General features: G+C 69.7%; 53 protein-coding genes, 2 pseudogenes and 1 riboswitch (2 of these 56 running past the window's edge). Of the genes and pseudogenes, 37 read left to right on the top strand and 18 right to left on the bottom strand.

Annotated features, from left to right (window positions below; genetic code table 11):
• From rplF to map, 8 genes are all read left to right on the top strand, one after another.
• Positions 1 to 393 carry the 3' portion of a 50S ribosomal protein L6 gene (gene rplF, locus BRM1_RS06565; protein ID WP_160951908.1) on the top strand. It extends 144 nt beyond the left edge of the window, so the window shows 393 of its 537 coding nt (coding positions 145–537); its start codon lies beyond the left edge, outside the window; its stop codon occupies positions 391 to 393.
• Between the two features lie 2 nt (positions 394 to 395).
• Complete coding sequence (rplR, locus tag BRM1_RS06560; protein WP_160951963.1) at positions 396 to 776, top strand: 50S ribosomal protein L18; 381 nt, start codon at positions 396 to 398, stop codon at positions 774 to 776.
• Positions 773 to 1471, top strand: a complete 699-nt coding sequence (rpsE, locus tag BRM1_RS06555) for a 30S ribosomal protein S5 (protein ID WP_268529532.1) — start codon at positions 773 to 775, stop codon at positions 1469 to 1471. The genes rplR and rpsE overlap by 4 nt, the downstream gene beginning before the upstream one ends.
• Positions 1471 to 1653: a 50S ribosomal protein L30 gene (gene rpmD / locus BRM1_RS06550; protein WP_160951906.1), complete on the top strand. Its 183-nt coding sequence runs from the start codon at positions 1471 to 1473 to the stop codon at positions 1651 to 1653. Before rpsE ends, rpmD begins: the two co-directional genes overlap by 1 nt.
• A 1-nt stretch (position 1654) precedes the next feature.
• Complete coding sequence (rplO, locus tag BRM1_RS06545; protein ID WP_160951905.1) at positions 1655 to 2107, top strand: 50S ribosomal protein L15; 453 nt, start codon at positions 1655 to 1657, stop codon at positions 2105 to 2107.
• Between the two features lie 251 nt (positions 2108 to 2358).
• Entirely contained in the window at positions 2359 to 3660 is a 1302-nt protein-coding gene (gene secY / locus BRM1_RS06540) for a preprotein translocase subunit SecY (RefSeq protein WP_160951904.1), read from the top strand.
• Positions 3661 to 3695: 35 nt separating this feature from the next.
• A complete protein-coding gene (locus BRM1_RS06535) occupies positions 3696 to 4265 on the top strand; it encodes an adenylate kinase (RefSeq protein ID WP_160951903.1) in 570 nt (189 codons plus the stop codon).
• Complete coding sequence (map, locus tag BRM1_RS06530) at positions 4265 to 5092, top strand: type I methionyl aminopeptidase (RefSeq protein ID WP_268529527.1); 828 nt, start codon at positions 4265 to 4267, stop codon at positions 5090 to 5092. The genes BRM1_RS06535 and map overlap by 1 nt, the downstream gene beginning before the upstream one ends.
• A gap of 40 nt (positions 5093 to 5132) precedes the next feature.
• Here map and BRM1_RS06525 read toward each other — a convergent pair whose 3' ends face one another.
• Positions 5133 to 5390 (bottom strand): hypothetical protein, encoded by a 258-nt coding sequence (locus BRM1_RS06525; protein WP_160951902.1) that lies wholly within the window; start codon positions 5388 to 5390, stop codon positions 5133 to 5135.
• Positions 5391 to 5494: 104 nt separating this feature from the next.
• Between BRM1_RS06525 and BRM1_RS06520 the strand changes: the two genes are divergently transcribed.
• Positions 5495 to 6343, top strand: coding sequence for a hypothetical protein (locus tag BRM1_RS06520; RefSeq protein WP_268529525.1), 849 nt, complete (start codon positions 5495 to 5497; stop codon positions 6341 to 6343).
• Between the two features lie 196 nt (positions 6344 to 6539).
• Positions 6540 to 6935, top strand: coding sequence for a hypothetical protein (locus tag BRM1_RS06515; RefSeq protein WP_160951900.1), 396 nt, complete (start codon positions 6540 to 6542; stop codon positions 6933 to 6935).
• A 159-nt stretch (positions 6936 to 7094) separates the two neighbouring features.
• Here the strand turns inward: BRM1_RS06515 and BRM1_RS06510 are convergent, their stop codons facing one another.
• A complete protein-coding gene (locus BRM1_RS06510) occupies positions 7095 to 8159 on the bottom strand; it encodes a C2 family cysteine protease (RefSeq protein WP_268529522.1) in 1065 nt (354 codons plus the stop codon).
• Positions 8160 to 8457: 298 nt separating this feature from the next.
• Here BRM1_RS06510 and infA point away from each other — a divergent pair, with 298 nt between their 5' ends.
• From infA to rplQ, 6 genes are all read left to right on the top strand, one after another.
• Positions 8458 to 8679, top strand: coding sequence for a translation initiation factor IF-1 (gene infA / locus BRM1_RS06505; protein WP_268529732.1), 222 nt, complete (start codon positions 8458 to 8460; stop codon positions 8677 to 8679).
• Positions 8680 to 8762: 83 nt separating this feature from the next.
• The gene (gene rpmJ, locus BRM1_RS06500; RefSeq protein WP_160951898.1) at positions 8763 to 8876 is read left to right on the top strand and encodes a 50S ribosomal protein L36; all 114 of its coding nucleotides are present in this window, start codon (positions 8763 to 8765) and stop codon (positions 8874 to 8876) included.
• A 185-nt stretch (positions 8877 to 9061) separates the two neighbouring features.
• A complete protein-coding gene (rpsM, locus tag BRM1_RS06495) occupies positions 9062 to 9430 on the top strand; it encodes a 30S ribosomal protein S13 (protein ID WP_160951897.1) in 369 nt (122 codons plus the stop codon).
• Between the two features lie 32 nt (positions 9431 to 9462).
• On the top strand, positions 9463 to 9867 hold the full coding sequence (gene rpsK, locus BRM1_RS06490) for a 30S ribosomal protein S11 (RefSeq protein WP_160951896.1): 405 nt from the start codon (positions 9463 to 9465) through the stop codon (positions 9865 to 9867).
• 100 nt (positions 9868 to 9967) lie between these two features.
• Positions 9968 to 10972, top strand: a complete 1005-nt coding sequence (locus tag BRM1_RS06485) for a DNA-directed RNA polymerase subunit alpha (protein ID WP_268529519.1) — start codon at positions 9968 to 9970, stop codon at positions 10970 to 10972.
• 21 nt (positions 10973 to 10993) lie between these two features.
• Positions 10994 to 11554: a 50S ribosomal protein L17 gene (rplQ, locus tag BRM1_RS06480; RefSeq protein WP_268529516.1), complete on the top strand. Its 561-nt coding sequence runs from the start codon at positions 10994 to 10996 to the stop codon at positions 11552 to 11554.
• Positions 11555 to 11650: 96 nt separating this feature from the next.
• On the opposite strand, the gene purU is transcribed toward rplQ, so the two are convergent.
• A complete protein-coding gene (purU, locus tag BRM1_RS06475) occupies positions 11651 to 12529 on the bottom strand; it encodes a formyltetrahydrofolate deformylase (RefSeq protein WP_268529513.1) in 879 nt (292 codons plus the stop codon).
• A gap of 34 nt (positions 12530 to 12563) precedes the next feature.
• Positions 12564 to 12668, top strand: a riboswitch (ZMP/ZTP riboswitch).
• A gap of 68 nt (positions 12669 to 12736) precedes the next feature.
• Between purU and glyA the strand changes: the two genes are divergently transcribed.
• Together glyA and BRM1_RS06465 are read left to right on the top strand one after the other, a co-directional pair.
• Positions 12737 to 13999 carry a serine hydroxymethyltransferase gene (gene glyA / locus BRM1_RS06470; RefSeq protein WP_268529510.1) on the top strand — a complete coding sequence of 421 codons (1263 nt, stop codon included), beginning with the start codon at positions 12737 to 12739 and terminating at the stop codon, positions 13997 to 13999.
• Positions 13996 to 14883 (top strand): bifunctional methylenetetrahydrofolate dehydrogenase/methenyltetrahydrofolate cyclohydrolase, encoded by an 888-nt coding sequence (locus BRM1_RS06465; protein ID WP_268529730.1) that lies wholly within the window; start codon positions 13996 to 13998, stop codon positions 14881 to 14883. The genes glyA and BRM1_RS06465 overlap by 4 nt, the downstream gene beginning before the upstream one ends.
• 131 nt (positions 14884 to 15014) lie before the next feature.
• On the opposite strand, the gene BRM1_RS06460 is transcribed toward BRM1_RS06465, so the two are convergent.
• On the bottom strand, positions 15015 to 15506 hold the full coding sequence (locus BRM1_RS06460; RefSeq protein WP_268529506.1) for a GNAT family N-acetyltransferase: 492 nt from the start codon (positions 15504 to 15506) through the stop codon (positions 15015 to 15017).
• A gap of 58 nt (positions 15507 to 15564) precedes the next feature.
• Here BRM1_RS06460 and BRM1_RS06455 point away from each other — a divergent pair, with 58 nt between their 5' ends.
• From BRM1_RS06455 to BRM1_RS06415, 9 genes are all read left to right on the top strand, one after another.
• Positions 15565 to 16377, top strand: coding sequence for an exodeoxyribonuclease III (locus tag BRM1_RS06455; protein ID WP_268529503.1), 813 nt, complete (start codon positions 15565 to 15567; stop codon positions 16375 to 16377).
• Positions 16378 to 16629: 252 nt separating this feature from the next.
• Positions 16630 to 17796: an ABC transporter substrate-binding protein gene (locus BRM1_RS06450; protein ID WP_268529500.1), complete on the top strand. Its 1167-nt coding sequence runs from the start codon at positions 16630 to 16632 to the stop codon at positions 17794 to 17796.
• A gap of 73 nt (positions 17797 to 17869) precedes the next feature.
• Complete coding sequence (locus BRM1_RS06445) at positions 17870 to 20509, top strand: hypothetical protein (RefSeq protein ID WP_268529497.1); 2640 nt, start codon at positions 17870 to 17872, stop codon at positions 20507 to 20509.
• Positions 20506 to 21573: a hypothetical protein gene (locus BRM1_RS06440; RefSeq protein ID WP_268529494.1), complete on the top strand. Its 1068-nt coding sequence runs from the start codon at positions 20506 to 20508 to the stop codon at positions 21571 to 21573. Before BRM1_RS06445 ends, BRM1_RS06440 begins: the two co-directional genes overlap by 4 nt.
• Positions 21540 to 22649 (top strand): FecCD family ABC transporter permease, encoded by a 1110-nt coding sequence (locus BRM1_RS06435; protein ID WP_268529492.1) that lies wholly within the window; start codon positions 21540 to 21542, stop codon positions 22647 to 22649. Before BRM1_RS06440 ends, BRM1_RS06435 begins: the two co-directional genes overlap by 34 nt.
• A complete protein-coding gene (locus BRM1_RS06430) occupies positions 22646 to 23755 on the top strand; it encodes a FecCD family ABC transporter permease (RefSeq protein ID WP_268529489.1) in 1110 nt (369 codons plus the stop codon). The genes BRM1_RS06435 and BRM1_RS06430 overlap by 4 nt, the downstream gene beginning before the upstream one ends.
• A complete protein-coding gene (locus BRM1_RS06425; protein WP_268529488.1) occupies positions 23752 to 24588 on the top strand; it encodes an ABC transporter ATP-binding protein in 837 nt (278 codons plus the stop codon). The genes BRM1_RS06430 and BRM1_RS06425 overlap by 4 nt, the downstream gene beginning before the upstream one ends.
• A 345-nt stretch (positions 24589 to 24933) precedes the next feature.
• Entirely contained in the window at positions 24934 to 26337 is a 1404-nt protein-coding gene (locus tag BRM1_RS06420; RefSeq protein ID WP_268529486.1) for a glutamate decarboxylase, read from the top strand.
• 27 nt (positions 26338 to 26364) lie between these two features.
• On the top strand, positions 26365 to 28017 hold the full coding sequence (locus tag BRM1_RS06415; protein ID WP_268529484.1) for an APC family permease: 1653 nt from the start codon (positions 26365 to 26367) through the stop codon (positions 28015 to 28017).
• Positions 28018 to 28558: 541 nt separating this feature from the next.
• Here the strand turns inward: BRM1_RS06415 and BRM1_RS06410 are convergent.
• Positions 28559 to 29905: an ISL3 family transposase gene (locus BRM1_RS06410; protein WP_268529728.1), complete on the bottom strand. Its 1347-nt coding sequence runs from the start codon at positions 29903 to 29905 to the stop codon at positions 28559 to 28561.
• 93 nt (positions 29906 to 29998) lie between these two features.
• Here BRM1_RS06410 and dld point away from each other — a divergent pair, with 93 nt between their 5' ends.
• Positions 29999 to 31714 (top strand): D-lactate dehydrogenase, encoded by a 1716-nt coding sequence (gene dld / locus BRM1_RS06405; protein WP_013161533.1) that lies wholly within the window; start codon positions 29999 to 30001, stop codon positions 31712 to 31714.
• A 182-nt stretch (positions 31715 to 31896) separates the two neighbouring features.
• On the opposite strand, the gene BRM1_RS06400 is transcribed toward dld, so the two are convergent.
• A complete protein-coding gene (locus BRM1_RS06400) occupies positions 31897 to 32043 on the bottom strand; it encodes a hypothetical protein (RefSeq protein ID WP_006822818.1) in 147 nt (48 codons plus the stop codon).
• Positions 32044 to 32087: 44 nt separating this feature from the next.
• On the opposite strand from BRM1_RS06400, the pseudogene BRM1_RS06395 reads away from it, so the two are divergent.
• Positions 32088 to 32821 (top strand): annotated as a pseudogene (locus tag BRM1_RS06395) (helix-turn-helix domain-containing protein); the annotation flags it as partial.
• Positions 32822 to 32853: 32 nt separating this feature from the next.
• Here the strand turns inward: BRM1_RS06395 and BRM1_RS06385 are convergent.
• The 3 genes and pseudogenes from BRM1_RS06385 to BRM1_RS06375 all read right to left on the bottom strand — a co-directional run.
• Positions 32854 to 33165 (bottom strand): annotated as a pseudogene (locus tag BRM1_RS06385) (integrase core domain-containing protein); the annotation flags it as partial.
• Positions 33166 to 33221: 56 nt separating this feature from the next.
• Entirely contained in the window at positions 33222 to 34529 is a 1308-nt protein-coding gene (locus BRM1_RS06380; protein ID WP_268529421.1) for an ISL3 family transposase, read from the bottom strand.
• A gap of 194 nt (positions 34530 to 34723) precedes the next feature.
• Positions 34724 to 35758 (bottom strand): IS30 family transposase, encoded by a 1035-nt coding sequence (locus BRM1_RS06375; protein ID WP_119933656.1) that lies wholly within the window; start codon positions 35756 to 35758, stop codon positions 34724 to 34726.
• Between the two features lie 245 nt (positions 35759 to 36003).
• On the opposite strand from BRM1_RS06375, the gene BRM1_RS06370 reads away from it, so the two are divergent.
• Positions 36004 to 38382: a hypothetical protein gene (locus BRM1_RS06370; protein ID WP_268529414.1), complete on the top strand. Its 2379-nt coding sequence runs from the start codon at positions 36004 to 36006 to the stop codon at positions 38380 to 38382.
• 532 nt (positions 38383 to 38914) lie between these two features.
• On the opposite strand, the gene BRM1_RS06365 is transcribed toward BRM1_RS06370, so the two are convergent.
• Positions 38915 to 39121, bottom strand: coding sequence for a CstA-like transporter-associated (seleno)protein (locus BRM1_RS06365; protein WP_160951889.1), 207 nt, complete (start codon positions 39119 to 39121; stop codon positions 38915 to 38917).
• Positions 39121 to 41355 carry a carbon starvation CstA family protein gene (locus BRM1_RS06360; RefSeq protein WP_268529410.1) on the bottom strand — a complete coding sequence of 745 codons (2235 nt, stop codon included), beginning with the start codon at positions 41353 to 41355 and terminating at the stop codon, positions 39121 to 39123. Before BRM1_RS06360 ends, BRM1_RS06365 begins: the two co-directional genes overlap by 1 nt.
• Before the next feature lie 334 nt (positions 41356 to 41689).
• On the opposite strand from BRM1_RS06360, the gene trpS reads away from it, so the two are divergent.
• Together trpS and BRM1_RS06350 are read left to right on the top strand one after the other, a co-directional pair.
• Complete coding sequence (gene trpS / locus BRM1_RS06355; protein ID WP_268529407.1) at positions 41690 to 42694, top strand: tryptophan--tRNA ligase; 1005 nt, start codon at positions 41690 to 41692, stop codon at positions 42692 to 42694.
• A gap of 50 nt (positions 42695 to 42744) precedes the next feature.
• Positions 42745 to 43746, top strand: coding sequence for an App1 family protein (locus BRM1_RS06350; protein ID WP_268529405.1), 1002 nt, complete (start codon positions 42745 to 42747; stop codon positions 43744 to 43746).
• 71 nt (positions 43747 to 43817) lie between these two features.
• On the opposite strand, the gene BRM1_RS06345 is transcribed toward BRM1_RS06350, so the two are convergent.
• From BRM1_RS06345 to sdhC, 5 genes are all read right to left on the bottom strand, one after another.
• Positions 43818 to 45131, bottom strand: coding sequence for a D-alanyl-D-alanine carboxypeptidase family protein (locus BRM1_RS06345; RefSeq protein WP_268529402.1), 1314 nt, complete (start codon positions 45129 to 45131; stop codon positions 43818 to 43820).
• 344 nt (positions 45132 to 45475) lie between these two features.
• The gene (locus tag BRM1_RS06340) at positions 45476 to 46276 is read right to left on the bottom strand and encodes a succinate dehydrogenase iron-sulfur subunit (protein WP_160951884.1); all 801 of its coding nucleotides are present in this window, start codon (positions 46274 to 46276) and stop codon (positions 45476 to 45478) included.
• Positions 46276 to 48036 carry a succinate dehydrogenase flavoprotein subunit gene (gene sdhA / locus BRM1_RS06335; protein ID WP_160951883.1) on the bottom strand — a complete coding sequence of 587 codons (1761 nt, stop codon included), beginning with the start codon at positions 48034 to 48036 and terminating at the stop codon, positions 46276 to 46278. The genes BRM1_RS06340 and sdhA overlap by 1 nt, the downstream gene beginning before the upstream one ends.
• Positions 48037 to 48087: 51 nt before the next feature.
• Positions 48088 to 48537 carry a succinate dehydrogenase hydrophobic membrane anchor subunit gene (locus tag BRM1_RS06330; protein ID WP_268529397.1) on the bottom strand — a complete coding sequence of 150 codons (450 nt, stop codon included), beginning with the start codon at positions 48535 to 48537 and terminating at the stop codon, positions 48088 to 48090.
• A 3-nt stretch (positions 48538 to 48540) separates the two neighbouring features.
• A complete protein-coding gene (gene sdhC, locus BRM1_RS06325; protein WP_160951881.1) occupies positions 48541 to 48918 on the bottom strand; it encodes a succinate dehydrogenase, cytochrome b556 subunit in 378 nt (125 codons plus the stop codon).
• 292 nt (positions 48919 to 49210) lie between these two features.
• On the opposite strand from sdhC, the gene BRM1_RS06320 reads away from it, so the two are divergent.
• The 4 genes from BRM1_RS06320 (at position 49211) to BRM1_RS06305 (ending at position 53287) form a co-directional block, all read left to right on the top strand.
• Positions 49211 to 50317, top strand: coding sequence for a mannose-1-phosphate guanylyltransferase (locus BRM1_RS06320; protein ID WP_160951880.1), 1107 nt, complete (start codon positions 49211 to 49213; stop codon positions 50315 to 50317).
• A 172-nt stretch (positions 50318 to 50489) separates the two neighbouring features.
• A complete protein-coding gene (locus tag BRM1_RS06315; protein ID WP_442864347.1) occupies positions 50490 to 51689 on the top strand; it encodes an amidohydrolase in 1200 nt (399 codons plus the stop codon).
• Between the two features lie 9 nt (positions 51690 to 51698).
• Positions 51699 to 52805: an adenosine deaminase gene (locus tag BRM1_RS06310; RefSeq protein WP_268529389.1), complete on the top strand. Its 1107-nt coding sequence runs from the start codon at positions 51699 to 51701 to the stop codon at positions 52803 to 52805.
• Positions 52802 to 53287, top strand: coding sequence for a hypothetical protein (locus BRM1_RS06305; RefSeq protein ID WP_160951877.1), 486 nt, complete (start codon positions 52802 to 52804; stop codon positions 53285 to 53287). The genes BRM1_RS06310 and BRM1_RS06305 overlap by 4 nt, the downstream gene beginning before the upstream one ends.
• A gap of 237 nt (positions 53288 to 53524) precedes the next feature.
• On the opposite strand, the gene BRM1_RS06300 is transcribed toward BRM1_RS06305, so the two are convergent.
• Positions 53525 to 54247 carry a hypothetical protein gene (locus tag BRM1_RS06300; protein WP_160951876.1) on the bottom strand — a complete coding sequence of 241 codons (723 nt, stop codon included), beginning with the start codon at positions 54245 to 54247 and terminating at the stop codon, positions 53525 to 53527.
• An 87-nt stretch (positions 54248 to 54334) separates the two neighbouring features.
• Positions 54335 to 54832, bottom strand: coding sequence for a MarR family winged helix-turn-helix transcriptional regulator (locus BRM1_RS06295; RefSeq protein ID WP_268529383.1), 498 nt, complete (start codon positions 54830 to 54832; stop codon positions 54335 to 54337).
• Positions 54833 to 55069: 237 nt separating this feature from the next.
• Here BRM1_RS06295 and sucC point away from each other — a divergent pair, with 237 nt between their 5' ends.
• A protein-coding gene (sucC, locus tag BRM1_RS06290) for an ADP-forming succinate--CoA ligase subunit beta (protein ID WP_268529380.1) crosses the window boundary here: on the top strand, positions 55070 to 55562 show its 5' end (the start). Its footprint extends 677 nt past the window's final position; 493 of the gene's 1170 nt are visible here — the first part of the coding sequence; the start codon lies at positions 55070 to 55072; its stop codon lies beyond the right edge, outside the window.

Here is a 55562-nt window from a genome sequence, read left to right as displayed (position 1 = left end):
GTCATCACGGTGACCCGCCCCGACGACGAGCGCGAGTCGCGTTCGCTCCACGGGCTGAGCCGGACGCTCATCAACAACGCCATCATCGGCGTCACCGAGGGCTTCAAGAAGTCCCTCGAGATCGTGGGCACGGGCTACCGTGTGCAGGCCAAGGGCGCGAACCTCGAGTTCGCCCTGGGCTACAGCCACTCGATCACCGTTGAGCCGCCGGAGGGCATCACGTTCTCCGTGGAGGGTCAGAACAGGCTGACCGTCTCCGGCATCTCGAAGCAGCAGGTCGGCGAGGTTGCGGCGAAGATCCGCAAGCTGCGCAAGCCCGAGCCGTACAAGGGCAAGGGCGTTCGCTACGCCGGCGAGAACATTCGCCGCAAGGTCGGAAAGGCTGGTAAGTGACCATGGCCTTCGGAAAGAAGCAGAGCTACGGCAAGGGCAAGGCCGCCGCGCGCGCCCGTCGCCACACCCGTCTGCGCAAGCACATCTCCGGCACCGCGGAGCGCCCCCGCCTCGCGGTCACCCGGTCCTCGCGGCACGTGTTCGTGCAGGTCATCGACGATGCGAAGGGCCACACGCTGGTCTCGGCGTCGACGATGGAGCCCGAACTGCGCGCCGACGCGGGCGACAAGACCGCCAAGGCCCGCAAGGTGGGCTCCCTGGTGGCCGACCGCGCGAAGGCCGCCGGCATCGACTCCGTGGTCTTCGACCGCGGGGGCAATGCCTACCACGGCCGCGTTGCGGCCATCGCCGAAGGCGCACGTGAAGGAGGGCTGAGCCTGTGAGCGAAGAGAACAAGGACCAGCAGCAGACCGCCGACCAGGCCCAGGGCCAGAACCAGGGCCAGGGGCAGGGCCAGAACCAGTCCCGGGGTCAGGGTGACGATCGCGGCCGTGGCCGCGGCGGCCGTGGCCGCGGGGACGGCGGCAACCGCCGCGGCAACCGCCAGGACCGCGACGACAAGAACCAGTTCGTCGAGCACGTCGTGACGATCAACCGCGTGTCCAAGGTGGTCAAGGGCGGACGTCGGTTCTCCTTCACCGCACTGGTCGTCGTGGGCGACGGCAACGGCATGGTGGGCATGGGCTACGGCAAGGCCAAGGAAGTTCCCGCGGCCATCGCCAAGGGCGTGGAGGAGGCGAAGAAGAACTTCTTCCGCGTCCCCCGCATCCAGAAGACCATCCCGCACCCCGTCCAGGGCGAGGAAGCGGCCGGCGTCGTCCTGCTGCGCCCGGCCGCACCCGGCACCGGCGTCATCGCCGGCGGCCCCGTGCGCGCCGTCCTCGACGCAGCGGGCATCCACGACATCCTGTCGAAGTCGCTGGGCTCCTCGAACGCGATCAACATCGTGCACGCCACGATCGCCGCGCTCAAGGCCCTCGAGACGCCGCAGGCCGTCGCCGCCCGCCGCGGGCTGCCCGTGGACGAGGTCGCACCGCAGGCCATGCTGCGCGCAGAGGAAAGCGGGGCGAACGCCTGATGGCCAAGCTGAAGATTACCCAGACCAAGTCCGAAATCGGTGGCAAGCGCAACCAGCGCGAGACGCTCCGGACCCTCGGCCTCAAGCGGATCAGCGATTCCGTCGTGAAAGAGGACCGTCCGGAGATCCGCGGCATGGTGAATGTCGTGAGCCACCTCGTGAAGATCGAAGAGGTGGACTGATATGGCAGATCAGCGCTCGCTCAAACTCCACCACCTGCGCCCTGCCCCCGGCTCGAACACTCCCAAGACCCGCGTGGGTCGCGGCGAGGGCTCGAAGGGCAAGACCGCCGGCCGCGGCACCAAGGGCACGAAGGCCCGCTACCAGGTGCCCCACGGCTTCGAGGGCGGGCAGACGCCGCTGCACATGCGGCTGCCCAAGCTGCGCGGGTTCAAGAACCCGAACAAGGTGACCTTCCAGGTCGTCAACCTCGACAAGCTCTCCGCGCTGTTCCCCGAGGGCGGCACCGTGGGCATCGAGGAGCTCGTCGCCAAGGGCGCCGTGCGGGCCAACCAGCCCGTCAAGGTGCTCGGCACCGGTGAGATCACCGTGAAGCTCGACGTCACCGCGAACAGGTTCTCCGGCTCCGCAGCGGAGAAGATCGCGGCGGCGGGCGGTTCGACCACCACCGTGTGATCGAACGCCATTCGCACTCCGGAGGGGAGGACGGCCGCTCGGCCGTCCTCCCCTCCGTGCGTGCGCGGAGCCCCGCGCACCGGCGCGGGCGGGCTCACGCGCCTCGGGCCCCGCATCGGCCGCACCGGGCCGGTGGGCGGCCGCGCGATTGCCGCCAGACCCGCCCACCCTGGTAAGGTTCCACTGGTACCCGGCCGCGCCATGCCCCGGGACCCACCTGCATCGCACTGATCATCTACCGAGGAGGACGCTTGCTCGGCGCTATTGGGCGGGCTTTCAGAACGCCCGATCTGAGGAAGAAACTCCTCTTCACTCTCAGCATCATCGTGCTCTACCGCGTGGGCTGCTACATCCCCTCGCCCGGCATCGACTTCAAGCGCGTGCAGGAGTGCGTGGCCTCGCCGGAGCTCACCCAGGGCGCGTTCGGGCTCATCAACCTGTTCAGCGGCGGGGCCCTGCTCCAGCTGTCGATCTTCGCGCTGGGCATCATGCCCTACATCACCGCGAGCATCATCACCCAGCTGCTGCGCGTGGTCATCCCGCGCTTCGAGGCCCTCCACAAGGAGGGCGCCTCCGGCCAGGCGAAGCTCACGCAGTACACCCGCTACATGACGATCGGGCTCGCGATCCTCAACGCGACGACCCTCGTCTCGACGGTCCGCTCCGGCGCGCTGTTCGGCAACAACGAGTCGTGCACGAACCTCATCGTCAACGACGAGTGGTGGGGCATCGCGATCATCATCGTGACGCTGACCGCGGGCACCGGCCTCATCATGTGGCTGGGCGAGCAGATCACCGAGCGGGGAATCGGCAACGGCATGTCGCTGCTCATCTTCACCTCGGTGGCCGCGGGCTTCCCCTCGGCATTCGGCGCGATCCTCAAGACGAAGGGCCCGGACACCTTCGCGATCGTCGTGCTCGTGGGCCTCGCGATCGTCGCCCTCGTCGTCTTCGTCGAGCAGTCCCAGCGCCGCATCCCCGTCCAGTACGCCAAGCGCATGGTGGGCCGGCGGATGTTCGGCGGCACCTCGACGTACATCCCGATCAAGGTCAACCAGGCCGGCGTCATCCCCGTGATCTTCGCATCCTCGGTGCTCTACCTGCCCTCGCTCATCGCGCAGTTCGGACCCAAGGACGCGGGCTGGACGCAGTGGATCCAGACCTACCTGACCCGCGGCGACCACCCGATCTACATGATCGCCTACGCGGTGCTCACGATCTTCTTCGCCTACTTCTACGTGGCGATCACCTTCAACCCGGAGGAGGTCGCGGACAACATGAAGAAGTACGGCGGCTTCATCCCGGGCATCCGCGCCGGCCGGCCGACCGAGCGCTACCTGAGCTTCGTGCTCACGCGCATCACGTTCCCCGGTTCGATCTACCTGGCGTTCGTCGCCATGATCCCGCTCGTCGCGCTCGTGCTCGTCGGCGCCAGCCAGAACTTCCCGTTCGGCGGCACCTCGCTGCTCATCGTGGTGGGCGTGGGCCTCGAGACCGTCAAGCAGATCGACTCGCAGCTCCAGCAGCGCCACTACGAGGGCCTGCTGCGCTGAGCACACCGGCCGCGGCCGTCTACGAAAGGATTCCCATGAGCGAGCGCATCATCCTCATCGGCCCTCCCGGGGCCGGCAAGGGCACGCAGGCCGAGCGCCTGAGCGAGGAGCTGGGCATCCCCGCGATCTCCACCGGCGACATCTTCCGCGCCAACGTCAAGGGCGAGACGGAGCTGGGCACCACCGCCAAGCGCTACATGGACGCCGGCGAGTACGTGCCCGACGAGGTCACGAACAAGATGATCGCGGACCGCCTGGCCCAGGACGATGCCGCGGACGGCTTCCTGCTGGACGGCTACCCGCGCACCGCGGCCCAGGTCGAGGAACTCGACCGCATGCTCTCGGCGCAGGGGCACGGCCTCGACCACGTCGTCGAGCTCACCGCCGACACCGATGAGGTGGTCGCCCGCCTGCTCACCCGCTCGCAGCTGCAGGGCCGCTCGGACGACACGGAAGACGTCATCCGCCACCGCCTGGACGTCTACGCGGAGCAGACGCAGCCGCTGACGGACATCTACGCCGACCGCGGGCTGCTGCGCCGCGTCGACGGCCTGGGCGAGGTCGAGGAGATCACCGCGCGGATCCTGGCCGCCCTCGGCCGCTGATGTTCTCCCCGCGCGTCGAGCTCAAGAGCCCGGACCAGATCCGCACCATGCGCCGCGCCGGGCTCGTCACCCGCGCCGCGCTCGAGGCCGCGCGCGCGGTCTGCGTGCCCGGCGCCACCACCGACGATGTGGACTCCGCCGGGGCCGCCGCGATCGCCGGGGCGGGCGCCGCCTCGAACTTCCTGGGCTACATGGGCTATCCCGCGACGCTGTGCGTGTCCGTCAACGACGTCATCGTCCACGGCATCCCCGGGCCGCGCAACCTCGAGCCCGGCGACGTCGTGTCGATCGACGGCGGCGCGATCGTCGAGGGCTGGCACGGGGACGCCGCGATCACGGTCATCGTGGGCGGCGATGCGGCCGCCGATCCCGTGGACCTGGCCCTGAGCAGGGCCACCGAGGGTGCGATGTGGGCCGGCATCGCCGCATTCGCCTCCGCCAAGCGGGTGGGGGACATCGGCGCGGCCATCGACGACTTCGCCGCGCGCGAGGCCCCGGAATTCGGCCTCGTCGAGGAGTACACCGGGCACGGCATCGGCACGCAGATGCACATGGAGCCCGAGGTCCTCAACTACCGGGCGAGGAACCTGGGACCGAAGGTCCGGCCCGGCATGGTGCTCGCCATCGAGCCGATGCTCACCTCCGGCGGCATCGCGAGCCACACCCTCGCCGATGAGTGGACCGTCATGACCGACGACGGCTCGCGGGCCGCGCACTGGGAGAACTCCGTGGCCCGCCACGCGGACGGGATCTGGGTGCTCACCGAGGACGACGGCGGCGCCGCGGGGCTCGCGCCCTACGGGATCGCCCCGGTTCCGCTCGACTGAGAGCCGCGCTCCCGCTCGGGCCGGCTGGCGGCCGTGGGCCTCAGGCCCCGGGGGCCCGACGTTCGCGCGAACGGGCAATCAGCAGCGTCGGGGCGAAGGTGGCGCCGAAGGCCAGCAGGCCCAGCGCGAGCATCCACACGAGGGTGGCGTCGATGCCGAATCCCATGAGCATGAAGAGCCCGAACGACAGCACCAGCGCGAACGAGGCGCCCAGCAGCGCCGACTGCGCCGCTGCCGCCAAGGCGGCGGGACGGGGTGCGGGGGGACGGCCACCCGGGTGCTGCGGGTCAGTGGTCATGGGGAGTCCTTCCGGGTCACGGGCGCTGCGGCGGGCGCCGCATGGCCCTCACAGTAGGATCGGGTGAACCGGATCACCATTTCCTCACGAACCGCGGTGAAACTGTGTCACCATCTCAGCGCTACCGCCTCACCCGTCCTGCCTTCGACATCGTCTCCGTCTTCGGCAGCCTGCGGGCGCATGCCCTGCCCACCTCGGCGTTCATTGCGGTCCTCGCCGCGCGCGGATACTCCGAGACCAACGTGCACACCCAGCTCAACCGGCTCGTGCACCGGGGCCTGCTCGTCCGCGCGCCGCGCGGCGGCCGGGCCGTCTTCTTCCTGGGCGCGCGCCTGCTGGTCTCCTTCGATGCGCTGTCCGGCGCGGGCGACCGTGCGGTCTACGCCGGGCGCCTGACGCTGCTGCTCACCGCCGTGCCCGAGTCCGACCGGGCCGCCCGCGACCGCCTCGACTACCTGGCCCGGCGCCACGGCTTCGGCCGGCTGCGCCCGGGGGCGTTCGTCTCCGCCGCCGCCGAGGCGCCCGCCGCGCTCGTCCCCGAGCTCGCGGCACTGCCCGCGGCGGCATGGGCCGACACCAGCGCGCTCGTGCCCCGCAGCCACGAGCACGCGCGCGAGCTCATCGCCCGCGCCTTCGACCCGGTCGGCCTGCGGGCGGGCCTCAGGGCCGCCGCCGCGCGCACCCCCGCCCTGGGCGACGCGCTGGCGGCGGGTCCGGCGCCCTCCGACGCGGCGCTGCGCAGCTTCGGCGAGCACTTCTTCCGGGCGGCCGCGCTCGTCCTCGACACCCCGGCCCTGCCCGCCGAGCTCACGCCCGGGGTCGATCTGGCCGCGGACGCCGGTGCCCTCATGTGCGGCTTGCGCGCCCTGCACGCCGCGCACATCGCCGATCGCCTGCGGACGCTCGTCGCGGACCTGCCCGGTGCCGAGCACATCGAGTGGGCCGGCTGCTAGCCATGGCGGTCGAAAACCTCGATCACGACCGCGTGCCTCGGCCGCTCGCGAGGCGGGGGGGGGCTGGGGCACCGTCTCCCATGGTCGACCAGTGCCCCCGCCCCCCGCCATCGCCGATCGCCCATCGACGGACCTGGGCCGGCGAGATACATTCGGCTCATGCCCACCGTGAGCGCTGACATCCTGGCCGCAGCCCGTGCCTGACCACCGCGGGCGCAGGGCCATGCGCATCGGCGCATGGGCAGCGAGCGCGATGCTGCTGCTGTCGCTGGGTCTCTGGCTGACACCGCGCGCTTTCGCTGCGAGCAGGCTCCACGGCGCCGTCGGAGACCCGGAATCCTACTGCCCCGGTGGGGCCAGCGGGATCGACGTCGCCTACGACGAGCGCACGCAGAGGATCTACTGCGAGACCACGGGTGAGAACAACCCGAGCCGGTGGCTGCAGGACGACATGAGCCGGCTCTTCCACGACACCGGCGCCGCGCTGCTCCTCTTCGCCTCGCTCGCCGTATGGGTGGCACTCCTCTTCGCGACCTCGCGCGCGAAGCGCCGGGCGCGCGGCGATCGACCGGCCAGGGGCAGCCACCGGTAACGCGCTCGCAATCCAATCCCGGCCCGCCTCATCGGGCCGCCTTGTCGGACCCGCGTCGCGAGCGCTGCCCGATTCGGATCGCGCAGGCGGCCGCGAGCCGAGCCGGAAGAGCGGACCCGTCCCGACTGCCTTCTCCCTGGGCCGCACGGGCCCCGGCGCTCACGGGCGCGCCGCCAGCACCGGCCCGACATTCACGCTGAGGAACGCGCGGCGCAGCTGGCGGGCCGAGAGCCAGAGGTCCGCGCCGGCGGCCGGCCCGCTGCCGCCCAGCGGGTTGCGCAGCCGCGCCCGCGGGGGCTGCCGGGGATCCGGGCGGCCGTCCTCGTCCGTGCGCGCGACGCCGAGCACCGCATAGACGTGTCCGTCCATGATCGGCACTGCGGTGCGCCCATCCTCGCGCGGCAGGCGGAACGAGCCGCGCGGCCGCACGAGAGTCGAGGCGACGACCGGGCGGCCCGCGCGCAGCGCGCGGTCCAGGCCGTCCAGGCGTCGCGGCACGGGCCGTGCCGGTGCCGCGCGGCCCGTGAGCAGCCAGAGCGCGACGTCGGCAAGATTGGATTCCAGGCGCCGATACGAACCGCCCAGCGCCACCGCGACCGCCTTCTCCACGATGCTCGCGGCGGTGGGAGCCAGGCCCCCGTCGCCACAGCGGTGGGCGACGGGCAGGCGGTCGGAGACCACGATGCGCCGGCGCGCCGGCGCCCACAGGTCCACGGCCCAGAAGCCGATCGCCGGGTGCGCCCCGGCAGGCGGGCCGTCGGCGCCGGCGGCCGCGGTGGGTCCGAGCGGGGTGAGCTGGGAGCGCGCAAAGCCCGGGCGCGCAGCCTCGCAGGCGATGAGGACGGCGACGAGCCAGCAGTCGCCCAGCCGGCCCTGGCGCAGGTCCGGAACCACGCCCCTCGGCGACCGGTCGGCGGGATCGACCGCGCGGCCGGCCGGCTCCGCGCAGCTGCCGCCCCGCGCCGCGGGCTCGAAGGCCGGCAGGCGGGGGAGCAGGGCGCCCAGCGCATCGGGTCCGAGCTCGGCGAGCAGGGGGCCGAGGAGGCGGGGCGCGGTGCGCACGCCGAGGGCGGCGCGCAGGCGCTGCGCGGGCGTCGTCGGGGCGGGCAGCAGCTCGGCGCTCAGCGCTGCGAGATCGGCGCGGCAGGCGCCCGGGTCTGCCAGGCAGGCGCGCAGGCGCGCTGCGAGGGCCGCCGCGGAGTGCGCGCCTCGGCCCTCGGCCACGGTGCCGTGCGCGTGTCCGCGGGGCAGGCGTGACCCGCGGGGCGGGCAGGGCCCGTCGGGCGATCGCAGGGGAGAGCGGCGGACTGGCATCGCGGCCCGATTCTGTGTAATGTAGACGATTGGTCTGTGATCGTCGGGGAGACTGCACCCACCGTGGCACGAGCGAGCCTATCGCATCGGGCGCGGAGAGTGTGGGAACCGCGGCGCTTCGGGCCGCCGGTACCGGCCCCCGCATCAGGGGGCAGGCACATTCGATGCGCAGTCGACGGGCTGCGGGAAACTGAGGTTGACGAAGGATATGGCCAAAAAAGAAGGGGTCATTGAGGTCGAAGGCAGCGTTGTCGAGGCCCTCCCGAACGCAATGTTCCGGGTGGAGCTGACCAACGGCCACAAGGTGCTCGCGCACATCTCCGGAAAGATGCGCCAGCACTACATCCGCATCCTCCCCGAGGACCGCGTCGTCGTGGAGCTCTCCCCGTACGACCTCACTCGAGGGCGCATCGTCTACCGGTACAAGTAAGTTCGGCATTTCGGCACCTCTCGCCGCGCGGCCCCGCAGGCTCAGCCCTGCAGGGGGCTTCGCTGTGAGGAGAAGGAAGAGCGATGAAGGTTAAGCCCAGCGTCAAGCCGATCTGCGAGAAGTGCAAGGTCATCCGCCGCAACAGCCGCGTCATGGTGATCTGCGACAACCCGCGCCACAAGCAGCGTCAGGGCTGATCGGCCACTTCCGGCAGATCCGGAGTTCGGCACCCCGCAGGGGCGCGCGAACCCACACCCAAGCAGGCCCCGCCCCCCGTCCAGGGGACGGGACGACACCCCCGGTCGGAGGCCGGGGACCCGCCTCACGATGAGGCGGGACGGGCCTGAGCAAGCACCTCCGTATCGACAATTGGAGTAGACACATGGCACGTCTTGCCGGAGTCGACCTCCCGCGCGAAAAGCGCGTGGAAGTCGCCCTGACATACATCTACGGTGTGGGCCGCACTCGCGCGAGCCAGACCCTGACCGACACGGGCGTGAGCCCCGATACCCGCGTGAAGGACCTGAGCGACGACGAGCTCGTCCGCCTGCGCGACTACATCGAGGGCACGTTCAAGGTCGAAGGCGATCTCCGCCGCGAGGTCACCGCCGACATCCGCCGCAAGGTGGAGATCGGCAGCTACGAGGGCCTCCGCCACCGCCGCGGGCTGCCCGTGCGCGGCCAGCGCACGAAGACCAATGCGCGCACCCGCAAGGGCCCCAAGCGCACGGTCGCCGGTAAGAAGAAGTAAGCCCTCAGCTTTCGATCAGGAGTTTTCACACTATGCCTCCCAAGTCACGCGCAGCAGCCGCGCGCAAGCCCCGCCGCAGGGACAAGAAGAACATCGTCAACGGTCAGGCGCACATCAAGTCGACGTTCAACAACACGATCGTCTCCATCACGGACCCCACGGGCGCCGTCATCTCCTGGGCCTCGTCCGGCGAGGTTGGCTTCAAGGGCTCGCGCAAGTCCACGCCCTACGCCGCGCAGATGGCCGCCGAGTCGGCCGCGCGCCGCGCCCAGGAGCACGGCCTCAAGAAGGTCGACGTCTTCGTCAAGGGCCCGGGTTCGGGCCGCGAGACCGCGATCCGCTCGCTGCAGGCCACCGGCCTGGAGCTCGGCACCATCCAGGACGTCACCCCGACGCCCCACAATGGCTGCCGTCCCCCCAAGCGCCGTCGCGGCTGATCAGCCTCGTCCCAACCCACCCGCCAGCGTCACGCAGGCCCCGCCTCGTGAAGTGCAGTGCGAGCGTCAGATAGCGGATGCTCGCTGAAAGGAAGCCCACGTGCTGATTGCACAGCGCCCCACGCTTACGGAAGAGGTCGTCGACGCCCATCGGTCGCGGTTCGTCATCGAGCCGCTCGAGCCCGGCTTCGGCTACACCCTCGGCAACTCGCTGCGCCGGACCCTGCTGTCCTCGATTCCCGGCGCGGCCGTGACGAGCATCCGGGTCGACGGTGTCCTCCATGAGTTCACCACCGTGCCCGGTGTGAAGGAAGACGTCACCGAGTTCATCCTCAACCTCAAGTCGCTCGTCGTCTCCTCGGAGTTCGATGAGCCGGTCGTCGCCTACCTGCGCAAGCAGGGACCGGGCGAGGTCACGGCCGCGGACATCTCCGCGCCCGGCGGCGTCGAGATCCACAACCCGGAGCTCTTCATCGCCACGCTCGACGAGAACGCGCGCCTGGACATGGAGCTGACGATCGAGCGCGGCCGCGGGTACGTGTCCGCCGCCCAGAACAAGAACATCGACGCGGAGATCGGCCGGATCCCGGTCGACTCGATCTACTCGCCGGTGCTCAAGGTGACCTACAAGGTCGAGGCGACCCGCGTCGAGCAGCGCACCGACTTCGACCGCCTGGTCGTCGACGTCGAGGCCAAGCCGTCCATCAGCCCCCGCGACGCGGTGGCCTCGGCCGGCAAGACCCTCGTCGAGCTCTTCGGGCTGGCCCGCGAGCTCAACGTCGAGGCCGAGGGCATCGACATCGGGCCCTCGCCGGTCGATGCGGCGATGGCCGCGGACCTCGCCCTGGCGATCGAGGACCTCGACCTCACCGTGCGGTCGTACAACTGCCTCAAGCGCGAGGGGATCCACACCGTGGCCGAACTCGTGGGCCGCAGCGAGGCCGACCTCATGGACATCCGCAACTTCGGCTCCAAGTCGATCGACGAGGTCAAGCAGAAGCTCAGCGAGCTGGGCCTGAGCCTCAAGGACAGCCCGGCCGGCTTCGGCGAGTCGATCCCCGCCGACGGCGACGACGAGTCCTTCGTCGAGGACGAACAGTTCTAAGAATTCCAAGGAGACAAACCCATGCCTACGCCTACGAAGGGACCCCGCCTCGGCGGCTCCCCGGCGCATGAGCGGCTCATGCTCAACAACCTTGCCGCACAGCTGTTCGAGAACAAGTCGATCACGACGACCGCGACGAAGGCCAAGCGCCTGCGCCCGGTCGCGGAGCGCCTCATCACGTTCGCGAAGCGCGGCGACCTCGCCGCTCGCCGCCGCGTGCTGGGCCGCATCTCCGACAAGGGGATCGTCCACGAGCTGTTCACCTCGATCGCTCCGGCCGTCGCCGAGCGCCCGGGCGGCTACACCCGCATCACGAAGATCGGCCCCCGCAAGGGCGACAACGCCCCGATGGCCGTGATCGAGCTCGTGCTCGAGGCCTACTCGCCCAAGCAGGCGACGGTCAAGGAGGCCGAGGCGGTTGCCCAGGCCAACTCGACCCCGGCCCAGGACGAGCCGGCCGAGCCGGCTCAGACCGAGGCGCCGCAGGAGACGCAGGAGCAGGCGCCCCCCGCCGAGCCCGACGTCGCCGACGGCCCCCACGAGGACGAGGCGCAGGAGGCCGCGGACGACTCGAAGGAGTGATCCGCAGCCCGGCGCACCGCGCCGCGCACGCCCACAGCAGGCCCCGCCGCACCTCGAGTGCGGCGGGGCCTGCTGCGCTGCGGGTGGGGCTGCGGCCTAGCTGAAGACGACCGTGCGCTTGCCGTCGAGGATGACGCGGCGCTCGGCGTGCCAACGCACCGCGCGGGCGAGGACCGATGCCTCGACCTCCTGGCCCTGCTGGACGAACTCGGCATTGGACTGCGCGTGGGTCACGCGGGTGACGTCCTGCTCGATGATGGGGCCCTCGTCGAGGTCCGCGGTGACGTAGTGGGCGGTCGCGCCGATGAGCTTGACGCCGCGCTCGTGGGCGCGCTGATAGGGCTTCGCGCCCTTGAAGCTGGGCAGGAACGCGTGGTGGATGTTGATGATCCGCCCGCCCATGGCCTCGGTGAGCGCGGGGGAGAGGATCTGCATGTAGCGCGCGAGCACCACGAGCTCGGCGTTGAGCTCGTCGACGAGTTCGAGCATGCGCGCCTCGGCCCCGGCCTTGTCGTCCGGGCGCGCCGGCACGTGGAAGAACGGGACGCCGTAGAACTGCGCCATGGGCTCGAGGTCCGGGTGGTTGCCGATGACGCCGACGACGTCGATGGGGAGCATGCCGGCGTCCCGGCGGAACAGCAGCGTGTTGAGGCAGTGCGCGGTCTTCGAGACCATGATGAGGGTGCGCATGCGGCGCGCGGCGGGCGCCAGCTCGAACTGCATGTCCAGGCGCTGCGCGCTGGGCTCCAGCGCCGCGCGGATCTCCTCCTCGCCGGCATGGGTGCGGAACTGCAGGCGCAGGAAGAAGCGGCGGGTGTCCGGTGAGCCGAACTGCTGGGACTCGGTGATCGTCGCGTCGAGGGCGACGAGCGCACCGGTGACGGCGTAGACGATGCCGCCCTGATCGGGGCAGGAGAGAGAGAGGATCCATTCGGGGGCGGCGGCCGGATCGGCCGGGGTGCTGGCGCTGGTCATGCCCTCATCCTAGGGATCGCCGGCTGGTAGTCTGAGCCCAGGTCGTGACTGGCGAGACAGTGGAGCCCACCACGGGGAGCGACCGCGGGGCGCGGCAGCGCTGCCCCGCCACCGGAGGCCGTTCGCCTGGGCCGAGCAGAGTTGAACACCGCAGCGCTGCCGTGCTGCAGACCGCAAGGAGCCGTTTTGCCGACTAGCCCGCATTCCATGGACGCCTCGCTGGGCGCCATCGACCCGGAGATCGCCGCCGTCCTCGACGACGAGCTCAATCGCCAGCGCTCGACGCTGGAGATGATCGCCTCGGAGAACTTCGTTCCGCGCGCCGTGCTCGAGGCGCAGGGCTCCGTCCTGACGAACAAGTACGCCGAGGGCTACCCCGGGCGCCGCTACTACGGCGGCTGCGAGTTCGTCGACGTTGCCGAGGAGCTCGCGATCGACCGTGCGAAGTCGCTCTTCGGCGCGGCCTACGCCAACGTCCAGCCCCATTCCGGCGCGAGCGCGAACGCCGCCGTCATGCACGCCTTCGCCCGGCCCGGCGACGGCCTGCTCGGCCTCGACCTGGCCCACGGCGGGCACCTCACCCACGGCATGAAGCTCAACTTCTCCGGCCGCCTGTTCGACGTCTCCACCTACGAGGTGGGCCCGCAGACCTACCGCGTCGACATGGACATGGTCCGCGAGCGCGCGCTGGCGCACCGGCCCAAGGTCATCGTCGCCGGCTGGTCGGCGTACCCCCGCCAGCTCGACTTCGAGGCGTTCCGCGCGATCGCCGACGAGGTCGGCGCGGTCCTGTGGGTCGACATGGCCCACTTCGCGGGCCTCGTGGCCGCCGGGCTGCACCCCAACCCCGTGCTGCTCGCCGACGTCGTCTCCTCCACCGTGCACAAGACGATCGGCGGCCCCCGCTCCGGCTTCATCCTCAGCCGCGACGAGGCCAACGCCAAGAAGCTCAACTCGGCCGTCTTTCCGGGGCAGCAGGGCGGCCCGCTCATGCACGTCGTCGCGGCCAAGGCCGTCGCCTTCAAGCTCGCCGCGAGCCAGGAGTTCAAGGACCGTCAGGAGCGCACGGTGCGCGGCGCCCAGCTCCTCGCCGAGCGCCTGCTGGCCTCCGACGTCGCCCAGGCCGGCGCCAGCGTGCTGACCGGCGGCACCGATGTCCACCTCGTCCTCGTCGACCTGCGCGAATCCGCGCTCGACGGCAAGCAGGCCGAGGACCTCCTCCACGAGATCGGCATCACGGTCAACCGCAACGCCGTGCCCTTCGACCCGCGGCCCCCGATGGTCACCTCCGGCCTGCGGATCGGCACGCCGGCGCTGGCCACCCGCGGCTTCGGCGATGCGGAGTTCGCCGAGGTCGCCGACGTCATCGCCGAGGCGCTCAAGCCCGGCGCGGACGCCCAGGCGCTGCGCGGCCGGGTCGCGAAGCTCACCGCGGACTTCCCCCTCTACGACGGACTGGAGCAGTACTGATGGCACAGGTCCTGGACGGCAAGGCCACGGCCAAGGCGATCAAGGGCGAGCTCGCCGCGCGCGTCGAGGCACTCGTCGCGGCCGGCCGCACGCCCGGCCTGGGCACGCTGCTCGTGGGCGAGGACCCGGGTTCGCAGTGGTACGTGGCGGGCAAGCACCGCGACTGCGCCGAGGTGGGCATCGCCTCGATCCGCGAGGACCTGCCCGCCACCGCCTCGCAGGCCGATATCGAGGCGGCGGTGCGCCGGCTCAACGAGGACCCGGCCTGCACCGGCTTCATCGTCCAGCTGCCCCTGCCCGACGGGATCGACGCCAACCGCGTGCTCGAGCTCGTCGACCCGGACAAGGACGCCGACGGGCTGCACCCGACGAACCTCGGACGCCTGGTGCTGCGGGTCAACGGCCCCATCGACACGCCCCTGCCCTGCACCCCGCGCGGCATCGTCGAGCTCATGGAGCGCCACGGCATCGACCTGGCCGGCAAGCACGTCGTCGTCCTAGGACGCGGCGTCACCGTGGGCCGGCCCATCGGCCTGCTGCTGACCCGCAAGGCGGTCAATGCGACTGCCACCCTCACGCACACCGGCACGCGGAACCTGGCCGACCTGGTCCGGCAGGCCGACGTCATCGTCTCCGCCGCCGGGGTCAAGGACATCGTGAGCGCGGACATGGTCAAGGACGGGGCCGTGCTCATCGATGTGGGCGTCTCCCGCGAGGAGGATCCGGAGACCGGCAAGTCGAAGGTCGTGGGCGATATCTCGCGCGAGGCCCGGGAGCGCGCCTCGTGGTACTCGCCCAACCCCGGGGGAGTGGGCCCCATGACCCGGGCCATGCTGCTGGCCAACGTCGTCGACCTCGCGGAGGCGCAGGCGGACCGCGCGTAGGCGGCGCACTCCTCCCACAGCGCGCCCGAGGCGCGGCCCGAGCGATGCTCGGACCGCGCCTCGGGCGCGTCTGCAGTGCGGGGACTGCGAGTGCGGCGACTGGGAATGCTGCGTCTGCGAGTGCGGGAGGCTCAGCTCTCCACGGTCAGGGAGCGGGTGAACAGCACGCGCGGGCGCTCGGGGCCCGCGTAGTCAATGATGAGCTCGCTCTCGAAGCCCAGGTCCGTGTGGAAGGCGATGGCCCCGGTATTCTCCGGCTCCGTGGTCGCCTGGACCTCCTGCTTGCCCAGCTGGCGGGCGCGGTCGACGAACGCGGCGTAGAGCGCGCGCCCGATCCCCAGGTGCCGGAAGTCGTTGTGCGCGGCGGCGAGGTGGATATAGCCCGGGCCCTCCTGCGGGACGACGCCCAGCAGGTAGCCCACGATCTGGTTCTGGTAGCGGGCCACGAGGCCGGACGAGTCGAGCTGGCGGAACCAGTAGGGATCATGGCTCGACATCAGGTCCCGCTCGCCCCAGAAGTCCTCCTGGGCGGTGACGAGGAAGTCGCGCAGCTCGAGCGCATCGATCTCGTCCAGGGGGCTGATCGTCAGGCGATCGGCGTCGTAGTCGGTCGAATCCGCCATGGCTCCTCCTCGTGGTCGGCGTTGGTTCAACAATACGCCCCCGTGAAAGGATGGAGCCATGATTCGCATCGCAGGCGTCAACGTCAACGGCATCCGCGCGGCCATGCGCAAGGGCATGGAGCCGTGGGCACGCGAGGCCGGGGCCCACCTCATGACGCTGCAGGAGGTCCGCGCGCAGGACGAGGTCGCCCTGAGCGCCATGGAGCCGCTGGGCATGCACGCCCACAGCGCGGATGCCGAGGCCAAGGGCCGCGCAGGCGTCGCGGTGCTGGGCCGGGTCCCCGCCCGCGCGGTGCGCCGGGGGATCGGCGATGAGTACTTCGACCGGGCCGGGCGCTGGCTCGAGGCCGACTACGAGCTCGCCGACGGCTCGCTGCTCACCCTCGTCTCCGCCTACGTGCATTCGGGGGAGGCAGGCACCCCCAAGCAGGAGGACAAGTACCGGTTCATGGACCGGATGCTCACGCGCCTCCCGGAGCTGCGCGAGCACGCGGACTTCGCCCTCGTGACGGGCGACCTCAACGTGGGGCACACGGAGCTCGACATCAAGAACTGGAAGGCCAACCGGAAGAAGGCGGGCTTCCTGCCGGAGGAGCGGGCCTACTTCGACCGCTTCTTCGGGGAGCTGGGCTGGGTGGACGTCCACCGGTTGCTCGCCGGTGAGGTCCCGGGGCCCTACACGTGGTGGTCGATGCGCGGGCAGGCGTTCGACAACGACGCCGGGTGGCGGATCGACTACCAGCTGGCCACCCCGGAACTCGCCGCGCTGGCGCGCACGGCTCGCGTCGACCGGGCGCCCAGCTGGGGCGAGCGCTGGTCGGACCACGCCCCCCTCGTCATCGACTACGACCTGCCGGACCTGCAGGGCTGAGCCCGGGCGCCGCCCCAGCTCCCACTCCACCGCGCCCGAGGTGCGGGGATCCTCGGCCCGCACCTCGGGCGCGGTGGTGCTCGGGCAGGCGCGCGGCGACCTGAGTGCAAAAGATTAGGGCCGCCTCACCACATACATCCATAACGCACGTGCGCAAACCGAACCGTTTCGCCTTTCGGTCTGAATGTTGTGCCTCACCTCAGTAAGGTGATACGTCTTTAGGGAAGCCTTCATGCAACGCTAAGGATGCACATGCCCCTCCCGCGCCGACAGATCCTGCGCGCCGCCGCCGCCTCGCTCGTGCTCAGCACCGCGCTGCTGGGCGGCTGCTCCTCCGGTTCCCACGACGGAGGTGTGTCCGGGCCGACGTGGACGATCAAGGACGTCGACGACAAGGATGTGACGATCCCGGAGCGCCCCGAGCGCGTCGTCACCCTCAGCGAGCCCGCCACCGACTCCGCCCTGGCGCTGGGCGTGACGCCGATCGGCATCGTCTCCGGCCGCGGGCAGTCGAGCGTGTCGAACTACCTCAAGGACAAGGGGGAGGGCACGAAGGGCCAGGACATCGAGATCCTCGGCGGGGTGGCCAATCCCGACTACGAGAAGATCGGCGCCGCCAAGCCGGACCTCATCCTCGTCGACGGCACCTCGATCAACAACAACCAGGAGGCCCTGGACAAGCTCGCGGCCATCGCGCCGCTCGTCTACACGGGCTACGCCGGCGGCAAGTGGAAGGACAACTTCTCGCTCGTGGCGACGGCACTGAACAAGGAGGCCGAGGGCCAAAAGCTCCTCTCCGGCTACGACCAGCGCGTCAAGGACGTCGGCGGCCAGCTCAAGAAGAAGGGCTACGGGAACAAGACCTTCTCGATCGTGCGCTGGCAGGGCTCCGCACCCGCCCTCGTGCTCAAGGAGCTCCCCCCGGGCCAGGCCCTCACCGACCTCGGGCTCAAGCGGCCCAAGTCGCAGAACCGCGATGGGCGCGGGCACAGCGATCCGGTGTCGCTGGAGAACATCGCGACGATCGACGCGGACTACATGTTCTTCGGCACCCTGGGCGGATCATCGGTCAACAACCCCGACGCCGGCGGTGCGGCTGACGCGCAGGCCGGTCAGGAATCACTGGCCGGGGCCATGAGCACGCCGGGCTTCTCCGCGCTCACGGCCGTGAAGGACAAGCACGTGTTCCCCGTCGACGGCTCGCTGTGGACGTCCACTGGCGGCTACTACCTCATGAACACGATCGTCGACGAGGTCAGCGAGATCCTCATCGACCAGGACGGCAAGGGCTCCGGCGGGGCCGGGGCATCGAACGGCGGCGCGGACCAGGGCGACTCGGGGCGGAGCGGCGAGGACGGCGCCGGGTCCACCCAGGCGCCCGCGCAGACACCGGGCAGCAATGTCATCCAGCAGGGCTGAGCGCAGCGCACGCGCACACGGATCGGGCAGCGCGCTGCCCCGAGGACGGGAACGCAACACCATGACAACAGCGATGAAGCGGCGGAGCCGCCTGCTCACGGTCCTCGCCTTCGCCGCGGGCCTCGTGCTCCTGGCGTGCGGGGCCTTCGGCGGTCTGCCCGCACTCGCGGCCACGCAGTCCGCGGACGACTCCGGCGGCGCATCCGGCATGGACGCGGGTGGGGGAGCGCCCGCATCCGGGGACTCGGCCCGCGGGTCCGCGCGCGCGGCCGCCGCCGGCACGACCCACGAGTTCTCCGATGACGACGGCACGAAGTACACGGTGACGAGCCCGGACACGATCAAGGCGGGTGAGAAGGTCACGCTCTCCGGCACCGGGTGGAAGACGAAGGACAAGAAGTCCGGTGCCGCCGTGGCCCTCAAGCTCGATGGCGGCGCCTCGCTGCGCACGTTCGACCTCACCCTCAACGGCCAGACGTACAGGCCCAAGGAGAAGGACAGCGGCGGACCCGGCGATCTCACCCGCCCCAGCCTCTGGGCCGTGACGCAGGCCGATGCCAACGGCGACTGGACGATGACGTTCGACCAGCCCACCGCCTCGAACAACCGGGAGAAGGAGGCATGGAAGGCCGGTGAGACGCACCAGTTCAACCTGCTCAGCGGCCAGATCAAGACCGGGGACGTGCAGCGCTCGCCCATCCTCGACACCGCCGTCGTGGACCCGGCGAGCACGACGATCTCCTGCGAGGCCAGCGAGGTCGCCGTCAGCCACTACGCGAACGGGCAGACCGCGCAGGCCTGCATCCGCCGGGCCGTGTCGACGGGCGCGGGCAGTGAGATCCACGTCCGCGGGGCGGGCTGGACCACCGCGGACAAGGCGCGGGGCGCCCGCGTCGAGCTGAGCCTGAACTCCCGCGTGGGGCGCACCGACGGCACGGACTTCCAGTTCGTCCACACCGGTGCCAGCGGAGACGAGATCCTGACCGACGGGGCGGGCAAGCAGAGCGATACGATCTGGTTCACCGCCGATGCCGCGGACGACGGCACGTTCGACGCCACGATGAAGGTCCCCACCGAGGCCAACCTGCCGCCCAAGCTGCGCGGCAACTCCCAGGCCAAGCTCCAGGCGGGCTCCAAGCTCACGGTGACGCTGCGCAGCGGTGCCAGGTCCGGCGACACGAAGCACAGCGCCACCTCCAAGCCGCTCACGGTCGACGGCAAGGACTACGCGGGCGATGTCTCCGCGAACTCGAAGCGGTGCGTGACCTCGATGGTCTCGCCCACCGCCCAAGTGGAGGCCGTGGGCCGGGTGAAGAAGGGCGAGAGCGGCTCGGTCTTCCGCTACGGCCAGCAGATCCACGTGACCGGCAAGGGCTGGTGCAACAACCCGAAGGACCCGGACAGCGGCGGCGCCGTCATCGGCGTCAAGCTCGACGGCAACAAGAGCGCGCCCTACAGCCGCCACAAGGCCGACTACGTGAAGGTCTCGGCCACCCAGACCCTGACCCTCAGCAGCCTGTGGGCCGTCATCGAGGTCAACAGCGCCGACGGCAGCTTCGATGCGACGTTCGCCCTGCCCAAGAAGGGCAGCACGGGCAAGGGCACGACGGAGCCCGCCTTCGACCCCGGCATCCACTCGCTGCGCCTGCTCTCCGGCTCCATGAAGAAGAACGCCAAGCAGGGCATCAACGTCGACACGAACGCGTTCTGCGTCGAGTCGTGCATCCCGGCACTTGCCCCCGACCTCATCGAGCCCGGTGAGGACCTGAAGAAGGGCAATGCGCTGGGCTTCCGGTCCTTCTACCAGAACGGCGCGCTCAGCGTCTTCACCCGCCAGCTGAAGAAGGGCGACTGGTTCTTCATCAGCCTCTACGCGGATTCGGGCAACGTCCAGTACCCGCACGGCACCCGCAAGTGGCTGCGCTGGACCGGCCCCGAGGGCGCCATCCGCGACATCGCCTACGCCCAGTCGCTCCTGCCCACGGGCACCTTCTACGTCGTCATGCAGGACCAGGAGGACCGGGTGCGCGGCTGGACGCGCGTGAAGAACCCCAGCGCCCAGGCCGCGAAGACGATCACCCGCGAGCAGGTCAGGCAGGTGGTGCGCTCGCGCACCACGACGGTGCGCGGGACGAACACGAACACCGTGACGACCGTGAACAACGAGACGGTCATCAACAACGGCGGCACCGCCGCGGCCGCCCCGGCCGCCCCGGCCGCGGTGAGCCAGCCGCGGCCCAAGGGGGAGGCGAAGGCGCCCATCGGGTCGACCGACGAGCTCACCGAGCAGAACACCGGGGGCGTCACCGGCTCGATCAGCGGCAACATCGTCACCCTCCAGGTGGGCAAGGCCGTCAAGCCCGGCGACTGGACCACCCCGTTCGTCTACCCGGGTGCGAGCTCGCTGGGCTGGCTCCAGGTCGACTCGGCCGGGCAGATCCAGGTGGACGTGTCGAACCTGCCGGACGGCGACTACCAGCTGGTGCTCGCCGACCGCAACGGCAAGCTCGCCGGCTGGGCCCAGCTGCCGCTCAAGCGCGACGCCGGCACCACCGGCGCGGACATCTCCGAGTACCTGGGCGATGGCTACCGACCCGCCGGGATCGACCCGAACAGCGTGCTCCTCATCATCGCAGGCGCGATCCTCGTGATCGGCAGCGGAACCGCCGCCGCCGTCTTCGCCCTGCGCAACCGAAAGCGGAAGGCCCTATGAACCGCCACCCCCGACTCGACCGCTCCCTGTGCGCGCGCGGCGCGCGCTCCCTGCTCGCGGCCCTCACGGCGCTGGGCCTGGCCCTGGCCGCCGCGCTCGTCGCAGCACCTGCCAGCGCGCTGCCGCCCGGCGGTGCGGGCGCGAGCACCCCGGGCACCAGCTCGAGCGTCAGCCCGGGCAGCGTGCGCGCCGGCGGCCGGATCAGCTTCACGCTGCGCGGCTTCCCGGGCGGCGAGACCGTCTACGTGAAGTTCGACGACGGCGGCAGCTCGCAGGGCGACCAGTCCATCCAGGGCCAGGGCGTGGTCCACCAGCAGAAGATCCCCAAGAGCAGCACCGTGAGCGGCTCGATCACGATCCCGAAGGACCTGGCCGACGGGCAGCACTGGCTGCGGTTCCTCGCCTCGACGACCGTGCCGGGCAAGGGCTCGAAGGGCTACACGAACCGCAGCCCCAACTTCACCGTGACGAACAGCTCGAACACGACCGGCAAGAAGTCCAGCGCCGGCGGGTATGCGGACGTCGACAACGGCGGCTCGTCCTCTTCCGGAGGCGGCAGCAGGACCGTCGACGGGGGCTCGAAGACGAACCGCCAGGTCCAGGGCGGCACGGGCGGAGCCGGCGCCTCGGGCGGGTCCACCGCGGGCTCCACCGCCGGCGCGGGAGGCCAGGCGCAGGGCCCGGCCGCAGCGAAGGCGCAGGGACCCGGGAACACGGGGACGAGCGGGGGCGAGGACGAGGCGGCCAAGGAGCTGACCCAGCAGAACACCATCCTGCAGGCGGAGCTGGAGCGCCGCGACAACGCGTTCCCCTGGACCGGGGTCGTGGGCATCGTCCTGGCCGTGCTCGCGGTCGCCACCGTCACGATCGCATTCTTCGGCCGGCCGCGCGCCGCGGGCGCCACGGCCGCCTCGGGTGCCGGTGCGGCGGGCGGCGCCGCGGCGGGAAAAGCCCAGGGGCCGGCGCCGGCGGCCCCGCAGGACGAGGACACGCACGAGTTTCAGGCGGTGCCGGGCCAGCAGCCGCAGCCGTGGGGGCAGGATCCCTCGCATCCGGCGCACTGACGGGCACAGCGGGGCGCGCGGCCGCGCCGGCGACCGGCTCGGGCTCGCATGCCGGGCACGCCGCCCGGCCGGGGCGGCTGCGCGCCGCCCGCCTGGCCTGGGTGCTCGCGGCGGCGGGCTGCGTCGTCCTCGCTGCGCTGGCCGGGATCATGCTCGGCTCGAACCTGCTCAGCCCCGCCGAGGTGCTGCGCGCCCTCACCGGTGACCGCACTACGGCCGCGGGGCAGGTCGTCTACGGCCTGCGCCTGCCGCGCACGCTCGCGGGCCTCGTCGTGGGACTGGCGCTGGGCGCCGCAACGGCGATCATGCAGTCGCTGACCCGCAACCCCCTCGCAGAGCCCGGCATCCTCGGCATCAACGCCGGCGCCTCGGTCGCGGTGGTGCTCAGCGCCTCCCTCACCGGGGCCATGGGGGCCACCTCGAACATGGTCGCGGCCTTCGTGGGAGCGGCCGCTGCGTCGGCGGGCGTGTACTTCCTCGGCATCGCCGGCCGGCGCAATTCGTCCCCGGTGCGCCTGGCGCTGGCCGGCGTCGCGATCAGCGCGGCGCTCACCGCGATCACCCAGACGATCATCCTGGGCGACCAGGCGGTGTTCAACGAGTTCCGCTTCTGGGTGGTGGGCAACCTCGAGGGCCGGGCGTACGCGGACCTCCTCATCCCCGCCTGCGTCATCGTGCTGGGGTTGCTGGCCGCGGTCGCCGTCGTGCCGGGGCTCTCGGCGCTCGCCCTGGGGGAGGAAGCCGCGATCGGCCTGGGCGTGCGGGTGGGCCTCATCCGCACGTGCGCGCTCATCGCCGTCACGCTGCTGGCCGCGGCGGCCACGGCCATTGCGGGCCCGCTGACCTTCGTGGGCCTGGCGGTGACCGTCATCGCCCGGCGCGTCATGCGCGACTCGCTGGGCTGGACGCTGGTGCTCGCGGCGCTGCTGGGAGCCGCGTGGATGCTCGCCGCCGACGTGCTGGCTCGCATCATCGTCGCCCCCGCGGAGATCCAGGTGGGCATCGTGGCCTCGCTGGCCGGAGCGCCGTTCTTCATCTGGATCGTGCGCCGGACGAAGGGACTCAACCGCTCATGACCGTCAACCCGCCCCAGGCCGTGGCCCCGCCCGCCCGCAGGCCCCGGACCCGTGGGAGCGCTCGGGCCGGCAGCCGCTTCGCGACCCTGCGCCTCGGGGGCCTGAGCCTGCGCTTCGAACCGCGCCTGGCAGCCGTGTGCGCGATCGGCACGGCCCTCGCGGCCGCGGTCTTCCTCGTCTCGCTCATGATCGGCGACTACGGGCTGAGCGCGGGGGAGTCCCTCACCGCGCTGTTCGGCGGCTCCGATGACCGGCTCGCCAACTACTTCGTCCAGGAGGTGCGCCTGCCGCGCGCGGTGGGCGCGCTCCTCGTGGGCGCTGCGCTGGGCATCAGCGGCGCGCTGTTCCAGGTCTACTCGGGCAACCCGCTGGGCAGCCCGGACATCATCGGCTTCTCCGCCGGCTCCTCGACGGGCGCGATCATCGCGATCATCGTGTTCGGCGGCTCGGGCATCCAGACACCGCTCGGCGCGCTGTTGGGCGGGCTGGCCGCCGCGGGCCTCATCTCGCTGCTCGCCGGCGGCCTCGCAACACCCGGCTTCCGCATGGTCCTCATCGGCATCGGCGCCTCCGCCGCGCTCAAGGCGGTCGACAGCCTGCTGCTCGTGCGCGCCCCGCTCGAGGCCGCCCAGCACGCGGCCCAGTGGAACGTGGGCTCGCTCAACGGGATGAGCTTCGGCCGGCTGCTCTGGCTGGCGCCCGTGCTCGTCGCCGTCATCCCACTCCTCGTCTGGCTCGCCAAGCCGCTGGCGGTCATGCCCATGGGCGCCGAGGCCTCGATCGGGCTGGGCGTGCCGATCCTCTGGGTGCGCCGGCTGACCCTCGCGGCGGGCGTCGTGCTCGTCTCGCTCGCCACCGCCGTGGCAGGGCCCATCGCCTTCGTCGCGCTCGCCGCCCCGCACATCGCCCGGCGCCTCGGGCGCACCGCGGGCGCCGCGCTCGGCACCTCGGCGGTGCTCGGCGCGCTGCTCGTGAGCGTGTCCGACATCGTCGCCCAGCGGATCTTCGCACCCAACGAGATCGCCGTGGGCATCGTGACGTCGAGCGTGGGCGGCGTCTACCTCATCATCCTGCTGTTCATGGAATTCCGGAGGGGAACCGTATGAGCACGAGCACCGATCCCGCCCAGCTGCGCAGCCGCGCGGCGGTGCCCATCCGCGCCGCGGCCCTGGACGTGGGCTACGGCGACCACCGCGTGCTGACGGGAGTGGACTTCGCGCTGCTGCCGGGAGAGCTGACCGTGGTCCTGGGGCCGAACGCCTGCGGGAAGTCCACCCTGCTCAAGGCGCTGGCGCGCGTGCTCGCCCCCGAGGCGGGCAGCATCTGGCTCGACGGCGCGGACATCCGCTCGCTGAAGTCCAAGGAGATCGCGCGCCGGCTGGGCCTGCTGCCGCAGCAGTCGAACTCGCCCGGCGACATCACGGTGGCCGACCTCGTCGCCCGCGGGCGCTACCCGCACCAGGGGCTGCTCCACCAGTGGAGCGAGTCGGATGAGCGCGCCGTCGACGAGGCGCTCGCCGCCGCCTCGATCGCCGAGCTCGCCGCGCGGCCCGTCCACGCCCTGTCGGGCGGCCAGCGCCAGCGCGTCTGGATCGCCATGGTGCTCGCCCAGCAGACGGACATTCTCATGCTCGACGAGCCCACCACGTACCTCGACATCACCCACCAGATCGAGGTGCTCGACCTGGCCGCCGACCTCCAGCGGCAGGGCAGGACGGTCCTCGTGGTCCTCCACGACCTCAACCTCGCATTCCGCTACGCCACGCACATCGTGCTCATGCGAGAGGGGCGAATCGTGGCGCAGGGGCGGCCGAACGACATCGTGACCGCGGAGGCCATCGAGGCCGTGTTCGGGCTGCGCTCGCGCATCATCCCGGACCCGGAGACGGGAACGCCGCTCGTGGTGCCGCTAGCGCACCGACGGCCGGTCGGGCACTAGGCGATGTCAAGGCGTCGAAGCAACATGGGGCTCGCCGGCGAGCCCCATGTTGCTTCGACGCCTTGACATCGCCCACGACGTTGGCGGATCAGTGTGGGGAGGTGCATCAGAGCTACTCCGACTTCGTGATGCTATGTTTGCCGTAGGCGCACTTCTCGCTCTGTCCAGCTTCGATATCGTCGCACTGAACCCGCGCCGACATCTGCGCTGACAAAACACCAACCGCACCATGCGGCGTCCCCTCCGGGAGATTGGCAGACCCAATCGTCTGCACGAATTGTCAGAACTTCACTGGAATTGGGTGTTGGCAACCCCGCCTGCGCTGCACGGTGAAGGAGGAAAATAATGTCGAACACGCAACGCATCACGCGGCACGAGGATGGACTCAACCGGGTCGAGCTCAACCCGATCTTCTCCAGGCCGGGAGAGGCTACGATGCTGCCGAAGTTTCTCTTCCCCGAGGAGGAATCGCTGCAGGAAACCGCTTATCAGATCGTCCACGACGAGATGATGCTCGACGGGAATGCCCGACTCAATCTCGCGACTTTCGTCGGCACCTGGATGGACGATCACGCGTCTCGGCTTTATCTCGAAGCCGCCGATAAGAACATGATCGACAAGGACGAGTATCCGCAGACGGCAGCCATCGAGACGCGGTGTTGGCGTATGCTCGCCGATCTCTGGCACGCTCCGGACCCCGCCGATAGCATCGGGACATCCACGATCGGCTCGTCCGAAGCATGCATGCTAGGTGGCCTCGCCCTCAAGCGCCGCTGGCAGCATGCGCGCCGCAGTGCTGGAGAACCCACCGAGAAGCCGAACATCGTGCTCTCCAGCGCGGTGCAAGTGTGCTGGGAGAAATTCTGCAACTACTTCGAGGTCGAACCAAGGTATGTTCCCATCTCCGAGGAACATAAGGTTCTCGACGGTCACGGCCTCGAGAAGTATGTCGACGAGAACACTATCGGCGTTGTCGCGATCCTGGGCGTCACCTACACAGGGATGTACGAGCCCGTCGCGGCCATCGCCGCGGCGCTCGATCGCATCCAGGAGGCCACCGGAATCGACGTGCCCATCCACGTTGACGGCGCGTCCGGTGCCATGATCGCTCCCTTCTTGCAGCCGGATCTGGAATGGGACTTCCGCATCGAGCGCGTCGCCTCGATCAATACATCGGGACACAAGTACGGCCTCGTCTACCCGGGGCTCGGCTGGGTCGTTTGGCGGGACATCACCGCGCTCCCCGACGACCTGATCTTCCGCGTCAGCTATCTCGGCGGCAACATGCCGACATTCGCTCTGAATTTCTCCCGCCCCGGCGCGCAGGTCCTCCTGCAGTACTACCTATTCTTGCGACTGGGACGCACAGGTTTCCACGCCGTGCAGCAGTCGACCCAAGACGTTGCGCTCTACCTCTCGAGCGAGATCGCGAAGATTCCGGCCTTCGAGCTCTGGAACGACGGCTCGGACATCCCCGTATTCGCGTGGCGCCTACGAGATGGTTACACACAGAACTGGAATCTGTACCACCTGTCGGAACGGCTCCGCATGAAGGGTTGGCTCGTGCCCGCGTACCCGATGCCGGCCGACCTCGTGGACATCACCGTCCAGCGCATCGTCGTCCGCAACGGGTTCAGCCACGACCTCGCCTTCTCGTTCCTCGCAGACCTCCGGGAAGCAGTCGCCTACCTCGATGCCCTCGAAGGCCCGCTGCCCGCAGAAGGCCAACAATCCGGATTCCACCACTGACCCAGAGCACAAGGACGGGACGAGCTGATGTCTCACCACGAGTCCGCAGGACCGGACGAGCGCGCGGACGGCACTCAGGCCCCTACGGCGGAGCACGTCAAACCTCATCCGTACGGCCGATCGGGTAACCGCCGCCCAAGAAACCACACAGGGCCGGCGATTGGCGCCCCCGCAGCAGGAGCGACGACCTACCTGTCGGTCGTGCAGCTGTCAATGCTCACGGTGGTAGTGGTGGCGTCGCTGCGATCCCTGCCCGCAATGGCCACCTATGGCCTGGGCTCCATCACGCTCTTCGTCATCCCCGCGATTCTGTTCCTCGTGCCGACCGCGCTCGTAGCAGCGGAGCTGGCAACGGGGTGGAAAGGCGGCATCTTCACCTGGGTGCGTGAGGCCTTCGGCGAACGCGCAGGGTTCGTCGCGATCTGGCTCCAGTGGATTCAGAACGTCGTGTGGTATCCCACGCAGATCGCCTTCATCGCGGCAAGCTTGTCGTTCGTCGTCGGAAAGCCCGATCTCGCACAGAGCGGGATCTACACCGCCATCGTCATCCTCGTCCTCTACTGGGGATCGACTCTCATCACTCTCGCCGGCGGCAACCTCTTCGCCAAAGTCGGCAGCTGGAGCGGGATCTTCGGCACGATCCTCCCCGCGGTTCTCCTGATCGCGCTCGGAGCGCTCTGGCTGGGCACGGGAGAACATTCCGAGACCTCACTACAGCCTTCAGCGGCCATACCGCCCTGGACCGGGATCGCCGCGATCGTCCTCGTGGTCTCGAACGTTCTCGCCTATGCGGGCATGGAAGTCAATGCGGTGCACGCGAACGATCTGAAGAACCCGGGACGCGGCTTTCCCCGATCGATAGCCTTCGCCACGATCCTCATCCTGGGTGTGTTCATCCTCCCCACAATCGCGATCGCCGTGGCCGTGCCGCAAACCGACCTCGGGGTGACCAACGGCATCAACCTGGCCTTCCAGACCTTCTTCGACCACTGGGGCATCTCGTGGGGCACACCGGTGATCTCGCTGCTCGTCGCACTCGGTGCTTTCGCCTCGGTGGTGACGTGGATTGCCGGGCCCTCACGCGGCCTGCTCGCCGCCGCGCGGACGGGACTGCTTCCGCCGTTGCTCCAGCGCCGGAACAAGGCAGGGGTGCAGGTGGGCATCCTCGCGGTGCAAGGAGTGATCGTGACGTTGCTCGCACTGCTCTTCGTCCTCGTCCCCAATGGCAACACAGCATTCGTCGCCCTGGTGGACATGGCAGCAGCGCTCTACCTCATCATGTACATGCTGATGTTCGCCGCCGCGATCCGGCTGCGCCGGACGCAACCAAGGGTTGTTCGTAGCTACCGGACGCCTGTGATGCCCCTGGTGGCAGGCTTGGGTTTCATCTCCTGCGCCGCAGCCTTCATTCTCGCCTTCATCCGCCCTACCGGGTTCTCTGGGCTCTCCGATGCCACCTACCCCCTGGTCGTCGCCGTCGTCGTGCTGCTACTGGGCGGCCCTCCGCTGGTCTTTTACGCCGTGCGCCGCCCAACCTGGGACCAACGGAGCACGGCGGAGAAATCGAGCTCCGACATCGTTCTGGTGAATCCGATAATGGGTGCTGAGGCGGACTCGGGCACGCCCGACAGCGGTAGCGAGCCCACTGGGAGGAAGCCGCAGGAACGTCACGAGGACTGAACGCCTCCAGGCGCCGCATAATGACATAGCCCGTTGCGGACGACGGACTAGGTGTCGCGGGAGACTGGCTCGAGAGAGTTCACAACTTCGGGCGAGTCCTCCGTATCCCGGGACGCCGCATGGCGATGTCCATCCGCATACTCCCTGAGGAAAAGCGACGCGCGCGATCTCAGCATCTTCGATGTCGCGACGACACTCGCGATTGGACCGCTCATGGTTGCCATACTGATCAACCTGTCGCAATACGCGGCGAACCTGATCATCGCGCGACCGTGCGAAGGCGAGACCACATGCACCCCGAGCGCAGACGTCACCATGCCACTCTCCCTGCATTCGACTGCACGGCGTCCCTTGACAGCGACAGGCCCGCCGGATCGCAAGCATCTTCTGAGCCTGGCGGCTGCCTCCGGCGCGACTGCGCTGCCAGTCGCATCGGACGGCAATGCCCGGCGGCGCGCTACGGAAGATGCCTTCGCTAGCTCAGAGCGACGATCCTGAAACTGATGAGCGCAAGAACCGCGCCGATGACGAACATGGCTCTTCACGAATGAGGGTGTAGCGCGGGTCTGAACCCTCCGGCTTCGAGCAGCGACCGAGCGATGTAGTGGGTGAGGTTGCGGAAGCCGAGGGCGGAGCCGCGGAGGTGTTCGAGTCGCCCGTTGATGGCCTCGGTCGGGCCGTTGCTGGTGCCGGGGCGGTCGAAGAACGCGAGGATGTCGCCCGCCCGCTGCTTCATGGTCCGGCCGAGCTTGCGGACCTCGACGAGCGCCGCGGGAACGCCGCTGCTGATCGCAGCGATCACCTCCTGCATCATCGCCTTCGCTTTTTTCTTGTCGGGCTCCCGGTAGGCCGCGACGATGCGCTGGTAGATGCCCCAGGTCGCCTCGACCTCGACGTGCTCCTCGCTCGCGAACACTGCGTCCAGGCGTGCCCGCTGCCGGTCGGTGAGCAGGCTCGCCCCGGTGTGCAGGGTGCGGCGGGCTTTGTAGAGCGGGTCGCCCTTGAGCCCGCGGTGACCAGTGGTGTCTTGCTGGACCCGACGCCGGCAGACATCCAGCGCGTCGCCGGCGAGGCGGACCACGTGGAACGGGTCCATGACGGGGACGGCGTCGGGGAGTTCCTCGGCGGCAGCGGTCTTGAACCCGGCGAAGCCGTCCATCGCGACCACCTCGATCCGCTTCGCCCAGTCCGCAGGGCGGGCGGCGAGCCACTGCTTGAACACCGCCTTGGAGCGGCCCTCGACCATGTCCAGCAGCCTCGCCGGCCCGGTCTTGTTCCTCGCGGGCGTGAGGTCGATGATCACGGTGACGTACTTGTCGCCCAGCCTCGTGTGTCGCCAGACGTGCTCGTCGACACCGATCGTGGTGACCCCGTCGAACCGGGCGGGGTCGTCGATCAGGCGCCGCTTGCCTTCCGCGAGGACGGCGGCGTTCGCGGCACTCCAGGACACCCCGAGACCTGCGGCGACGCGGGTGACGGTGAGGTGGTCGATGACGATGCCCCGCAGCGCCCACTCCAGGCCGCCGCGGGAGATCTTCGCACGCGGCGCCGCTGCCCGCGTCATGTCCTGCCGCCACGTGCGCCGGCAGTGTCCGCACCGGTACCGGCGCACCCGCACCAGCAGGGTCGTCGGCCGGTGCCCGAACGGCTCGTGCGCCAGTCGACGCGTGACCGTGTCCCGCGGCACGCCCTCGACACCGCACTTCCGACACCACGGGTCGTCCCCGACGACGCGGCATTCGATCGTGGCCCGATCCGGCTCGATCAGCTGGCCGACGGCGACGAGGCCGAGCTCGTCGAGGCGGCAGAACGTGGTCAGGTCAGGGGTGCGAAAGTAGGGTGGAGCACGTCGAGGTCTTTCGGGATGGCGAGCGTGAAGAACTTCCATCATCCGGGAGACCTCGACCCCTACCCGGCCACCGACGCGCTCAACCGACTACACCCTCGTTCGTGAAGAGCCCTGAATATAGGAAGCTTAGAGATGACGCAACCAGGACAGACCACCACGACTTCGCACGAAGCGATCGATGCGTTCAAGAGAATCGTCGGCGACGAACATGTACTGACCTCTGAGCGTGCCACGATGCCATTCAGCAAAGGCTATCGATTCGGCGGAGGACCAGTCTTCGCCGTGGTGCGCCCCGGCACGCTGGTCGAGATGTGGCGGGCGCTGCAGGTATCCGTCGACAACAACCTCATCGTCATCCCGCAGGCATCGAACACGGGCCTGACCGGTGGATCCGGCCCCGGCTTCCAAGACTACGATCGCCCCATTGTGATCATCTCGACTCACCGCATCGATGAGGTGCACCTCATCAACGACGCGCGCGAGGCGATCTCGCTCGCGGGCACCCCGCTGACACACCTGACCGACGCGCTCGCCAAGCACCAGCGCGAGCCGCACTCGGTGATCGGGTCGACATCAATCGGCGCCTCGGTCATCGGCGGCATCGCGAACAACTCGGGCGGCAGCCAGATTCGCAAGGGTCCGGCATTCACGCGCGAAGCGATCTTCGCCCGCGTCAACGACGACGGCAAGGTCGAGCTGGTCAATCACCTGGGCATCTCGCTCGGAGACGACCCTGAGGTCGCACTCGACCGTCTACAGCGCGGCGAGTGGTCTCCCGAGGATGTCACCCCAGCTCCCGAAGACTCGAACGAGACCGAGTACGCCGAGCACTTGCGCAAGATCGTGCCTTCGCCTGCTCGCTACAATGCGAACCCCGAGTACCTGTTCGAGGCATCCGGCTCGGCCGGCAAGCTGATGGTGTTCGCGGTGCGCACCCGCACCTTCCCTCGCGAAGTGCACCCGACCGTGTTTTACATCGGCACGAACAACACGCACGAGCTCGAAGAGATCCGTCGGTTGTTCCTCGAAGCCGACATGCCGCTGCCTATCTCTGGTGAGTACATGGGCCGCAGTGCCTTCGACTTGGCCGAGAAGTACGGCAAAGACACCTTCGTCTTCCTGAAGTTCATGAGTCCAGCGCTGCAGACGCGCATGTTCTCGTTCAAGACGTGGGCCAACGGCTTGTTCTCGAAGATTCCCGGCATTGGTCCGACCTTCGCCGACACGGTATCGCAAGCCATGTTCAGCGTGCTGCCCAACCAGCTGCCCAAGCGCATGATGGAGTACCGCAACCGTTTCGAGCATCACCTGCTGCTCACCGTCAGCGAGTCGCAGAAGGCCGCGAGCGAGAAGATGCTCAAGGAGTTCTTCGCAGAGCCCGAGCACACTGGTGAGTTCTTCATCTGCACGTCTGATGAAGAAAAGAGCGCGTCGCTCAACCGGTTCGGCGCGGCCAGTGCCGCCACTCGCTACGCCGCGTTGAAGCGCCGGCACATCGCAGGGCTCATCCCCATCGATGTGGCCCTGCGTCGCGACGATTGGAACTGGCTCGAGGTGCTGCCGGAGGAGATCGACGACCAGCTTGAGGTCAAGGCGTATTACGGGCACTTCTTCTGCCATGTGATGCACCAGGACTATGTCGCCAAGCAGGGCGTGGATCCCGAGGCGCTGCACGACCGCATCCAGCACCTGCTGGAGGAGCGCGGCGCGAAGCTGCCCGCCGAGCACAACTACGGTCGCATCTACAAGCTGCCGGAGTCCATGGAAGAGCACTTCAAGGAGCTCGATCCGACGAATACGTTCAACGCCGGTATCGGCGGCACGTCGCCGCACAAGGACTGGGCCTAAGTCCCCAAGGTAGCGCGACGCCGTGAGAGCCTGAGCGATGTCTTATCCATCTCGGGTGGGCCTAGGGCTCGACTCCCTAGGTCCACCGGGACGGATGAGTCGAGACATCGGTCAGAGGCTGGGCAGGCCATAGAATCGCGTGGCGGCGAGGGCCGCGCCCGGTCCGAGAACGGGTCATCGCCTCACGCCGTCAGCTGACCCGCGACGGCCGGCACACCGGCGAAATCCTCGCCACCGGCCACATCGACGAGCCCGGAGGCTATTGCTGAAACACATTGCCTGAACATATTGGTGGAGCTGAAGGTGTGTAGGTTCAGGACATCGTTCATAGGTGAGTCGGGACATCGTTCATAGTGGTCCGTGACGATGAGGGATGTCTAAAGCGCGTCTGATTGTTCTGGCCGTCACGCAGCGGCAGCAAACGCAGGCCGAGGTCGCCCGCCGCTACCGGGTGTCCTGGCGATGGGTCCACGAACTGATCCGACGATACGAACAGGGCGGTTGGGACGCGATCGAGCCCCGAAGTCGGCGCCCCCGCAGCAACAGTGCCGCCACCGCCGAACCCGTGCGAGCCCGCATCCTGGCCCTGCGTCGCGTCCTCACGGACTCCGGACTGGACGCTGGCCCGGTCACCATCGCCTGGCACCTCGAACACGAACACCCGCGCGCCCCGTCGACCTCCACGATCCGCCGGATCCTGCACAAAGCAGACCTGATCACCCCAGAACCGAAGAAGCGCCCCAAAAGCAGCATCCACCGGTTCGAAGCAGACCAACCCAACGAAACCTGGCAATCCGATTTTCCCCCGCAAGCGGGAGGTGCCCCCACCACTGGCCGCTGGCCGACGGCAGCGACGTCGAGATCCTCAACTGGCTCGACGACCACTCCCGGCTACTGCTCTCCGCCACCGCCCACCGCCGCGTCACCGCCGCACTTGTCGTGGACAGCTTCACCACGAACATCACCACCTACGGGCCACCAGCCTCCACCCTGACCGATAACGGGCTCGTCTTCACCACCTGCTCCCGCGGCGCCCGCAACGCCTTCGAATACCTGCTGGCCCCCCTGGGCATCGAGCAAAAGAACGGCCAACCCTTCCACCCCCAGGCCCATGAACCGTCCCAGGTTCTCGGCCGCTTCTATGCGGGGAGCGGCTCTGGGTTGAGGGCCGCGTAGTAGGCCGCCTCGAACTCGTCGGGGCTGACCATTCCGAGGCTACCGTGGAGCCTGCGGTGGTTGTACCAGTCGACCCACCCAGCTGTCGCGAACTCGACGTCCGCGATCGTCTTGTAGGGGCCGTCGTGGAAGATGGTGGTGCGGACGCATTCGGCCTTGTAGACGCCGTTGATCGTCTCCATCAGGGCGTTGTCGTACGCGTCGCCGATGCTTCCGATCGAGGGTGCGATCTGCTCGAGCGCGAGGTGATCGGTCAGCACTACGGATGTGTATTGACCGGATTCAACTGGTCGTTGCAACACCGGCTTCTTGGAGAGACTTTAGCGGCTCTTCACAGATAACGGTGTAGTTCGGTTCTGAATCCTCCGGTGTCGAGTAGGGCGCGGATGACGTAGTGAGCGAGATTGCGGAAGCCAAGCGCGGTGCCACGGAGGTGCTCGAGTCGGCCATTGATCGCTTCGGTGGGGCCGTTGCTGGTGCCGGGGTGGTCGAAGTAGGCCAGCACGTCGAGGGCCCGTCGTTTCAGGGTTCGACCGAGGGTGATCAGCTCGGTGAGCTGCGTGGGCACTCCGGGGGTGAGGTCGTCGATCACGGCTTGTAGAGCCTTCTTCCCACTCGCGCGGTCGGCGTGGCGGTAGGCGGCGACGATGCGCTGGTAGATGCCCCAGGTCGCTTCGACCTCGACGTGCTCGTCGCTGGCGAACACGGCTTTCAAGCGGGTGATCTGCTTGTCGGTGAGCAGGTCAGCGCCGGTATGCAACACGCGCCGGATCCCGTAGAGCGGATCCCCAGATCGGCCCCGATGGGCGAGCGTGGCTTGTTGGACGCGCTGGCGGCACTGATCGATCTTCTCGCCGGCCAGGGCGACGACGTGGAAGGGGTCCATCACCGCGGTCGCCTCGGGCAGGTCTTCGGCGGTCGCGGTCTTGAAGCCGGAGAACCCGTCCATCGCGACGACCTCGACCCCGTCCCGGAACTGGGCGGTCTGGCCCTCGAGCCAGGTCTTGAACACTCTCTTCGAACGCCCCGGGACCATGTCCAGGAGCCTGGAGGAGCCGCTGCCGTCGCGGATCGGAGTCAGGTCGATGATGACGGTGACGTACTTGCTGCCCCGACGGGTGTGGGACCACACGTGCTCGTCCACTCCGACGACGCGCACCCCGTCGAGGCGGGTGGGATCGTTGATCAGCAGCTGCTGGCCGGTGGCCAGGATCGCATCGTTGGCGGTGTTCCAGGCGACTGCGAGCCCGGCGGCGAGCCGGGCGACGGACAAGCGATCGATGACCACGCCCTTGAGCGCCCACAGCGCGGCGTGCCGGGAGAGGACAGCGCGGGGCTCGGCCGCGGTCGAGGTGTCCTGACGCCACACGCTGCGGCAGTCCGGGCATCGGTAACGACGCACTCTGACCTGCAGCGTCGTGGGAAGCCAACCCACCGGGACGTGGGCGAGACGCCGGACCACCGTGCCCCGGGAGACGCCTTGCTGGCCGCAACCGTGGCACCAGTTGTCCGGTTCAAGCACGCGACACTCCAACACCGATCGATGCGGCTCGATCAGCTGCCCCGTCACGGTCAGGCCCAGCCGGTCAACCTGGCTGAACGTATCGAGATCGGGCGCGGCGAAGGTAGCGTTGAGCACGTCGAGGTCTTCCAGATGGCGAGCGTAGGAACTTCCATCATCGGGAGACCTCGACGTCTATCCCGGCACCGCCGCGCCGCCAGCTCCTACACCCTCATCTGTGAAGAGCCACGAACATGACCGTGCACGGGAGCCACGCACCCACCAGCGCAAGAACGGCGGGGATGAAGAACCCGATGTAAGTCAGGGCGATGTCAAGGCGTCGAAGCAACATGGGGCTCGCCGGCGAGCAGTCGAGCGAATGCCTCGGTGGGCGTGAGATAGCCCAGTCGGCGGCGGGGTCGATTGTTGATCTCCTCGGCGATGGTGGTGAGGTAGGGCTGGTGATCGGGGATCACCGTGCCCTTGGGCAGATACTCCCGGTAGAGCCGGTTCGTGTTCTCGTTGCTGGGCCTCTGCCAGGGCGAGTGGGGATCGGCGAAGTAGACCGGCATCGCCGTGGCCAGGGAGACCTTCGCGTGCTGGGCCATCTCGCTGCCCTGGTCCCACGCCAACGATGCCTTCATCATCTCGGGCAGGTCGTTGAAAAACTCGATGACCGCGTCAGCGGTTGGCTCGGCGTGTTTCGAGGGCAGGGCCAGCAGCCCGGTGAACCCGCTCATCCGCTCCACCAGCGTCGCCGCGCACGAGGTGCCGTTCTTCCCGATGATCAGATCACCCTCCCAGTGCCCCGGCACCCGACGCTGGGCGGCGTCCTCACCTCGCTCCGCGATCGGGACCATACCTACGATTGGGCCACCGCGCGTCCGCCCGGTCGTACGTGGTCGGCGCTTGGTCCGCTTGGACTGCAGGAAGATGCCCTTGCGGGCGAGCTCACCCTTCGGGATTGCGTAGATGTACTGGTAGATAGCCTCACCGGAGACGGTTCGGCCGCGTGCGTCAGGAGAGTTCGCCATGCGTTCAACGGTCGGGTCTGTCGCCTCCAGACGCAACCGGCCCGCTATCTCGTTCGGCGTCCACGACGCGGCCAGATCCGCCTCCACCCTCGCCTGCAGCACCGGATCCCCCGCGACCTTCCGCTGCTGCGGGCGAGCCCGCCGACGCTGCGCTCTGACGTCTGCGGTCACGGCCTGGTAGCCGCGGGTCTTCGTCGAGTTCCGGTGAAGCTCCCGCAAGATCACCGACGGGCAACGCCCCAGGTGACGGGCGATCCTCCGCACCGACCAGCCCGCTTTCGAGGCCGTCGAGATCTCCGACCTGTCACTGAACGACAACCCCACCCGCGCCATCCGCACACTCCACCGATCAGACCCCCGCCGACCGGGAGTGTTGCTTCGACGCTATGACACCACCCTAGCGATATATGAATATTTGCTGTCAGTAAGCTGAGCCTATTGATAGTATGGTCGGGCAACCCAAACCGACTTCCCGGTGCCGCACGCAGCGGCGCACGCGGCGGGTGCCGACTACCAGGGCCGAAGCCCCAAGCCGACCGACCGGCAGCAGCCGGAACGTCATCACACGGAGGAAGCACATGGGATTGAGAACGATCTCCGGTCGCAAGCTCGGCGCGCTGAGCCTGGCCGTTGCGCTCGGCGCGGGCGTCCCGCTCGCGGCAGGCGCCATCGACGGCACCTCGTCCGTCGCCCACGCGGAAGACAGATGGACGAGCGGTGTAGCGCATCTGGACGGCGAGCCGGACGTCAACAAGGCTCCGTTCCAGGTCAAGTCCCAGGTCGAACAGGGCGGCAAGATCGTCGTCAAGGGCACCGGGTGGCAGACCAAGGACAACACGCAGGGCTCGGTCATCGCGATGAAGATCGACGACGGGGCCGTGTCGCGCAACAAGACCGCCTACCCGCTGACGCAGCCGGATGGCAAGGTCCACGGCAACGCCACGACGTGGGCAATCACCCAGGCGGACGCCAGCGGCAACTGGACCATCGAGGCCCCCATTCCCACGCCGGCGAACTCCGATGCGAAGGCCGATGACTTCGCCCCGGGCACGAAGCACTCGATCCGCCTGCTCACCGGGTCGCTGCTGACCGGTGACCTGCCGCGCACGGGCACGGCCGAGTTCACCATGAAGGCTGCGGCACCGGCCACCACCGCGGCGCCCACGACCTCCGCGCCGTCGACCACCTCGCCGGCTCCCGCAGCTGCCACGATGACCGCCACGAACCCGGAGGAGGGCGGCAAAATCCACCTCGAGGGCAAGGGCTTCGTCAACAAGGAGGGCACCGACGGCAACACCGTCGCGTTCAAGCTCGATGAGGGCGGCAACCTGCGCAACTTCCCCATCACCGTCAACGGCACCACCTACGAGGTGCAGGAGGGCGAGGGCGGCGGCCCCGGCAACCTCAAGCGCCCGAGCGTCTGGGGAGCGGTCAAGGCCGCCAAGGACGGCAGCTTCTCCGTGGACCTCGACGTCCCCACCGCCGCGAACGACCAGGGCGGGGCCGACAGTGCCTGGAAGGCGGGGACGCAGCACTCGGTCCGCGCGCTCAGCGGCAATATCGTGCCGGGCGACTCCGCGCAGACGGTCGGAGCCGACGTCACGGTCAAGGCGAAGGAGACCCCCGCGCCCGTCCCGGAGGCGACGGTCACGGCCTCGGATGCCCAGGAGGGCGGCAAGCTCCACCTCGAGGGCGACCACTTCCTCGACAAGACCGGCAAGGCCGGCGCGAAGGACATCGTCATCAAGCTCGACGAGGGCTCGGTCTGGCGCAGCTTCCCGCTCACGGTCGATGGGAAGACCTACGAACCGAAGTCCGACGACAAGGCCACTCCGGCCAACGATCCCGCCCGCCCCAGCCTGTGGGCGGTCGTCTCGGCCGACGACAAGGGCCACTTCAGCGCCGACGTCGACGTGCCGACCGAGGCGAACAATCAGAAGAAGATCGCCTGGAAGGCCGGCGAGGACGATCACACGGTCACGGTCCTCAGCGGCGGTCTGAACACCGGCGATGCGGCCAACATCGTGGCCAATGTGCCCTTCAAGACGCTGCCGAAGGCCGCGGAGACTACGAGCCCCGCTCCGACCACCGTGGCGCCCACCACGGACGCTCCGACCACGGCGGCGCTCACCACGGATGCACCGACGACCGATGCCCCCACCTCGGCGGCGCCCACGGATGCGCCGGACCTGAACCCGAAGCTGAGCCCGAACACGGGCAAGCCCGGTGACACGGTCACGATCGAGGGCCTCGACGCCCTCGCGGGGCAGAAGATCGACGTGAACTTCCACTCGAAGCCCGTCATGGTCGCCGACGACGCCGTCGTCAGCGCCAAGGGCACCGTCCAGGTGAAGGCCCCCGAGGACGCGGAGGCGGGCCAGCACACGTTCATCGTCACCTCGGCCGACGGCTCGAAGACCTACGCGGAGCTGCCGTTCGCGGTCCAGGCGGAGAAGAAGCTCGAGGTGACGCCCGACCGCATCACCCCGGCCGACTTCGTCAACCAGAAGAAGGGCGTGACGCTCAACGTCACCGGCGCCAAGCCGGGGGAGACCGTCGAGTACGCGGTGAGCACCGACAACTCGGTCAAGGGGCTGAAGAAGTCGGTCAAGGCCGATGACAACGGCACCGCCACCTGGAAGGTCTTCGGGACCGACGCCTCGAACCCCAGCGCATACCTGGGGCTCTACAAGGTCGTCGCCACCGCCGACGGCGAGAAGCTGGCCGACAGCTTCCGCGTCACCGACACCCCCAACAAGGGCGGCAGCGATGACGACGGCGACAACGGCAACGGCGGCGGCAACGGTGACAACGGGTCGGGTGACGACTCGAACGGCGGCGGCAACGGCAGCCTGCCGCGCACCGGTGCCGAGCTCGGCGCGCTCGGCCTGGGCACGGCGCTGCTCGTCATCGGCGGCGCGACGGTGTTCGTCACGCGCCGGCGCATGAACGGCTGAGCGAGCGGCACCGCTCACCCGACCGCGGGCGCTCCCCGCGCCAGCTGGGCCCCGGAGGCATCCGCCTCCGGGGCCCAGCTGCGTGTATGCGGAACTCTGCCCGCGTCCCGTGCCGCGCGATCTCCCGCGCCGTGTGCGAAGCCCATGCGCAGGGCTGTCCCACGCCGCGGCTCCGCCCTGCGGTACCGGCCTGCGGCGGGCGCCCTGCGCGGAGCCCCCGGCCCGCGGCTCTGCTCAGGACATCGGGGGGCATCGGGGGGGGCAAAGTTCGGGGCGCGCGGAAGGCGCAGACGGTGACATGCGCGAGGGCGGATGCGGCAGATGCAGCAGATGCCAGGGCAGGCGCGGGTCACGCTCTGCGGGCCCGGCCGGGGGCATGGCCGGGGCACGCACCGGGGCACAGGCGGGGACATGCACGCGGGCACAGGCGGGGGCATGCGCGAGGGCCGGGGCTTTCCGATCGGAAAGCCCCGGCCCTCGGGGGAGTGGTGCGGACGGCACCAGACGGTTCAGTGCCGCCAGTGCAACCGCCTCAGCAGCAGCGCGCCTTCGGATCGCGGTCCTGTGCGTCGGTGAGGTCGCGCCAGAACTCGCGCTCACCCATCGCGCCCTCGCGGGTGCCGTGCCGGCGCTCGAAGGACTCCAGGTAGTGGACGTAGGCGTTCTCGCCCATCACCTCCTTGAGGTACCACCACGCGGCCGTGAAGGGCCGCGCGGCCAGCGCCAGCGCGCGGGGCATCAGTGCGCCCCTCCCACCCGTTCGGGGGCCTTGCCGCTGGCCGCCCACTCGGCGGCCACCTCGCGCTCGGCCTTCGTGGAGATGAGGCCCGCGGGCGCGAACATGCGCGTCTCGACGAACGGCTCCTCGGAGGTCGAGAAGACGTGCGTGCGGATGGCCTTGATCGACACGTAGAGCGCCATGAGCACGACGAGGAGCACGAGCGCGGCGAACACGATCGACAGGGTGCCCTGGATGAACGTGTTGCGCACGACCGCCTCCATCTGCGCGACCCCCTTCGTGGTGCCGAGCTCCGTCTGGCCGGCGTCGAGCGCCTGCTTGTACGCGCTGTGCTGCGCCCAGTAGCCGAGCTTCGGGTTGGAGGAGAAGATCTTCTGCCACGACGCGGTCATCGTGACGATGAGGTCCCACGCGAGCGGCAGGCCCGGGATCCACGCCCACTTCGCCAGCCCGGACTTGCACACGATCGCGAAGATGACGGCCAGCGCGATCGCCGCCAGCAGCTGGTTGGAGATGCCGAACAGCGGGTAGAGGGTGTTGATGCCGCCCAGCGGGTCCGTCACGCCCATGATGAGGATCGAGCCCCAGCCGCCGACCATGACGAGCGTGGTCAGCCACGCGCCCACGGTCCACGACGGGTCGCGGAACTTCCGGTGGAAGTTGCCCAGCAGGTCCGAGAGCATGAAGCGGGCGACGCGGGTGCCGGCGTCGATCGTCGTGAGGATGAACAGCGCCTCGAACATCACCGCGAAGTGATACCAGAAGCTCTGCCAGGCCGGGCCGCCGAAGACGCCGTGGAGGATGTTGGCCATCCCCATCGCCAGGGTGGGCGCACCGCCGGTGCGCGAGACGATCGAGGGCTCGCCCACATTGGTCGCCGCCTGCTGGAGGAACTCGGGCGAGGTCGTCACACCCGGCATGCCGAGCTTCGTGTTGATGAACTCGGCCGCTCCCTGCGCGGTGCCGCCGGTCAGCGGCTCGGCGGCGTTCATCGCGAAGTACAGGCCCTTGTCCAGGCTGATGGCCGCGACGAGCGCCATGATCGCCACGAACGACTCCATGAGCATGCCGCCGTAGCCGATGAGGCGGATCTGCGATTCCTTCTCGATGAGCTTGGGGGTGGTGCCCGAGGAGATGAGCGCGTGGAAGCCGGACAGGGCGCCGCACGCGATCGTGATGAAGAGGAACGGGAACAGGGTGCCCGCGAAGGCCGGGCCGTTCGCGTTCCCGGCGAAGACGGTGACCGCCGGCATCTGCACGGTGGGGTTGGCGATGATGATGCCCACGGCGAGCAGGAGGATCGTGCCGATCTTCATGAACGTCGACAGGTAGTCGCGCGGGGCCAGCAGCACCCACACCGGCAGGACCGCGGCGAAGAAGCCGTAGATCATGAGGCACCAGGCCAGCGTCGTCTTGTCCAGGTGGAAGACCGCCGACCACGTCGGATCGCTGTGCACCCAGCCGCCGGCGACGATCGCGAGGATGAGGAGGACGACGCCGATGATGGAGACCTCGACGACTCGACCCGGGCGCAGGAAGCGCATGTAGATGCCCATGAACAGCGCGATCGGGATGGTGCACGCGATCGAGAAGACGCCCCAGGGCGATTCGGCGAGGGCGTTGATGATGACGATGCCGAGCACGGCGATGAGGATCACCATGATGAGGATGATGCCGATCGAGGCGATGATGCCGCCGGTGCGGCCCAGCTCATCGCGGGCCATCTGGCCGAGCGAGCGGCCGTTGCGCCGGGTGGAGAAGTACAGGGTCATGTAGTCCTGGACACCGCCGGCGAGGATGACGCCGAAGATGATCCACAGGGTGCCGGGCAGGTAGCCCATCTGGGCGGCGAGCACGGGGCCCACGAGCGGGCCGGCGCCGGAGATCGCGGCGAAGTGGTGGCCGAAGAGCACGCGGCGGTCCGTGGGTGCGAAGTCCCGGCCGTTGTCGTTGATCTCCGCCGGGGTGGCGCGGCGGGGGTCCGGGCGGCAGACCTTCCACTCGATGAATTTGGCGTAGAAGCGGTAGGCGACGAGGTAGCTGCCCACCGCCGCGGCGACGAACCAGCTGGCGCTGAGGTTCTCCCCGCGCACGAACGCGACCATGATCCAGCCGAGCGCGGCGGTGATGGCGATGGCGGCCCACAGCGCGATCTTCGCGGGGGTCCACCGGGGCTTCTCGACGACCGCCACCGGCGGCAGCGACTCCTCGGTTCTGACGATTTCGACCGACATCGGGGCTCCTTTGCTCCTACATCCATGGGGATCCGCAGCAGGCGGGGCCCTGGGGCCGGGAGCGTGCCCGCGGAGGTGTGGGAAGTCTGTGAGTTGGCTTACGACCCTCTTAGGGTGAGGCCTGCGCCCGGTGGTGTCCAATGCGTCACACTCCGGGCGGGGCTATGACGCCCGAAATGTTATGAACGCACCCGGTTCACCCGCCCCGGCCGCACAGCGTCGGCGCCGTTCCCGCGCCCGAGGTGCGGGCCTGTCCCCGCACCTCGGGCCCGGGCGCGGGCGGGCCCGCAGCGGCGAGCCGCGGCGCGGCGGGCGCGGGTGGCAGAATGGGGCCATGACCGAAACCGCGCACGCACGTCCCCGCTCGCTCTCCGGAATCCAGGCCACCTCGGACTCGCTGCATCTGGGCAACTACATCGGCGCCCTCCAGCAGTTCGTGGCCCAGCAGGAGACGAGCGATGCGTGGTACTTCATCGCGAACATGCACGCGATCACGGTGCCCCAGGATCCGGCCAAGCTGCGCGAGCGGACGCTGCTCACCGCCGCCCAGTTCATCGCCGCGGGCGTCGACCCGGAGCGCTCGGTCCTCTTCGTCCAATCCCAGGTCGATGCCCACCCCAAGCTGGGCTGGATCATGGAGTGCGTGGCCTCCGAGGGCGAGGCGCGGCGGATGACGCAGTTCAAGGACAAGTCCGCGAAGAACGAGCAGGTGTCCCTGGGACTGCTGACCTACCCCGCGCTCATGGCAGCGGACATCCTCCTCTACCAGGCCGACGTGGTGCCGGTGGGCGAGGACCAGCGCCAGCACCTCGAGCTCACGCGCAACCTGGCCGAGCGCTTCAACAAGCGCTTCGGCCACACGTTCACGGTGCCCGAGCCCGGGATCGTGAAGGAGACCGCGAAGATCTACGACCTGCAGGACCCCACCGCCAAGATGTCGAAGTCCGCGCAGTCCCCGGCGGGGCTCGTGGGCATCCTCGACGAGCCCAAGGCGATCGCGAAGAAGTTCAAGTCCGCGGTCACCGACGACGGCACCGAGGTCGCCTTCGACCGCGAGGCGAAGCCGGGGGTGAGCAACCTCCTCACCATCTACTCCTCGCTGGCGGGCGTGGACATGGCCATCGCCGTCGAGCACTTCGAGGGCAAGATGTACGGTCACCTCAAGGGCGAGCTCGCGGACCTCGCCGTCGAGACGCTGGCGCCCGTGCGCGAGCGGACCCTCGAACTCCTGGCCGACCGCGCCGAGCTCACCCGCATCCTCGCCGCCGGAGCGCGGCGGGCCGCCGAGGTGGCCGACCCGACCGTCGCCGCCGCCTACGAGCGGGTGGGGTTCCTGTGATCGGCCGGAGGCGCTCGCAGGGTGCGAAGCCGCGCAGCCTTGCCCCGGAGATGCTCCACACCGCCGCGCGCTTCGAGGACAAGTGGCACGCGTGGGCGGGGGAGAAGGTGCGGGCGCGCGGCTGGAAGCGCACCGTCATCGCCTACGACTCCTACGGCTCGGAGACGAGCGTACGCGTGCTCGCCCGCATCGTGCTCACGAAGACCGGCCAGCCCGCCGCCGATACCGAGGCGAGCATCCGGGGATTCCGCTCGTTCGGCAACGTGCCGCTGCCCGGTGAGACCGCGTGGGTGCGCATCGCGGGCGCCGAGCACATGGTGACCGCGGACCGCGGGGGGATCGTCGACGCGATCATCCCCGGCGACTTCCGGCCCGGCAAGCTCGACATCCAGATGTGGACCGAGGGCTCGCGGGTGGACACGGCCACCGTGCACATCGTGGGCGCCGACCAGCAGTTCGGGATCATCTCCGACATCGACGACACGGTCATGGTCACCGCGCTGCCCCGGCCGTTCCTCGCCGCCTGGCACACGTTCGTCCTCGACGAGCACGCGCGCTCCCCGGTGGCGGGCATGTCCGTGCTCTACGACCGCCTCGTCTACATGCGACCCAATTCGCCCATCATCTACCTGTCCACCGGCGCCTGGAACACGGCGCCCACGCTCAAGCGCTTCCTCAGCCGCAACCTCTACCCCGACGGCCCGCTGCTCCTCACCGACTGGGGGCCCACCGCCACCCGGATGTTCCGCTCCGGGCAGGAGCACAAGCGCATCCAGCTCGAGCGCCTGGCCCGCGAGTTCCCGCAGATCAAGTGGCTGCTCATCGGTGATGACGGGCAGCACGACGAGGAGCTCTACGGCGAGTTCGTCGAGAACCACCCGGACAACGTGGCTGCGGTGGCCATCCGGCAGCTGACCGTGGGCGAGGCCGTGTGGGCCGGCGGCCGCTCGAAGAAGAGCGGCCGGGGCCAGGGCGTGCCGTGGGTGTATGCGAACGACGGCGCGGGACTGGCCTCGAAGCTCACCGAGCGGGGCATCGTCTCCGGGTTCTGAGCCGCGCCGCGAGCCGCCTGGGCGCCGTGCGCCGGTGCTGCGCCTTGGGCCGCTGCCGCGCAGGCGGCGGGTCAGTCCTCGCGGTCCCAGTCCTCGGTGGTCTCGCCGCGGTCGTAGTCGGCCCGCGGTCCGCGACCCGCGCCCGGCGCGCCGCTGGGGGCGTCAGCGCCGTTTCCAGCATTGGTGGCCGAGGAGAACTCCGGGCGCCTGCGCCGGCGCCGCAGTACGGTCACCGCGGCGATGAGGACGATGACAACGAGGAGTGCCGCCGCCGTCGACCAGATGGCGGCCGCATCGCCGGCCGGCCCCGCGGCGGGCGTCGCCGCCCCCTTGTCACCGGGCCCCTGGCCGACCTGCGGGGCAGCCGGATCCGACGGCGCGGGCTCGGAGCTGGGCGGTGCCGAGCCCGACTGGCGGGCCGCGCTCAGATCGATCGTGCCCGCTTCGGGCGCCTGCCGCTGGTTGAGCGCCCACCCGATGAGGTCCATGCACGGCTGCCGCGGGTTCGGCACGGACGACAGCACGGCCGCCGCGAACGTGCGGCCGCCGCGTTTGACCGCGCACACGAACGAGCCCTTCGCGGCGATCGTGTAGCCGTTCTTCAGGCCCAGCCCGCCGGGGTAGGCGCCGACGATCTTCGTGTGGTTCTGGATCTCGTAAGGCTTGACCTTCTTCTTCGTCCGGGGGTCCTTGCCGCCGGGGAACGTGTAGGTCTGCGTGCCGATGACCCGCATGAGGTAGGGGCTGTCGACGACCGCCCGGGCGATGATGAAGAGGTCGTGGACGGTCATCGACTGGTTGGGCGCATCGAGCCCGTTGAGCGTCATGGGCACGGTTCCGGTCAGCCCGAGCTGCTTGGCCTTGGCGCGCATGAGGCCCAGCGCCCTGTCCTGGCCCCCGGCGGCGTTGCCCAGGGCGAACGCAGCGTCGTTGGCGCTCGACATGAGCATGGCGTGGAAGAGCTGGTCGACCGTGTAGGCGTTGCCCTCCATGAGGCCCACCTTCGTGCCGTCGACGCTCGAGTCCGCGGGCCTGGCCGTGTAGCGCTTGCGCTTGTCGGAGAGGACGTCGACGAGTGCGATCCCGGTCAGCAGCTTCATGACCGAGGCGGGCGCGAGCCTGCGGTCAGGGTCGTGCGAAACGTACAGGCGCCCGGAGTCCAGGTCGCCCACGAGGTAGGCCCGGGCATCGAACGACGGTGCGGGCCTGCCGTTGTCCAGCGGCGGGCTCGTGTACTCCTTCGAGGGCGTGGGCCCCGGTTTGGCCTGGGCGGCGCTCGGCGCCAGCGCGAGCACGAGGGCGAGCAGCAGGGCCAGGGCGCCGCGGGCGCTCGACTTCCCGCGGCGCGGCGCTGGCCGCTGCGGGCGAGGATCGGAGGCGGTCACGAGGCACGAGTCTACTCGGCGCGGAGGCAGGCGCAGGAGCCTGTGAGGCCCCGTCTCGCCCGCGCGCCAGGGCCACACGCGGGTCCATCGCAAGGCCGGTTGTCGGGTCGAGCCACCCGGTTTGTCGGGTCGAACAGCCCGTTGAACCCGAGCACGGAGCGGCGTCATGGGCGGCACCGGGGACCGAGCGCATCGACATGGCAAGCCTTTCCTCAACTGCGCTCACAGTAGCGCTCCGCAGCCGGCGTGCGAGTCAGGGCGCGGGCCTGCGGGGCCGGACGGGCAGAGAAAAGCGGCGGGCCCGGGACTCTCGTCCCGGGCCCGCCTACGGTGCGGAGCGCGAATCAGAAGGCGCGCTCGAGCAGCGCCTGCTTGACCTCGGCGATGGCCTTCGTGATCTGGATGCCGCGGGGGCAGGCCTCGGTGCAGTTGAAGGTCGTGCGGCAGCGCCACACGCCCTCCTTGTCGTTGAGCACCTCGAGGCGCAGGTCGCCGCCCTGGTCGCGCGAATCGAAGATGAAGCGGTGGGCGTTCACGATCGACGCGGGGCCGAAGTACTGGCCATCGGTCCAGAACACCGGGCAGGACGTCGTGCACGAGGCGCACAGGATGCACTTCGTCGTGTCGTCGAAGCGCTCGCGGTCCTCCGCGGACTGCAGGCGCTCGCGGGTGGGCTCATGGCCGCTGGTGATGAGGAACGGCATGATCTCCCGGTAGCTCTGGAAGAACGGGTCCATGTCGACGATGAGGTCCTTCTCCAGCGGCAGGCCCTTGATCGCCTCGACGGTGATCGTCTTGTTCGTGTCGAGGTCCTTGAGCAGGGTCTTGCAGGCCAGGCGGTTGCGGCCGTTGATGCGCATGGCATCCGAGCCGCACACGCCGTGCGCGCAGGAGCGGCGGAAGGACAGCGAGCCGTCCATCTCCCACTTGATCTTGTGCAGGGCATCGAGCACGCGGTCCGTGCCGTGCATCGTGACCTTGTACTCCTCCCAGTGCGGCTCCGAGTCTTCTTCGGGATTGAAGCGCGCGATGAGGAAGGTGCAGTCGAACGAGGGGATCTCGCCGGCTCCGCCGCCCAGGTGATCCGGGATGTCGACCTTCGAGGCCGGCTCCGCGGTCTCCTTCGTCGCTGTGTCTGCGCTCATCAGTACTTACGCTCCATCGGCTGGTAACGGGTGACGACGACGGGCTTCGTCTCCAGGCGCATGCCGGGCACTCCCTCGGCCTCGGAGTCCGGATCCGCGTACGTCATCGTGTGGTGCATGAAGTTCTCGTCATCGCGCTTGGGGAAGTCCTCGCGGAAGTGGCCGCCACGCGATTCCTTGCGGTGCAGCGCTGCGACGACGACGACCTCGGCGATCTGGAGCAGGAAGCCCAGCTCCACGCCCTCGAGGAGGTCGAGGTTGTAGCGCTTGCCGCGATCCGAGATGCCCACGTGCTTGTAGCGCTCGCGCAGCTTCTCGATCTCGTCGAGCGCCTCGCGCAGCGTCTCCTCCGTGCGGAACACCTGGACGTTGGCGTCCATGATGTCCTGCAGGTCCTTGCGGATGGCGCCCACGTGCTCGGGGCCGTCGGCATGGCGCATCTCGTCGATGAGCTTGATCGTGTCATCGGCGGCGCCCTCGGGAAGCGGGGGCAGCTGCGCCGTCTTCGCGAACTCCGCGGCGGCGATGCCGGCGCGCTTGCCGAAGACGTTGATGTCGAGCAGCGAGTTGGTGCCCAGGCGGTTCGAGCCGTGGACGGACACGCACGCGCACTCGCCGGCGGCGAAGAGGCCGGGCACGACGTCGTCGTTGGAGCGCAGCACCTCGGAGGCGATGTTCGTGGGGATGCCGCCCATCGCGTAGTGCGCGGTGGGGAACACCGGCACCGGCTCCGTGTAGGGCTCGACGCCCAGGTAGGTGCGCGCGAACTCGGTGATGTCCGGCAGCTTCGCGTCGATGTGCGCGGGCTCCAGGTGGGTGAGGTCGAGCAGGACGTAGTCCTTGTTCGGCCCGGCGCCGCGGCCCTCGCGCACCTCGTTGGCCATCGAGCGGGCGACGATGTCGCGCGGCGCGAGGTCCTTGATGGTGGGCGCGTAGCGCTCCATGAACCGCTCGCCGTCGGCATTGCGCAGCACGGCGCCCTCGCCGCGGGCCGCCTCGGACAGGAGGATGCCCAGGCCCGCGAGCCCGGTCGGGTGGAACTGGAAGAACTCCATGTCCTCGAGCGGCAGGCCGTTGCGGTAGGTCACGGCCACGCCGTCGCCGGTGAGCGTGTGGGCGTTCGAGGTGGTCTTGAAGACCTTTCCGAAGCCGCCGGTGGCGAACACGATCGACTTCGCGCGGAAGATCTGGATCTCGCCGGTCGCCAGCTCGTAGGAGACGACGCCGGCGGGGCGCAGCTCGCCCTCGAACTCCGTCATGATGAGGTCGAGCACGTAGTACTCGTTGTAGAACTCCACCGAGTGCTTCACGCAGTTCTGGTAGAGCGTCTGGAGGATCATGTGGCCGGTGCGGTCCGCGGCGTAGCAGGCCCGGCGCACCGGGGACTTGCCGTGGTCGCGGGTGTGGCCGCCGAAGCGGCGCTGGTCGATCTTGCCCTCGGGTGTGCGGTTGAACGGCAGGCCCATCTTCTCGAGGTCGAGGACCGCGTCGATGGCCTCCTTGGCCATCACCTCGGCGGCGTCCTGGTCGACGAGGTAGTCACCGCCCTTGACGGTGTCGAACGTGTGCCACTCCCAGTTGTCCTCTTCGACGTTGGCGAGGGCCGCGCACATTCCGCCCTGGGCGGCCCCCGTGTGCGAGCGGGTGGGGTAGAGCTTGGTCAGCACGGCGGTGCGCGCGCGCTGGCCGGCCTCAATGGCTGCGCGCATGCCCGCGCCGCCTGCGCCGACGATCACGACGTCGTACTCATGTACCTGCATGGAAGGGGTGTCTCCTTGGAATCGGATTGAGGCGCTGCGGCGGGGCGGGGATCAGGCCTTGCAGAAGCTGGCGAGCAGGCTCGGGTCCGCGCCGGTGGGGCACGGGTTGAACGTGAAGATCACGAGCGTGCCGAGGATGACGACGATCGCGGAGGCGATGTAGAGCGTCAGCTGCAGGGCCACGCGGGTGCCCGGCTTCTCCGTGTAGTCGCTGATGATCGTGCGCATGCCGTTCGTGCCGTGGAGCATGGCCAGCCACAGCATGACGAGGTCCCAGATCTGCCAGAACGGGTTCGCCCACTTGCCGCCGACGAACCCGAAGTCGAGCTGGTGGACGCCGGAGCCGGACCACAGGTTGACGAAGAGGTGGCCGAAGATGAGGATGACGAGCACGACGCCGGAGAGGCGCATGAAGAGCCAGGCGAACAGCTCGAACTGCGAGCGCGTGGTCTTGTGGCGGTCGTATTCGGCGCGGGGCGCGGGAATCGTGGGGGTTGCCATGGCTCAGCCTCCGAACGTGTGCATCAGCTGGCGGGGGATGAACGCGAGCATCATGAGCGCCCACAGGATCAGGACGATCCAGAACATCTTCTTCTGGTTCTTGGGCCCGCCCTTCCAGAAGTCCACGAGGACGATCCGCACGCCGTTGAAGGCGTGGAAGACGATGCCCGCCACTAGGCCGATCTCGCCGAACGCCATGATCGGGGTCTTGTACGTGCCGATGACGGCGTTGTACGCCTCCGGCGAGACGCGGACGAGAGAAGTGTCGAGCACATGGACCAGCAGGAAGAAGAAGATGCCGACGCCCGTGACGCGGTGAGCGACCCAGGACCACATCCCCTCGTTGCCGCGGTACAGCGTGCCCGTTGACGCTTTGGCCACGGGTCATCCTCCAATGGTGACGAGCAGATCGATACCCCATGAAAGTACGCCGAAAAAGTGGGCGGTGCCAATCGCCTCGCCCTCGGTTCCCGCAAGGCTGCGCGTATATTGCCCGCACCCTGCGAAATGGGCTCCGGGAAGCGTCGTGGATCACCTTCGAGGGGCCCCCGTGCGCAGCGCCCGGCTTTTAAGCAAAGACTGCGTGACGTAATTCCGGCCGGTTTGGCTCCCAAACGGGGCGGGCGTGCGTGTCCTGCGGCCGGGGCCGCGCCCGGGCTGAAAAGATGGGGCCATGATCTCCTCGTTCCACGCCGTCATCCCGGCGGGGGGCTCCGGCACGCGGCTGTGGCCGCTGTCGCGCTGCTCGTCGCCCAAGTTCCTCCACGATGTGCTCGGCACCGGCCGCTCGCTGCTGCAGGCCACGTGGGATCGCGTCGAGCCGCTGGCGGGACCCGAGCGGACGTGGGTCGTCACCGGCGCGGCCCACGCCCGCGCCGTGGCGGACCAGCTGCCGCAGCTGTCCGAGGCCAACCTCGTCACCGAGCCCTCCCCGCGGGACTCGGCCGCAGCGATCGGGCTGGCGGCGATGCTCATCCACGACCGCGAGCCCGATGCCGTCATGGGCTCGTTCGCCGCGGACCACTCCATCACGAACGAGTGGGAGTTCCGGCATGTCATCGAGCAGGCGGTGGCCGCCGCGGCCGGCGGGGACATCGTGACGATCGGGATCACCCCCACCTATCCCTCCACCGCCTACGGCTACATCCGCACCGGCGAGGCGCTCGGGCTGCCCGGGGCGCCCACCGCGCGCCGGGCCCGCGAGTTCGTCGAGAAGCCGGCCGCGGGCCTCGCCCGGCGCTATGCCTACTCCGGGCGCTACCGCTGGAACGCGGGCATGTTCATCGCGCGCGCCGACGCGCTGCTCGACCAGTTCGCCCGTCGCGCCCCCGAGCTGTCCGCGGCCCTGCGCACGATCGCCGACGCGTGGAACACCCCCGAGCGCGAGGCGGTGGTCGCCCAGGTCTGGCCGCGCCTGGAGAAGAAGGCGATCGACTACGTGCTCGCGGAAGGAGCGGCGGCCGAGGGGCAGGTCGTCGTGGTGCCCGGCGACTTCGGCTGGGACGACGTGGGGGACTTCGACTCCGTGGCGAAGCTGCGCCAGCCCCTGCCGGGTGAGCCGGACTCCGTCCACGCGATCGGCCGCGGCGATGTGGTCGACATCGAGTCCTCCGGCATCGTCTTCTGCGATGAGCCCAAGGTGGTTGCGCTCGTGGGCGTGGACGACGTCATCGTCGTCGACTCCGGCGATGCCCTCCTCGTCGCCTCGCGCGCGCACGCGCAGGACGTCAAGCGAGCGGTCGCGCGCGCCAGGGAGATCGGCCGCGCCGACGTCCTCTGAGCCCGCCCCGGTTCCGTGATAGCCCGCCCGCGCCGGCCGGCCGCGGGGCGCCTCGGCGGCGGTGTGTCACATTGCGACGCCCGCCGCGCCGGGCCGCGGGCGCGGTCCTAGACTGTCGGCACCGACCGGGCGCGGTGCGCCCGCGCCGCGCTCCCCACTGCCCACCCGAAGGATGCCGGAGACCGTGATCGCCCCGCCCCTGCACCGCCTGCTCGACGAACTCGCGGACTTCCGCCACGACATCCACGCCCACCCCGAGCTGTCCTATGCGGAATCGCGCACGACCGAGCGCGTCGTGGCCCGCCTCGAGGAGGCGGGCCTTGCCCCGCGCCGCCTCGAGGGCTCGGGCTGCGTCGTGGAGGTGGGGCGCGGCGACATCGCGGTGGCGCTGCGGGCCGACATCGACGCGCTGCCCATCGACGACCTCACGGACACGCCCTTCGCCTCGACGGTGCCCGGCGCCTGCCACGCGTGCGGGCACGATGTGCACCTGACCGCGCTGCTGGGGGCCGCGCTCGTCCTCCACGAGCTCGACGGCCAGCTGCCCGGCGGCCTGGGCGGGCGCGTGCGATTCATCTTCCAGCCGGCCGAGGAGGTCACGCCCGGGGGCGCGCTCAAGGTGATCGGCCAGGGCGCGCTCGACGACGTACCGTGCGTCTACGCGATCCACTGCGACCCGAACGTCGACGTGGGCCGCGTGGGCTCGCGGATCGGCGCGATCACCGCCGCCGGCGACACCGTCGTCATCCGCCTCACCGGCCACGGCGGCCACACCTCGCGCCCGCACCTGACCGAGGACCTCGTCTACGCGCTGGCCAAGCTCGCCACCGACCTGCCCGCGACGCTCTCGCGCCTCATCGACCCGCGCCACGCGATCTCGCTGGTGTGGGGGCAGATCACCTCCGGGCACGCGCCCAACGTGGTGCCCGGGGACGGGATGCTCCAGGGCACCCTGCGCTGCCTCGACGTGGACGGCTGGAACCAGGTCGCCCAGGTGCTGCCCGACCTCGTCGACCGGATCGCGGGGCCCTACGGGGTCGACGTCGAGCTCGAGCACCGCCGGGGGGTGCCGCCCGTGGTCAACACCGAGGACGAGGTGGCGCTGGCCGAGGCCGCGGTGCGCCGCGAGCTGGGGGAGGGGTCCGTGCTGCTGACGCCGCAGTCGATGGGCGGGGAGGACTTCGCCTGGTACCTCACCCACGTGCCCGGCGCGCTCGTGCGACTGGGCACGCGCACGCCCGGCGGGATCACCTACGACCTGCACCAGGGCGATCTGCTCGTCGACGAGCGCGCCCTGGAGATGGGCATCCGCGTGTTCGCGGCGATCGCCCTGCGCGCGCTGGGGATCGAGGAGGAAGGCGGCGAGCGCTAAGCTGAGGACGTGGATACGCGACTCTTCCCGACGCCCGCCGGCGTCGACCCCCATGACCCCATCCTGAGCCTGCCGAAGGTCTCGCTGCACGATCACCTGGACGGCGGCCTGCGCCCCGCCACGATCGTGGAGCTGGCCGCCGAGGCGGGCCATGAGCTGCCCACGACGGATCCCGAGGCGCTGCGCGCCTGGTTCCGCGACTCGGCCGAGTCGGGTGACCTGGTGCGCTACCTCGAGACGTTCGAGCACACCGTCGCCGTCATGCAGACAGCCGTTGCGCTCACCCGCGTGGCGCGCGAATGGGTCTGCGACCAGGTCGCGGACGGCGTCTTCCTCGCCGAGGCGCGCTGGGCGCCCGAGCAGCACCTGCGGGAGGGCCTCGACATGGACGAGGCCGTCGCCGCCGTGCAGCGCGGCCTGGAGGAGGGCGTGGCGCTCGCCGCGGACAACGGCCGCGTCATCCGCGTGGGCCAGCTCATCACGGCCATGCGCCATCAGGACAACTCGCTGGCCGTGGCCGAACTCGCCCTGCGCTGGCGCGAGCACGGCGCGGTGGGCTTCGACATCGCAGGGCCCGAGGAGGGCTTCCCGCCCTCGGCGCACCTCACGGCCTTCGACCTGCTGCACCGCGAGTGCTTCCCGGTCACCATCCACGCCGGTGAGGCCGACGGCCGCGAGTCCATCCTCGAGGCCGTCCAGGTCTGCCACGCGCAGCGCCTGGGCCACGGCGCCCGCATCGTCGAGGACATGGACGTCGTCGACGGCGAGGGCACGCTCGGCAACCTCGCCGCCTGGGTCCTCGACCAGCAGGTGCCGCTCGAGCTGTGCCCGTCCTCGAACGTGCAGACCGGTGCGGCCCGCTCGATCGCCGAGCACCCCATCACCGGCCTCAAGGACCTGGGGTTCCACGTCACGGTCAACCCGGACAACCGCCTCATGTCCGCGACCTCGATCAGCCGCGAGATGCGCCTGCTCGTCGACGAGGCGGGCTGGGACCTGGGAGACCTGGAGCTCGCCACCGTCAACGCGCTCTCCTCGTCCTTCACGCCCTACGACGTCCGCGACCGCTTCATCGACGAGATCCTCATTCCCGGCTTCGACCGGGTGGAGCTGTGACGCAGGAGTCCTCGCGGGAGTCTCCGCAGGAGTCCTCGAAGGCCGGTGGGCCGGGGGACCGCGCGCGCGGCCCCTGGACCCTCCTGCTGGCGGTCGCCATGACTGCGCTCGAGGCGCTCGCCCTCACCGTGGCCGCCGTCGCCTACGTGGTGGTCGCCGTGGGCCAGCGCGCGGACCCCGTGCCGCTCATCGCGCTGGCCGCGATGTTCCTGCTCCTGGCGGTCGGGCTCGTGGGCGTCGCGATCGGCCTGGCCCGCTTCGGCCGCTGGGCCCGCCCGGCGTGCGTGGCGTGGCAGGTCCTCCTGCTGCTCTTCGCGTTCAACGTGGGGCCCGCGGCGGGCCTCATGTTCTGGGCGGCTCTCATCCCCGCCGTCCTGTCCCTCGTGGGGATCTTCCTGCCGCCGAGCCTGCGCGCCTACGACGGCGCGCTCGCCGACCAGGAGGCCCGCCTGCGCGCCGCCCGCCAGGAGGATGCGGCCTAGGAGCGCCCGCGAGGCGATGGGCGGTGGACGGCGTTGGCGGATGTAACCGCTGGGCGTCGCTGCGTGCTCTATTGCCCGGGGTGAGAGGACGATTCCGTTCGGTCTCACTGCGCCACAGCGAACAGGATCGACCTTTCGGCCAGCTGCGCGGCCGGTCGGGATTGCCAACTGCTCAGCCAGCGCGGTCCCCTTCCGGCCGGTTGCCTCGTGGGGGTCAGCCCCTGGGCAGCCGACTGCTCAGCCGGCCTCCATGTACTGCTCGCACGCCTCCGTGAAGAAGTCGCCCTGCGCATCGCCGTTGGACTGCCGCAGGCTCGCCGCGGTGGCCTGGATGGCCCACCAGACGGCCGGCGAGCCGCCCCACTGCAGCCGCATCTCCGCGCGCTTGCTCGGGTCGTCGGCCAGATTCTGCGCGGCCAGCTGGAGGCGGTCTCCCGCGTCCGAGGCGGTGCAGCGGGCCTTCGTACTCGGGCTCTTGGGATTGAGCTCGGGCTGTTCCTTCGTGTTGACGGTCTTCAGTGTGAACGCGGAGTCCGCGGTCTTCTCCACGTCGAACGTGCCGAGGATGCGGTAGAACGGCGCATCGGACTTCTCCACCGCCTTCGAGTCGACCGTGACGCTCACGCTCTCGGCCGCGTCCGGGGTCAGCGTGACCTGGCCGGAGTCGGCGAGCTTCGAGTCGTAGTGGATCCAGGCGGACAGATAGGCCCGCTGCTTGCCCTCGGCCGCCTTCTTCAGCCCCTGCCATAGCGGGTCCTGGTCCTCCGGCCCACCGGGGGAGGCATCGACGATCGCCACCTCGTCGCCCGTGGCCGTGGGCACGGGGGTCGCGGACTCGGGGCTCACGGAGATGGACGGGAAGCCCTCATCGGGGCGCTTCTCGCCCTTGGCGGTGCATCCGGACAGGGCGAGGGCTGCGCACACGGCGGCTGCCGAGGCGCTCAGGGAGGCGTGCTTCATGGTGACCTCACGGGGGAAGGGGCGGTCGGCTGGGGGGTGCTGCAGGCACGAGTCTACCGGGGCCGGCGCCGCGCGGGCGGCCGAGCCTCAGTCGTGGGCCGTGTGCTCGAAGCCGTGGGAGAGCACGCGCAGCAGCTCGGCGAGCCGGCGGCGCTGGGCGGGGCTGAGCTCGGAGAGGAGGTCGGCCTCCTGCTCGAGCAGCTGCCCGAGCGCGGCATCGACCGTCGCCCGCCCGGCGGCGGTGAGGCCCACGAGCACCCCGCGCCGATCATCGGGGTCCGGGCGCCGCGAGACGAGGCCCGCGTCGAGGAGGCGGTCGATCCGGTTCGTCATGGTGCCCGAAGTCACCATCATCTCGCCGATGAGGCGCGAGGGGGAGAGCTCGAACGGCTCGCCCGCGCGGCGCAGGGCGGAGAGGACGTCGAAGGCCCAGACCTCGAGGCCGTGTTCGGCGAACGTGGACTTGCGCGCCTTGTCCAGCTGCTTGGCCAGCCGCGACACGCGGGAGAGCACCTCCATGGGCGCGACGTCGATATCGGGGCGCACCCGCTGCCACGCCGCGACGATCCGGTCGACCTCATCCATGAGGACATGATATGTCTCGCCGTCGAGATACTTGTCCAGGAAGTATCTTGATGAGCCCGCGTGTTCGCGGGCGGCGAACGCGCGGTGCGATGCGCGGTCGGCAGGCGCCCGCATCCGGGCCAGGGACTAAGGTGGGCATCGGTCGGGTGTGCTCCACCCTCCCATCCGTCACCGGTGCGAGCCCGCGCGGAGCACGATCTGTGCGCGCGGGCAGCGCCCCGAGCTAAGGAAGAACACGTGGATCTTTTCGAGTATCAGGCCCGCGACCTCTTCGAGAAGCACGGCGTGCCCGTGCTGCGCGCGAAGGTCGCCGAAACCCCCGAGGAAGCCAAGCAGGCCGCCGAGGAGCTGGGCGGCGGCACTGTCGTCGTCAAGGCCCAGGTCAAGGTGGGCGGCCGCGGCAAGGCCGGCGGCGTCAAGCTCGCCAAGAGCCCGGACGAGGCCGCCGAGAAGGCCAAGGAGATCCTCGGCCTCGACATCAAGGGCCACGAGACCAAGAAGGTCATGATCGCCGAGGGCGCGGACATCGCGGAGGAGTACTACTTCTCCGTGCTCCTCGACCGCTCCGAGCGCACCTACCTCGCCATGTGCTCGAAGGAGGGCGGCATGGAGATCGAGCAGCTGGCCGTCGAGCGCCCCGAGGCGCTGGCCCGCGTGCCCGTCAACGCCCTCACCGGAATCGACGAGGCCAAGGCCCGCGAGATCGTCGAGGCCGCCGGCTTCGATGATC

The organism is Brevibacterium sp. BRM-1 (assembly GCF_026802075.1).
Taxonomy (GTDB): domain Bacteria; phylum Actinomycetota; class Actinomycetes; order Actinomycetales; family Brevibacteriaceae; genus Brevibacterium; species Brevibacterium rongguiense.
This window is presented reverse-complemented; position numbering and strand designations above follow the sequence as displayed.

What these genes read in the sequence shown, in the direction of transcription:
- rplR (WP_160951963.1), top strand. Translation starts at nt 396, where the DNA reads ATGGCCTTCGGAAAGAAGCAGAGCTACGGCAAGGGCAAGGCCGCCGCG.
- rpmD (WP_160951906.1), top strand. Translation starts at nt 1,471, where the DNA reads ATGGCCAAGCTGAAGATTACCCAGACCAAGTCCGAAATCGGTGGCAAG.
- rplO (WP_160951905.1), top strand. Translation starts at nt 1,655, where the DNA reads ATGGCAGATCAGCGCTCGCTCAAACTCCACCACCTGCGCCCTGCCCCC.
- BRM1_RS06535 (WP_160951903.1), top strand. Translation starts at nt 3,696, where the DNA reads ATGAGCGAGCGCATCATCCTCATCGGCCCTCCCGGGGCCGGCAAGGGC.
- map (WP_268529527.1), top strand. Translation starts at nt 4,265, where the DNA reads ATGTTCTCCCCGCGCGTCGAGCTCAAGAGCCCGGACCAGATCCGCACC.
- BRM1_RS06525 (WP_160951902.1), bottom strand. Translation starts at nt 5,390, where the DNA reads ATGACCACTGACCCGCAGCACCCGGGTGGCCGTCCCCCCGCACCCCGT.
- infA (WP_268529732.1), top strand. Translation starts at nt 8,458, where the DNA reads ATGGCCAAAAAAGAAGGGGTCATTGAGGTCGAAGGCAGCGTTGTCGAG.
- rpmJ (WP_160951898.1), top strand. Translation starts at nt 8,763, where the DNA reads ATGAAGGTTAAGCCCAGCGTCAAGCCGATCTGCGAGAAGTGCAAGGTC.
- rpsM (WP_160951897.1), top strand. Translation starts at nt 9,062, where the DNA reads ATGGCACGTCTTGCCGGAGTCGACCTCCCGCGCGAAAAGCGCGTGGAA.
- rpsK (WP_160951896.1), top strand. Translation starts at nt 9,463, where the DNA reads ATGCCTCCCAAGTCACGCGCAGCAGCCGCGCGCAAGCCCCGCCGCAGG.
- rplQ (WP_268529516.1), top strand. Translation starts at nt 10,994, where the DNA reads ATGCCTACGCCTACGAAGGGACCCCGCCTCGGCGGCTCCCCGGCGCAT.
- purU (WP_268529513.1), bottom strand. Translation starts at nt 12,529, where the DNA reads ATGACCAGCGCCAGCACCCCGGCCGATCCGGCCGCCGCCCCCGAATGG.
- glyA (WP_268529510.1), top strand. Translation starts at nt 12,737, where the DNA reads ATGGACGCCTCGCTGGGCGCCATCGACCCGGAGATCGCCGCCGTCCTC.
- BRM1_RS06460 (WP_268529506.1), bottom strand. Translation starts at nt 15,506, where the DNA reads ATGGCGGATTCGACCGACTACGACGCCGATCGCCTGACGATCAGCCCC.
- BRM1_RS06455 (WP_268529503.1), top strand. Translation starts at nt 15,565, where the DNA reads ATGATTCGCATCGCAGGCGTCAACGTCAACGGCATCCGCGCGGCCATG.
- BRM1_RS06450 (WP_268529500.1), top strand. Translation starts at nt 16,630, where the DNA reads ATGCCCCTCCCGCGCCGACAGATCCTGCGCGCCGCCGCCGCCTCGCTC.
- BRM1_RS06445 (WP_268529497.1), top strand. Translation starts at nt 17,870, where the DNA reads ATGAAGCGGCGGAGCCGCCTGCTCACGGTCCTCGCCTTCGCCGCGGGC.
- BRM1_RS06440 (WP_268529494.1), top strand. Translation starts at nt 20,506, where the DNA reads ATGAACCGCCACCCCCGACTCGACCGCTCCCTGTGCGCGCGCGGCGCG.
- BRM1_RS06430 (WP_268529489.1), top strand. Translation starts at nt 22,646, where the DNA reads ATGACCGTCAACCCGCCCCAGGCCGTGGCCCCGCCCGCCCGCAGGCCC.
- BRM1_RS06425 (WP_268529488.1), top strand. Translation starts at nt 23,752, where the DNA reads ATGAGCACGAGCACCGATCCCGCCCAGCTGCGCAGCCGCGCGGCGGTG.
- BRM1_RS06420 (WP_268529486.1), top strand. Translation starts at nt 24,934, where the DNA reads ATGTCGAACACGCAACGCATCACGCGGCACGAGGATGGACTCAACCGG.
- BRM1_RS06415 (WP_268529484.1), top strand. Translation starts at nt 26,365, where the DNA reads ATGTCTCACCACGAGTCCGCAGGACCGGACGAGCGCGCGGACGGCACT.
- BRM1_RS06410 (WP_268529728.1), bottom strand. Translation starts at nt 29,905, where the DNA reads ATGGAAGTTCTTCACGCTCGCCATCCCGAAAGACCTCGACGTGCTCCA.
- dld (WP_013161533.1), top strand. Translation starts at nt 29,999, where the DNA reads ATGACGCAACCAGGACAGACCACCACGACTTCGCACGAAGCGATCGAT.
- BRM1_RS06400 (WP_006822818.1), bottom strand. Translation starts at nt 32,043, where the DNA reads ATGAACGATGTCCTGAACCTACACACCTTCAGCTCCACCAATATGTTC.
- BRM1_RS06375 (WP_119933656.1), bottom strand. Translation starts at nt 35,758, where the DNA reads ATGGCGCGGGTGGGGTTGTCGTTCAGTGACAGGTCGGAGATCTCGACG.
- BRM1_RS06370 (WP_268529414.1), top strand. Translation starts at nt 36,004, where the DNA reads ATGGGATTGAGAACGATCTCCGGTCGCAAGCTCGGCGCGCTGAGCCTG.
- BRM1_RS06365 (WP_160951889.1), bottom strand. Translation starts at nt 39,121, where the DNA reads ATGCCCCGCGCGCTGGCGCTGGCCGCGCGGCCCTTCACGGCCGCGTGG.
- BRM1_RS06360 (WP_268529410.1), bottom strand. Translation starts at nt 41,355, where the DNA reads ATGTCGGTCGAAATCGTCAGAACCGAGGAGTCGCTGCCGCCGGTGGCG.
- trpS (WP_268529407.1), top strand. Translation starts at nt 41,690, where the DNA reads ATGACCGAAACCGCGCACGCACGTCCCCGCTCGCTCTCCGGAATCCAG.
- BRM1_RS06350 (WP_268529405.1), top strand. Translation starts at nt 42,745, where the DNA reads ATGCTCCACACCGCCGCGCGCTTCGAGGACAAGTGGCACGCGTGGGCG.
- BRM1_RS06340 (WP_160951884.1), bottom strand. Translation starts at nt 46,276, where the DNA reads ATGAGCGCAGACACAGCGACGAAGGAGACCGCGGAGCCGGCCTCGAAG.
- sdhA (WP_160951883.1), bottom strand. Translation starts at nt 48,036, where the DNA reads ATGCAGGTACATGAGTACGACGTCGTGATCGTCGGCGCAGGCGGCGCG.
- BRM1_RS06330 (WP_268529397.1), bottom strand. Translation starts at nt 48,537, where the DNA reads ATGGCAACCCCCACGATTCCCGCGCCCCGCGCCGAATACGACCGCCAC.
- BRM1_RS06320 (WP_160951880.1), top strand. Translation starts at nt 49,211, where the DNA reads ATGATCTCCTCGTTCCACGCCGTCATCCCGGCGGGGGGCTCCGGCACG.
- BRM1_RS06315 (WP_442864347.1), top strand. Translation starts at nt 50,490, where the DNA reads ATGCCGGAGACCGTGATCGCCCCGCCCCTGCACCGCCTGCTCGACGAA.
- BRM1_RS06300 (WP_160951876.1), bottom strand. Translation starts at nt 54,247, where the DNA reads ATGAAGCACGCCTCCCTGAGCGCCTCGGCAGCCGCCGTGTGCGCAGCC.
- BRM1_RS06295 (WP_268529383.1), bottom strand. Translation starts at nt 54,832, where the DNA reads ATGGATGAGGTCGACCGGATCGTCGCGGCGTGGCAGCGGGTGCGCCCC.